The following is a 57671-nucleotide window of genomic DNA, read 5'->3' on the forward strand; positions in this document are numbered from 1 at the left end:
AGCGTTTTGTGAGTCACGACCGCGGGGTGGAACGGCCTGCACCTACTCTGCCAGCCAATCCCAGACCAGCCAGCACAATCCTCACAGCGTTTTGGACGTCCAAAACGCGCTCTGCTGCTACCCAGTTGGGTGCTCCAGGTATGGATCAGCCCAAGCCCCGATAATCCGGGCAACCCGCGCCGCCTGGCCCTTGCCGGTCAGCAGGTGCTCGCTGCCTTCCAGCGAGATGAAGCTGCGAGGGTGCCGGGCCGTGCGGAAAATCTCGCTCGCGTTATCGATCCCCACGGTGTTGTCGGTGGGGGAGTGCATCACCATCAGCGGCTTGTGGAGGGTACGGATGCAGTCGCGCAGGTCAGCGCGTTCCACGTCCTCCACAAAATGCCTGCGGATCTCCATGGGCCGTCCACCCAGGTCCACCACAGCACTGCCGTCCCGCAGGATGGCCTCGATCTCCGCATCGAACATATGCTCCACATGCTTCGGCTCAAAGGGTGCACCCACCGTCACCACGGCGTTCAGCCCAGGGATGTCCCGGGCAGCGGCCAACACTGCAGCGCCCCCAAACGAATGCCCGACTAGCAAGGAAATCGCCCGGCCCTGCCCACGCATAAATTCGGCCGCGAGGACGGTGTCAGCAACTTTGACGCTGAAGGAACCTGCGGACCATTCACCCGCCGAACCGCCCAGCCCCAGGTTATCGAAACGCAGCATGCCCACCCCCTGCTCAGCGAGTCCCTTGCAGATTCGGGAAGCGGCCGGGCTGTCCTTACCCAAGGTCAGGCCATGCGAGTAGACGCCCCAACCACGGACGGGCCCCTCCGGCACATCCACAATGCCGGCCAGGGCATCGCCCGTGCTTCCTGTGAAGCTGATCTTCTCGGATCGGGACACGCTGTTCTCCTTGGGTCGTCGCTGTGGTTTCAGAAGCGGATTAACGACGACGGCGCCCCTCACCAGCAGTGGTGAGCGGCGCCGTCGTCGTGCTGTTCTTAAGTGAACGGCCGCTAGATCTTGCGGGCCAGGATGGCCTGCTTGACCTCGGCAATGGCCTTGGTCACCTGGATGCCACGCGGGCATGCCTCCGAGCAGTTGAACGTGGTGCGGCAACGCCACACGCCTTCCTTGTCGTTGAGGATTTCCAGGCGCATGTCGCCGGCGTCATCACGGGAATCGAAGATGAAGCGGTGGGCGTTGACGATCGCAGCCGGACCAAAGTACTGGCCGTCGGTCCAGAAGACCGGGCAGGACGAGGTGCAGGCAGCGCAGAGGATGCACTTGGTGGTGTCGTCAAAGCGCTCACGGTCCTCAACGGACTGCAGGCGTTCCTTGGTGGGCTCGTGGCCCTTGTTGATCAGGAACGGCATGACTTCGCGGAAGGACTGGAAGAAGGGTTCCATGTCCACGATCAGGTCCTTCTCGACGGGAAGTCCCTTGATCGGCTCGACGGTGATGGGCTTGGTGGTGTCCAGGTCCTTCAGCAGCGTCTTGCAGGCGAGGCGGTTGCGGCCGTTGATGCGCATGGCATCGGAACCACAAACACCGTGGGCGCAGGAACGGCGGAAGGACACCGTGCCGTCGATTTCCCACTTGACCTTGTGCAGGGCATCCAGCACACGGTCCGTGCCGTACATGGTCAGCTTGTAATCGTCCCAGCGTGCTTCGTCCGAGATTTCGGGATCGTAGCGGCGGACCCGGAGGGTGATGTGGAACGTGGGGATTTCACCGTCGCCGGCAACACTCGCGGGGAGCTCGATCTTGGAAGCGGGCTCTGCCATTTCGGTAGTCATTAGTACTTACGCTCCATCGGCTCGTAACGGGTGAAGACAACGGGCTTGGTCTCAAGACGGATGCCCGCAACGGACTCGGCAGACGAGTCGGCGGTGACGGTATTGTCCAGGTAAGCCATGGAGTGCTTCATGAACTTCTCATCGTTGCGGTCCGGGAAATCCTCGCGGTAGTGGCCACCGCGGGACTCTTCACGGTGCAGCGCACCGACCGTCATGACCTTGGCCATGTCGAGCAGGAAGCCAAGTTCAACAGCTTCCAGGAGGTCCAGGTTGAAGCGCTTGCCCTTGTCCTGGACGGTGACGTTCTTGTACCGCTCTTCGAAGGACGCGATGTCGCGAAGAACCTGCTCCAGCGATTCCTTGGTACGGAACACCTGCATGTTCGCATCCATGGTGTCCTGCAGTTCCTTGCGGATCTGGGCAACGCGCTCCGTACCGGTGCCGTTCAGCAGGTTGTCCAGGATGCCACGCGTCATGGCCTCCGGGTTCTCCGGCAGTTCAACAAAGCCGGCGGTCTTGGAGTACTCAGCCGCCGCAATGCCGGCACGCTTGCCGAACACGTTGATGTCCAGGAGCGAGTTGGTGCCCAAACGGTTCGAGCCGTGGACGGACACGCAGGCAACCTCGCCGGCTGCGTAGAGACCCGGCACCACGGTGTCGTTGTCCTGGAGGACTTCGGTGGCGATGTTCGTCGGGATACCACCCATGGCGTAGTGCGCCGTGGGGAACACCGGCACAGGATCCGTGAACGGCTCCACGCCGAGGTAGGTGCGAGCGAACTCAGTGATGTCCGGAAGCTTGGCCTCGATGTGCTCGGGCTCAAGGTGCGTCAGGTCCAAAAGGACGTAGTCCTTGTTCGGGCCACAACCGCGGCCTTCACGTACTTCGTTGGCCATGGCGCGGGCCACGATGTCACGCGGCGCCAGGTCCTTGATGGTGGGGGCGTAGCGCTCCATGAAGCGCTCACCCTCCGAGTTACGCAGGATGGCACCTTCACCACGCGCACCCTCGGTAAGGAGGATGCCGAGGCCGGCAAGGCCCGTCGGGTGGAACTGGAAGAACTCCATGTCCTCCAGGGGGATGCCGCGGCGGAATGCGATGCCCATGCCGTCACCCGTGAGGGTGTGGGCGTTGGACGTGGTCTTGAAGACCTTGCCGGCGCCGCCGGAGGCGAACACCACGGACTTGGCCTGGAAGACGTGCAGTTCACCGGAAGCGAGGTCGTAGGAGACCACGCCGGCAACGCGCTTCTGCTTGTACGGGGTGCCGTCTTCGCGTACGGCGTCCTCTTCGACGAGCAGGAGGTCCAGGACGTAGTACTCGTTGTAGAACTCAACGTTGTGCTTGACGCAGTTTTGGTACAGCGTCTGCAGGATCATGTGGCCGGTGCGGTCGGCGGCGTAGCAAGCACGGCGGACGGGGGCCTTGCCGTGGTCGCGGGTGTGGCCACCGAAACGGCGCTGGTCGATCCGGCCTTCGGGCGTGCGGTTGAACGGCAGGCCCATCTTTTCCAGGTCCAGCACGGCGTCGATGGCTTCCTTTGCCATGACTTCGGCTGCATCCTGGTCCACCAGGTAATCGCCACCCTTGATGGTGTCAAAGGTGTGCCATTCCCAGTTGTCTTCCTCGACATTGGCCAGAGCTGCACACATGCCACCCTGCGCGGCACCGGTGTGCGAGCGGGTGGGGTAGAGCTTGGTCAGTACCGCTGTGCGTGCGCGCTGACCGGACTCGATCGCGGCGCGCATGCCGGCGCCACCTGCACCGACAATGACGACGTCGTACTTATGGACCTGCATACCAGATGCTCTCTCTTTCAGAAATTCAGATGGTCGGCGGAGGCTGCTCCGCAAAGTAAGGCGCGCCGGTTCCCGGGGCGGGGGCCGGCTGCGCCGCGGGAGCCGCTACGGCGCCGGGCAGAAACCGCCAGGCAACTGAACGCCGTCGACGACGGGGCACGGATCGAAGGTGAAAATCACCAGGGTGCCGAGGATGATGATGACAACGGTGGCGGCGTACAGGACCGTCTTCAGCCAGAAGCGAGTGGAGTCCTTCTCGGCGTAGTCGTTGATGATGGTACGGACGCCGTTGGTACCGTGCAGCATGGCAAGCCAGAGCATGGCGAGATCCCAGAACTGCCAGAAGGGATCGGCCCACTTGCCGGCGACAAAGCCGAAGTCGATTGCGTGGATACCTTCACCCACGAGCAGGTTCACGAAGAGGTGGCCGAAGATCAGCACCACCAGGACAACGCCGGAAAGGCGCATGAACAGCCATGCGAGCATTTCGAAGTTGCCGCGGCTGGTACCGGTGCGGCTGTACTTCGGGGCAATCTTCCCGCTGCGCGGGGACTGGATGGTAGTCATGGCTTAGTGGCCTCCCAGCGCGAGGGAAAGGTGGCGGATAGCGAAAGCTGCGAACGTGACCAGCCACAGTGCAAGCACGGCCCACAGCAACTGGCGCTGGTACTTGGCACCCTTCTTCCAGAAGTCGATGGCGATCACACGCAGGCCGTTGAAGGCGTGGAAGACGATCGCAGCGACCAGGCCCGTTTCACCCAGGGCCATGAGGGGGTTCTTGTAAGCGCCAATGACGGCGGTGTAGGCCTCAGGGGACACACGCACCAATGAGGTGTCCAGCACATGGACCAACAAGAAGAAAAAGATCACTACACCGGTAATACGGTGTCCAACCCAGGACCACATGCCTTCACGGCCGCGGTACAAGGTGCCAGCTGGTTTTGTCGGCACTGAATAAACCTTCCTGCAACACAGCGGCGCTGGCATGGGATCCACGCGGGGGGAACGCCTGCTGCGAGAGCACTCGTAGCTCACGCCTAAATCTAGGCTTCGCTAACAGCTTATTCAATTTAGGACGGGCTACTTTGCTTGTAAATTCCATGTGTCCTGCCCGTATTTCCGCGATTTTCCCCGCACTGTGAGACGAAAGCCACATACGTGGCGTCCTGCGGTCCTTCACGGCTGCGTCCGATAAAGTGTTGCGGTGAGTACAGAAGACGCGACATTTCCGGAATCGCCATTGAACCGCTTCCATGCGGTTATTCCGGCGGGCGGTGTGGGGACCCGGCTGTGGCCACTCTCGCGTGCCGCTGCGCCCAAGTTCCTCCACGATCTGACCGGCTCGGGCAGCACGTTGTTGAGGTCAACCTACGACCGTCTCGAACCGCTGGCCGGCCAGCGGGTCCTGGTGGTGACGGGCCAGGCGCATCGCGCCGCCGTGTGCCGCCAACTGCCCGAAGTAGGCGATGACGAGTTGGTATTGGAAAGCGAGCCCAAGGACTCCGGCGCTGCCATCGGCCTTGCCGCCGCCATCCTGCACCGCCGTGATCCCGAAACCATCATGGGTTCGTTCGCTGCCGACCAAGTCATCAGCCCGGACGACCTTTTCCAGGACACCGTGCGGGAAGCCATCTTCACTGCGGCCACCGGCAAGATTGTCACCATAGGCATCAAGCCGACGCACCCTTCCACCGGCTTCGGATACATCCGCTCAGGTGATGCGCTGAAGGTAGACGGCGCCCCGAATGCGCTGACCGTAGCGGAGTTCGTTGAGAAGCCCAGCCTGGAAGTCGCCAAGAAGTACGTTGAAGCAGGGGACTACGTCTGGAATGCCGGCATGTTCGTCGCGCCTGTGTCGCTCATGCTTGCGCACTTGGAAGCCAACCAGCCCGAACTCTTTGCCGGGCTCACGGAAATCGCCGAGGCCTGGGACACTCCGCGCCGGGCAGAAGTGACGGCACGCGTGTGGCCGACGTTGCCGAAGATTGCCATCGACTATGCAGTCGCCGAGCCGGCAGCGGCAGCCGGCGATGTCGCCGTCGTACCTGGTACGTTCCGGTGGGACGACGTTGGTGACTTTGCCGCGATCGGCCGTCTGAACAACGCCGGCGACGTCGACGAAGTCACCGTGCTCGGCGAAGGTGCCCGCGTGTTCGCGGAAAACGCGAGCGGTGTAGTGGTTTCCGATACCAAGCGGGTCATTGCCTTGATCGGTATCAAGGACGTGGTCATCGTGGACACACCGGACGCACTGCTGGTCACTACCAAAGAGCACGCCCAGTTGGTCAAGGGCACCGTGGACGCGCTGAAAGCCAGCGGCGACACCGACGTGCTTTAGGGGTTCCCCTTACACCGTTAGCCACCTCTTTGGTTGTCCTGCGTCTGAACGTGGCGTAACCAAGAGGTGGCTTTCGTTCTTCACGGGCCGCGCATGGCTAGAGTTGTGACGTGCGCAATTACACGACTGAAACCGAGCCGCCCCCCGTTGTGAGTCCGTGGGTGGATGAACTGCTGCCCGGACTCATCGAATTCAGGCGTGACCTGCACGCGCACCCGGAGCTTTCCTTCAAAGAGTTCCGCACCACCGACAAATTGGCTGAGCGGCTCGAAGCCGCGGGCCTCAAGCCGCGGCGCCTCGAGGGCACGGGGCTGACCGTGGACGTCGGCGAAGGGCCGATCGCTACTGCGCTCCGCGGTGACATCGACGCCCTGCCGATCATCGAGGAAACCGGCCTGCCGTTCGCGTCGAAGAACCATGGCGTCACCCATGCCTGTGGACACGACGTCCACACCACCACCATGCTCGGCATTGCCTTGGTTCTGCAGCGCATGCACAAGAACACTCCGCTGGGCGGCACTGTCCGCATCATCTTCCAGCCGGCGGAGGAGACCATGCCCGGGGGTGCGTTGTCCTGCATTGAACAGGGCGTGTTGCAGGGGGTCCCGCGCATCCTGGCGCTTCACTGCGATCCCAGGATCAACGTTGGCCAGATCGGCACGCGCATAGGTGCCATCACCTCGGCATCGGACACCATCAAGATCGAGCTCACAGGCCGCGGGGGACACACTTCGAGGCCGCACCTGACGGAAGACCTCGTTTTCGCACTGGCGCAGATAGCAGTGAATGTTCCGGCCGTACTTTCCCGCCGAGTAGATGTCCGTAGCGGCGTCTCCGTGGTGTGGGGCCAGATTTCCGCCGGGTCGGCACCGAATGCCATCCCCGGAACCGGCTACATGGCGGGGACCATGCGCTGCCTGGACCGCGAGGCGTGGCATAGCGCCGGCGAATTGCTGGATGATGTGGTCAAGCAGGTTGCCGCCCCGTATGGCGTAGACGTCCATCTTGAGCACACGCGTGGAGTGCCTCCGGTGGTGAACTCCGAGCACGAAACGGCCCTCATCGAAGCTGCCGCCCGTGCGGAACTTGGCGAGAACGCTGTGGTCCTGACTCCGCAATCCATGGGTGGGGAGGACTTTGCCTGGTTCCTGGCGGACCTCCCGGGTGCCATGATGCGGCTTGGCACCCACACGCCGGGCGGCGAAGAATACGATCTCCACCGCGGTGACTTTATCGTGGACGAGCGCGCCCTCGGCTACGCGATCCGCGTGCTCACGGCAGCGGCGCTCCGAACGATCCGGGACCTCCAGGAGTAAACCCAACTGGGTCGCAGTTAAGCGCGTTCTGACTGCTCAAAACGTGCTTAACTGCGACCCAGTTGGGTACAAGCACGGGCAATTGAGTTGTGCGCAATTGAATTGTGCACTATCGTTTTTGTCATGAGTGATGCACCCCGCCTCCGCCATCAGGTCTGCTTTGCGCTCTACTCGGCCTCCAAGGCAGCGACGGCGGTCTACCGCCCCGTGCTGGACGAGCTGGGCCTGACCTATCCGCAGTACTTGGTGATGCTGGTGCTGTGGGAGCAAGAGCCGCGCAGCGTGCGCGACCTGGGCGCCGAACTCGGGCTCGACTCAGGGACCCTGTCGCCGCTGCTCAAGCGGCTTGAAACCCTCGGCTTGGTTGAACGTCATCGGTCCGCCGAGGATGAACGCCGCGTGGACATCGTCCTCACCGAGGCAGGCCGCCGGTTGAGTACGCGTGCCCAGGCAGTCCCGCAACGGCTGGCGGAAGCGGCCGGACTCTCCGTGGACGAAATGGAGCAATTGCACGCCACGCTCGGAAAACTCACGGCTGCGCTGCACCACTCACTGTGAAACACCATTCCAAAGAACGGAGACACACATGAAGACTCTCTACACTGCCGAGGCGTTGGCCTCCGGCGAAGGCCGTGACGGCAACGCCCGCACCAACGATGGCAAGCTCGATGTCGCCCTAGCCAGCCCTGTGGAACTTGGCGGCAACGGCCAAGGCACCAACCCGGAACAGCTTTTTGCCGCGGGCTATGCTGCGTGCTTCCACTCCGCCCTGCGACTGGTTGGCCGCAAGGAACGCGTAGACCTCACCGATTCCGCCGTTGCTGCCCGGATCCACTTCGGTGCGTTGTCCGGCAGCGAAGGCTACGGACTCGCTGCCGAGCTCGAGATCGCCTTGCCTGCCCTGGACCGCGCTACGGCCGAGCAGCTGATGGCCAAGGCCCACCGGATCTGCCCCTATTCCAATGCCACGCGCGGCAACATGGACGTGGAGCTCAAGCTGGTGGAGTTCGCGGCATGAGCCCGGTGACGAACACCCGTGAGATCCACCTGGCCTCGCGTCCGATCGGGCGCCCCACGCAGGGCAACTTCCGCTTGGTGGACTCCGAGCTGCCGGAACTCCGCGATGGGCAGGTCCTGGTCCGCAACCGGTTCATGTCCGTGGATCCTTACATGCGCGGACGGATGAATGACGTGAAGTCGTACTCGGCGCCGTTCCGTTTGGACGCGGCGCTCGACGGCGGTGCCGTAGGTGAGGTGGTCGCGTCCCGTTCGGACTCGCACAAGGTGGGTGACGTCGTCGTGCATCAACTGGGGTGGCGCGAGCATGCGGTTGTGGAGGCGGCCGCAGCCGCCACGGTTCCCAGCGACCTGGCGCCCGCATCGGCATTCCTCGGTGCCTTGGGCATGACGGGCCTTACCGCATACGCCGGCCTGCTCAAGGTGGCTGAATTCAAGGAAGGGGACGTTGTCTTCGTCTCCGGCGCGGCAGGTGCCGTGGGTTCAATGGTGGGCCAGATCGCGAAGGCGATGGGGGCCGGCAAGGTCATTGGCAGCGCGGGATCGGCGGAGAAGGTTGCCAGGCTGCTGGAGTTGGGCTTCGATGCCGCCTTCAATTACAACGATGGCCCGGTCCTGCAGCAGCTCCAGGAAGCGGCAGGGGAGCGCGGCATTGACGTCTACTTCGACAACGTCGGCGGTGAGCATCTCGAGGCTGCGCTGTCCACCTTGACCGTGGGTGGCCGCATCGCCATGTGCGGTGCCATCGCCCAGTACAACTCGACAGAGCCGCCGGCGGCTCCACGGAACCTGGCAGTGGCCATCGGCAAGCAGCTGACGATGCGCGGCTTCCTTGTAGGCGGGCAGCGGCAGCACTCTGCGGAGTTCCGGCAGAAAATGGCCGGCTGGTTGGCTGACGGAACAGTCCGCTACGACGAAACGATCGTGGATGGTTTGGAGAACGCGCCGCAGGCGTTCATCGATCTCCTGGACGGCGCGAACACCGGAAAGATGCTCGTTCGGCTGTGACTTGCGGCGGTGGCTACTGCTTGGTAACAAAAGGTCAACAATCTGATCAGGAGCACGACAATGTGCTACCCGCCTGTGGTGCAGGCCACTAGTGTTGGTGTCATCAAGTGCGCTCCGGCGCAATGCTGCGAAGCATCAGTGAAAACAGAATTTCTGCCTCGGGTATAGGAAACGGACACTCATTGACCATCCGTCGTAGCGCCAATCACTTTCTTCCTGGAGGAAAATTGAAGAAACCACTGCGTGCCACCCTGAAGCGCGGTTCAATGGCCGGTGTTGCAACCGTCGGCGCAGCAGCACTCCTGCTGACCGGCTGCGGTCAGGCTCCTGACGCCGGTTCGGCCACCGCCACCAAGAGCGATTTCATCGGATGCATCGTCTCCGACTCCGGCGGATTCGATGACCAGTCGTTCAACCAATCCTCGTTTGAGGGCCTCAAGAAGGCTGAAACTGATCTGGGCATCACGGTCAAGTCTGCAGAGTCCACGTCCAACAGCGATTACGAGACCAACCTGAACGGCATGATCTCGGCGGGCTGCAACCTGACTCTCACCATTGGGTTCCTCCTGGGTGACGCCACCAAGGCCGCTGCAGAGAAGAACACTGACAAGCACTTTGCCATCATCGACTATTCGTACGCGACCCCGATCGCCAACGTGAAGCCGATTGTCTACGACACCGCCCAGGCCGCCTACCTGGCTGGCTACGCGGCGGCGGCAACGTCGAAGACCGGCAAGGTGGGCACCTTCGGCGGTGTCAAGATTCCCACCGTGACCATCTTCATGGATGGCTTCTATGACGGCGTCCAGGCCTACAACAAGGCAAAGGGCAAGTCCGTCCAGGTTGTCGGCTGGGACAAGACCACCCAGGACGGCTCGTTCACGGGCGACTTCGAAAAGCAGGACACCGGCAAGCAGGTCACCCTGAACCTGCTGGACCAGGGAGCGGACATCATCATGCCTGTCGCTGGTCCGGTGGGCAAGGGTGCAGGTGCGGCACTCAAGGAAGCAAAGGCTGCCGGGAAGGACGTCAAGCTCATCTGGGTTGACTCTGACGGCTACGTCACCGCTCCCGAGTACAAGGACCTCATGCTGACCTCCGTGGTCAAGCAGATGGGCGAGGCCGTGGAAGCTGTTGTCAAGGACGATACCGAGGGCAAGTTCAGCAACGAGGCCTACGTCGGCACCCTCGCCAATGACGGTGTTGCCATCGCACCGTTCCACGACTTCGATTCCGCTGTCTCGGCCGAAACCAAGTCGGAACTTGAAACCCTGAAGGCGGACATCGTCTCCGGCAAGCTGGTTGTCGAATCAGCGGCGAGCCCCAAGAAGTAAGCAATTCCTGGACGCGCCGCCAGTACCGGGCTCCGGTACTGGCGGCGCGTTTTTGCCCTGATGACCGCCTATCTTGCTCCCCAGGCCCATACGCTCGCTTCGGAGGCCTCGCAAGAATAGGCTTCTGCTCAAGATGTTGAGCAGTACAGCCGCCCTCGGACTCACAGAACGGTGGGAGTTGTGAAACTCGAATTGAAGGGGATCTCGAAAGCCTTCGGGACCTTCTACGCCAACCAAGACATCGACCTCGTAGTCGAATCCGGCCAAATCCACTGCCTTCTTGGCGAAAACGGTGCCGGTAAATCAACCCTCATGAACGTGCTGTACGGGCTTTACGAGCCCACAGCCGGCCAAATCCTCGTCGATGACCAACCAGTCAGCTTCCGCGGGCCCGGTGACGCGATGGCTGCAGGGATTGGCATGGTGCACCAGCACTTTATGCTCGTTCCCGTCTTCACCGTGGCCGAGAACGTGGCGCTCGGCGCTGAACCTACATCGTTCGGCGGCGTCCTCAGCATTGACGAGACCCGGAAGAAAATCCGGGAAATCTCGCAGAAGTACGGCTTTGACGTGGACCCGGATGCCCTCGTGGAGGACCTTCCCGTAGGTGTCCAGCAGCGCGTTGAGATCATCAAAGCCCTGGTCCGCGAAGCCAAGGTCCTTATTCTGGACGAACCCACTGCCGTGCTTACTCCGCAGGAAACGGACGAGCTCCTGGACATCATGAGGCAACTCAGGGCATCCGGCACGTCCATCGTGTTCATCTCGCACAAGCTGCGCGAAGTGAAGGCTGTTTCGGACGTCATCACGGTGATCCGGCGCGGCAAAGTGGTGGGTGATGCGCCACCCACGGCGTCTGCTACTGAACTTGCCTCCATGATGGTGGGCAGGCCTGTCAGCCTGAGCCTGGACAAAGCAGCCGCCCAGCCCAAGGAGACCACCTTCGTGGTGGAGAACCTGACGGTGCGCGCGCCCAATGGCACCAATGTTGTGGACGGCATCAGTTTCGACATCGCGCAAGGCGAGATCCTCGCCGTCGCGGGTGTCCAAGGCAACGGTCAGACGGAACTGACCGAAGCGATCCTGGGCGTCCAGGAGCACGTCACAGGCTCGGTGACCTTGGACGGTAAGCAACTCCTCGGGCTGCCGGTCAAGGACGTGCTGCGGTCAGGCGTCGGATTCGTACCCGAGGACCGCACCGTAGACGGGCTTGTGGGCCCGTTTTCTGTTGCCGAAAACCTTGTCCTCGATCTCTACGACCAGGCACCATTCGCCAGCGGCGTGAGCATGAAGCCCGCCAAGGTGGCTGAAAATGCCAAGGCCAAGATCGCGGAGTTCGACATCCGGACTCCCTCGGCCGGAGCAGCTGCCGGTACGTTGTCCGGCGGCAACCAGCAAAAGGTGGTCATGGCCCGGGAGTTGTCCCGGCCCCTGCGGTTGTTTATCGCCAGCCAACCCACCCGCGGCGTTGACGTAGGCTCCATCGAGTTCCTGCACAAGCGCATCGTTGCAGAGCGGGACGTGGGAACTCCGGTCATGATCGTGTCCACTGAGCTCGATGAAGTCATTGAGCTCGCTGACAGGATTGCCGTGCTGTACAAGGGCAAGCTCGTGGGCATCGTCCCCGCGGGAACGCCCCGCGACACCCTCGGCCTGATGATGGCAGGCGTCGGCCCCGAAGGAGGCTCCCATGACGAATAAGGACCAAGCGGGCCAGGACCCCGTGGGCAACAACGGGTCACCCAAGGAACAAGCCCCGGAAGAGTCGACCTCGGAAGTCCGCGCGGCCGATGTCGCGCTGGATACTGCCGGCGGAATGATGGAGCCATCCATCGTTCCCGTTTCGTCCCAAAGCGGGGACACCGGTCACCGGCAGGGCAGCACGATGCGCCGGATTGTCATGGGCAGCGGCTTCGTGTCCGTCCTGGCGGTCATTGTGGCGCTTGTTCTTGGCGGCCTGCTGATCGCCAGCACCGACAGCCAGGTGGCCAGGACCGCCGGTTACTTTTTTGCCCGACCCAGCGACTTCCTGTCCGCCCTCTGGAACGCCATGACCGAGAGCTACGTGGCCCTCTTCCAAGGCTCCATCTTCAACCCGCGGCAGGGCTTCCAGCCGTTGCTTGAGACCATGACCGTTGCCACTCCGCTGATCTGTGCCGGCTTGGGTGTGGCCTTGGCTTTCCGCGCCGGGCTGTTCAACATCGGTGCCCAGGGGCAGATCATCATCAGCGCCACCTTGGCTGCCTACGTGGGCTTCGCCTGGCACCTGCCGTTCGGACTGCACCTGCTGGTGGTGATCGTCATGGGTGTTCTTGGCGGCGCCGTGTGGGGAGCCATTGTGGGCATCCTCAAGGCAAGGACGGGAGCGCACGAGGTCATCGTGACCATCATGCTCAACTACGTGGCCTTGTTCCTGCTGGACTTCCTCCTGAACACAGCCGCGTTCCGTCGGCCGGGGGACAACAGCCCCATCTCACCCCGCCTGGACGAGACAGCAACCTATCCTGTCTTGATCCCGGGATCCCGGCTCCACCTCGGCTTCCTCGTGGCTGTGCTCCTGACCTACGGCGTGTGGTGGATGCTGAACCGCTCCACCATCGGCTTCGAATTCAGGGCGGTCGGCGCCAACCCCATCGCCGCTCGAACGGCGGGCGTCAAAGTGCCGCGGGCTACCATCCTGGTCATGGCCTTCGCAGGTGCCCTCGCGGCGTTCGGCGGTGTCGCCCAGGTAGCGGGCACGGAGAAAGTACTGACGGGCGGAGTTGCTGCAGAGATCGGCTTCGACTCCATTACCGTCGCCCTGTTGGGCCGCAGCACTCCGTGGGGCACGTTCTTTGCAGGCCTCTTGTTCGGTGCCTTCCGTGCCGGTGCCGTGCAGATGCAGATCCAGACGGGCACGCCCATCGACATCGTGCTGGTGGTCCAGTCACTGATCGTCCTGTTCATCGCTGCGCCGCCACTGATCCGGTCGCTCTTCCGGCTTGAACCCAAGAAGAAGACCAAGACGCCCAAGGCCGCCCGGAAAGCTGCCCTTGTCAACGCTGGAGGTGCCAAGTGAGCGCAACATCCACCGCCCCCGCATCAGGATCAACGGCCCTGCCAACGGTCCGGCCCTCGTTGAAGGTTCCCTTGTCACTCGGTGTTCTGGCCCTCATAGCACTGGTCTTCTTTGGCCTCATGGGTCCGGACCAGACGGCGGAGATGAAGATCAGCGACCCGGGCGACGCCGTTGAAGTCCCCGCACTTCTCATCCCCGGGCAGGTGGGTGGTGTTGTCCTAGGCATCCTCCTGCTCGCCATGGCCGCCTACTCCATCTACCTGTGGACGCGCGGGGAACGATTCCCCAAGTGGCTGCCTATCGCCTTTGCGGTCCTGTTCGTGTTCGCGTTGCTCGTCTGGATCGTGGCCGGTGCCCGGCAGCCGTCCATTTCGCTGGCGGGCCTCGTGGCCGGATCCGTGACCTTGGCAGTTCCGTTGGTCTTCGGCTCGTTGTCCGGCGTGTTGTGCGAACGTGTGGGCGTGGTGAACATCGCCATCGAAGGCCAGTTGCTGGGTGGCGCCTTCACGGCAGCCCTCGTGGCCACGGTGACCGGCAGCCCTTACGTCGGCCTGATTGCGGCCGCAGCCGCAGGCGCCGCGGTCTCCATGGTCCTCGCGGTGTTCAGCATCAAGTACCTCGTCAACCAGATCATCGTCGGCGTGGTCCTGAACGTGTTGGTCTCCGGATTGACGGGCTTCCTGTTCGGAACCGTCATGGTCCCCGACAAGGAGCAGTTCAACACCCCTGGCCGCTTGGACATCCTGCCCATTCCGCTGCTGTCCGACATCCCCATCATCGGGCCCATCCTGTTCGAGCAGTCCATTGCCGGCTACCTCATGTACATTGCCGTCGCCGTGGTGTGGTTCGGCTTGTTCAAGACCCGTTGGGGTCTTCGCGTCCGTGCCGTCGGTGAGCACCCGCAGGCCGCGGACACCTTGGGCATCAACGTGAACGCCACCCGCTTCTGGAACGTGACGCTCGGTGGTGCCATCGCCGGCATTGGCGGGGCGGTCTTCACGCTGGTAACCATCGACTCCTTCACCAAGGACATTTCCGGTGGCCGTGGCTTCATCGCCCTTGCTGCTTTGATCTTCGGGCGCTGGAACCCGATCGGCGCGTTCCTGGCTTCGCTGCTGTTTGGCTTCGCCTACAACCTGCAGTCGATCCTGGGCATCATCGGAACTCCGGTGCCGAGCCAGTTCATGGCCATGCTGCCCTATCTGGTGACCATCTTCGCCGTCGCCGGCCTTGTAGGCAGGTCCCGGCCACCGGCCGCCAGCGGCATACCGTACGTGAAGGGTTGACGCATGCCCGTTATCGATTGGCATGCGCTGGAGGATGCGGCGAAGCAAGCCATGGAACGGGCCTACGCGCCCTACTCCAAATTCCCGGTGGGGGCTGCTGCCCTCACCGAGGACGGGCGGATCATCAGCGGCTGCAACGTGGAGAACGCCAGTTACGGCCTGACGCTGTGTGCAGAATGCGCCTTGGTGGGCCAGTTGCACATGAGCGGCGGCGGCCGGTTGGCGGCGTTCTATTGCGTGGATGGCCAAGGCAATGTCCTGATGCCGTGTGGCCGTTGCCGGCAGTTGCTTTATGAGTTCAGGGCGCCCGGCATGCAGCTTATGACCACGCAGGGAATCAAAACCATGGACCAGGTGCTTCCTGACGCCTTCGGTCCGGAACACCTGGAGGAAACCACGTGACCAGCACAGAAGCGTTCGATGCCGTCCAGATCATTTCCATCAAGCGGGACAAAGGCACGCTGACGCCGGAGCAAATTGACTGGACCATCGACGCCTACACCCGCGGGGTCATCGCCGATGAGCAAATGGCTGCCCTGAATATGGCCATCCTGCTCAATGGCATGGACCGTGCCGAAATTTCGCGCTGGACCCAGGCGATGATCGCCTCGGGCGAGCGGATGGACTTTTCTTCGTTGAGGACGCCCGACGGCGGCACGAAAGCTACCAGCGACAAGCACTCCACTGGCGGGGTGGGGGATAAGATCACGCTGCCGCTTGCCCCGCTGGTGGCGGTCTTCGGGGTCGCCGTTCCGCAGCTTTCGGGCCGCGGGCTTGGCCACACCGGCGGTACTTTGGACAAGCTCGAAGCCATTCCGGGGTGGCGGGCGAACCTCAGCAACGACGAAATCATGGCCCAACTGCAGGACGTCGGGGCGGTTATCTGTGCCGCAGGTTCGGGCTTGGCGCCGGCCGACAAGAAGCTCTACGCCTTGCGCGACGTGACGGGGACCGTGGAAGCCATCCCCCTCATTGCGTCCTCGATCATGAGCAAGAAGATCGCGGAAGGCACGGGCTCCCTGGTCCTTGACGTCAAGGTGGGCTCGGGTGCGTTCATGAAGGACGAGGCAAAGGCCCGTGAGCTCGCCGAGACGATGGTCGCTTTGGGCAAGGACGCCGGTGTGCACACCGTTGCGCTCATGACGGACATGTCCACGCCGCTCGGCCTGACCGCAGGAAACGCGATCGAAGTTGAAGAGTCGGTCGAGGTGCTCGCGGGCGGTGGTCCGGAAGACGTCGTCGAACTGACCGTCCGCCTGGCCGAAGAAATGCTGGCAGGCGCCGGCGTCCACGACGCCGATCCCGCGGCTGCCCTCAAGGACGGACGGGCCATGGACGTGTGGAACAGGATGATTGAAGCGCAGGGTGGAGATCCCCGCGCGGCACTCCCCGTGGCCAAGGAATCCGAGGTGGTCTATGCTCCGGCTGACGGCGTCCTGCTGGAACTCGATGCACTCTCCGTGGGGATCGCCGCCTGGCGCCTCGGCGCAGGCCGTGCACGCAAGGAGGACCAGGTCCAAGCCGGCGCCGGCGTGCGGCTCCATGCAAAGCCGGGGGCGCTGGTGCGGGCAGGGGAACCGCTCATGACACTCCTGACGGACACTCCGGAGAAATTCGATCGGGCCAAGGAAGCGCTCCGGGAAGCCGTGGTGATCGCTCCGGAGGGTTCACGTCCGGCGCATCAGCTGATCATCGACAGGATCGCCTAGGCTTGTAAACCGTGCAGGCCATCAACGATTTCATTCTCGCCGCGGCGGAGCAGCCCTGGGTGCTGTTCATTGTGCTGGCTTGCTGTGTCATTGATGGCTTCTTCCCGCCCATTCCCAGCGAATCCGTGGTGGTGGGCCTGAGCGCGGTCTCGGGCAGCGGCGGTTCACCCAACGTATGGTTGCTTGCCGTGATGGCTGCCTTGGGTGCGTTCTCGGGGGACAACATCGCGTACATCATCGGACGGCGGATCGGGATTCAGCGGTGGCGCTGGATGCGGACCCAGCGCATGCAAGGCGCCTTCCGCTGGGCCGGCAAGGAACTACGACGACGGTCGGCCTCGCTCATCCTGGTGGCGCGGTTCATCCCGATCGGCCGGGTGGCGGTGAACCTGACGGCCGGAGCCACTCACTTCCACCACCGCCGCTTCGTCGCCCTCACCGCAGTGTCGGCCATCCTGTGGGCCAGCTATTCGGTGGTGCTGGGCTACTTCTTCGGGGTCTGGTTCGAGAACAACCACTTGCTGGGCGCGGTCATCGCGATCGTGGTGGCGGTCATCTTGGGGATCATTATCGACCGCATCATCAGCAAGCTCCGCGGCTCGACGCCCTTGGAACAAAAGAACCTCGAAGACAGCAAGAACGCCACCGAAGAGGAAGCCCCGCCTCCACCCATGGTATGACCCGGGGGAGACCGCAAGATCACTCCGCGGGTTGACGGCGGAACCGGCACGCCACGACTAGCGTTAACTTGGTGATCCCGAGGCTGGGGCGTAGCGAACGACGTCCCGGCCATGGGACACTAAGAGCGACTTCCGTCACAGTGTCAAGTCATACTCGCCTAGGAGCTACCGCCGCGTGGAGTTTTTGAACGAAATGCTCGAGCATGCAGCCGGGCAGCCTTGGATATACCCGGTACTCCTGGTCTTCTTCTTCATTGACGGATTTGCCACCATCCTTCCCAGCGAAACAGCAATTGTCGGGCTCTCGGCGCTGTACCTTCACAGCGGGGAGCCCAATCTGTGGATCCTTGGCACCACGGCCCTGATCGGCGCCATGGCCGGGGACAACATGGCCTATCTGCTGGGGCGCAAGATCGGCCTCACCCGGTGGAGGTGGATGCGCCGTCCCAAGGTCCAGAAGATGTTCGCCTGGGCCCAGTACGAGCTCGACAAGCGCGGCGCCGTCCTGATCTTCACGGCCCGCTACATTCCGTGGGGCCGCGTCGCTGTGAACTATGTTGCCGGGCAGACCGGATTCCGCCACCGTACGTTCTTCTGGCTGGACGCCTTTGCCTGCATCACCTGGGTTGGCTACTCGATTGGTATTGGTCTCCTGGCTGGCCAGTGGGTCCACAACAACCCGCTGCTCGGTGTGGGCATAGCTGTAGCGTTCGCGGTGCTCCTTGGCATCGTGGTGGATCACGCCCTGCGGTGGTGGCACAAGTACCTGGAGAAGAAGGACGTCGCCAGGGCTGTGGCCACAAGTGCTGAGGCACCCATGGTGGACCCTGCCGAAAGGGCGGTTGCCGCCGTCGACGTTTCCAAGCCTGCCGGCTAGGCACCCGCGCTAGTCTTAGTCTGTGACTGAGCCTATTGTTGATGCTGCCCCTGCCCTCGACTTCGACCTGAAGAGCCTGCCCAAAGTTTCCCTGCACGACCATCTGGACGGGGGACTGCGGCCCTCCACCATCATCGAGCTCGCCGAAGCCGTCGGCCACACGCTGCCGTCCACAGATCCTGTGGCGCTGGGTGAATGGTTCCGTGAATCCGCTGACTCCGGCTCCTTGGTGCGGTACCTGGAGACGTTCGACCATACAGTGGCCGTCATGCAGACCAAAGAAGGGCTGTTCCGTGTGGCCAAGGAATTCGTTGAGGACCTCGCCGAGGACGGCGTTGTGTACGGCGAAGTCAGGTGGGCACCCGAACAGCACCTCCAGAAGGGCTTGACCCTGGACGAAGCGGTGGAAGCCGTCCAGGCCGGACTTGAAGCCGGAGTAAACGCCGCTGAAGAACGCGGCCAGCAGATCCAAGTGGGCCAGCTCATCACTGCCATGCGCCACGCCGATCGCGGCCAGGAGATCGCCGAACTGGCCGTGCGCCACCGGGGCAAGGGAGCGGTCGGCTTCGACATCGCCGGCGCCGAAGACGGTTTCCTGCCCTCCCGCTTCAAGGACGCCTTCACGTACCTTGCGGAAAACAACTTCCCCGCAACCGTCCACGCCGGTGAGGCGGCCGGGCTGGACAGCATCCAGTCGGCATTGGTGGACGGCCGGGCGCTGCGCCTGGGCCACGGTGTCCGGATCGCTGAGGACATCACAGTGGAGTTTGAGGACAACGCAGACGACGACGGCGAGGGCACGGTTGGCATGGTGACGCTCGGCGGCGTGGCCGCCTGGGTGCGCGACCGCGGAATCGCCCTGGAAGTGTGCCCGTCGTCCAACCTCCAGACAGGGGCCATCGCCAACTTCGGCGAAGGCATTGAAAGCCACCCGCTGGACATGCTCTTCCAACTCGGGTTCAACGTGACCATCAACACGGACAACCGTCTGATGAGCGGTGTCAGCCTTACGGATGAGTTCGAGCTCCTGGTGGAAACCTTTGACTACGATCTGGACGATCTCCTCGAATTGACGCTCAACGCCGCGGAGGCAGCCTTCCTGCCGTTGGATGAGCGGGAGGCTTTGGTCGAGTACATCAACGATGCCTACGCCAACCTCGGCTGACCCGGGGCTGCCTCAGACTTCCCGGGCCGACGGTCCTGGCATTGATTTGTTGCTGGGGACGATCGCTGCCTTGCGCGAGCACTGCCCTTGGATGGGCGCCCTCACGCATGAGTCCCTGGTGGAGTACTTGATCGAGGAAGCCTACGAGGTTGTCGATTCGATCGAAGCCGGCGGCCCTGCAGGCTCCGCGGCCATGGACGAAGAACTACGCGGCGAGCTGGGTGACGTGCTGCTCCAGGTAGTGCTGCACGCCCGGCTCGCCGAGGAGCGCGGCAGCTTCGATTTTGATGCCGTGGCCCGGGGGATCAACGCCAAGATGGTTCGGCGGAACCCCCATGTCTTCAAATCCGACGGTTCCCTGCAGGAGACGTTCCCTGCCACGGTAGAGGAGATCGTCCTGAAATGGGACGCAGTGAAGCGGGCCGAGAAACCTGAACGCGCTGATCCTTTCGAAGGGATTCCGCCCCACCTGCCGGCGCTCGTCGGTGCCCAAAAGACCGTCGACAGGGCGGCCCGTGCGGGACTGCCGGTGGACGCCGAAAGGCTCGCGTCCGACGTCGGGCTTTCCGTCCACCCGGCCTCGGAAGAGGCGCTGGGGGAGTTGCTGCTTGCCGTCGTGGCCGGTGCGCAAGCCCGGGGACTCGACGCCGAGCGGGCCCTCCGAAAAGCTGTCCGTGCGTTCCAGGACGGCCAAGGGCCTCGTTCATGACGTGAGTCATTGGAAGCCGTTCCGTAACCTAAGCCACTCTCGACTACGCTAGTAGCGACGAGGACGTCGAGACCTTCTCTCCAGATTCCTGTAAATCGCCCATAAGGAGCACATCCATGGCGCTTATCGATGCCATCCACGCCCGCGAAATCCTTGACTCCCGCGGAAACCCGACCGTAGAAGTTGAGGTTCTGCTCTCCGACGGCCAGATCGGCCGCGCAGCAGTTCCCTCCGGTGCTTCCACCGGCGAGCACGAGGCTGTTGAGCTTCGCGACGGCGACAAGGGCCGTTACCTCGGCAAGGGTGTCCAGAAGGCCGTTGACGCAGTCATCGACGAAATCTCCCCGGCCCTGATCGGGTTCGACGCCACGGACCAGCGCAGCATCGACCAGGCCATGATCGACCTCGACGGCACCCCGAACAAGAGCAAGCTCGGCGCCAACGCCATCCTCGGCGTTTCCCTGGCCGTGGCCAACGCTGCTGCTGCTTCCTCGGACCTGCCGCTGTACAAGTACCTCGGTGGCCCGAACGCACACGTCCTCCCCGTGCCGCTGATGAACATCCTCAACGGTGGCTCCCACGCCGACTCCGATGTGGACATCCAGGAATTCATGATCGCCCCGATCGGCGCCGAGACCTTCTCCGAAGGCCTGCGCTGGGGCGTTGAGGTCTACCACAACCTCAAGTCCGTCCTGAAGGAGAAGGGTCTCTCCACCGGCCTGGGCGACGAAGGCGGCTTCGCTCCGAACCTGCCCTCCAACCGCGCTGCACTGGACCTGATCCAGGAAGCCATCAAGAACGCCGGCTACACCCCGGGCACCGACATCGCCCTGGCCCTGGATGTTGCTTCCTCCGAGTTCTACAAGGACGGCACCTACCAGTTCGAAGGCAAATCCCTGTCCTCTGCCGAGATGAGCGCCTACTACGCAGAGCTGGTTGCCGACTACCCGCTGGTTTCCATCGAGGACCCGTTGGACGAGAACGACTGGGACGGCTGGAAGACCCTCACCGACACCATCGGCGACAAGGTCCAGCTGGTTGGCGACGACCTCTTCGTCACCAACCCGGTCCGCCTGCAGCAGGGCATCGACGCCACAACGGCCAACTCCCTGCTGGTCAAGGTCAACCAGATCGGTTCCCTGACCGAGACGCTGGACGCCGTTTCCCTGGCCCAGCGCTCCGGCTACACCACCATCACCTCGCACCGCTCCGGCGAGACCGAGGACACCACCATTGCTGACATCTCGGTTGCCACCAACGCAGGCCAGATCAAGACCGGTGCCCCGGCCCGCTCCGAGCGCGTAGCCAAGTACAACCAGTTGCTGCGCATCGAAGAGGAACTCGACGACGCCGCACGCTACGCCGGCCGCAGCGCCTTCCCGCGTTTCAAGGGCTAACCTTCCGCGAAAACAGCTGGCCGGTGGCTATGGTGGAAATGACCATAGCCACCGGTTCTGTTTAACGCTTGCCTGCCGAACCGCGGGCTCCGCAGGATCAACGCACGTTTTCGTCAGGCGCAGGGCAAGCGCAGCAACCGCCAGGCAAGCACCGGGCATTACAGGAGTGTCATGGCCACCCGTCGTCCAAAGGTTCCCAGGGCCGACGCCCTGGGTCGCCCGTCCGGTTCGGGCCGTCCCTCCGGTTCGAGCGGCACCGCGGCTTCGCGGGAGAACGCCGGCGCCGACGTCATTAAGGCCGAGTTTGGTGCCGGCCGCACCTCAGCTGAATCGTCGACGGCGGCGGGCGGCACCGGCGCGGCGCGCAGCGGAGCCTCCAAGCCGGCGGGCAACACCGCAAAGACTCCCGGAAGTGCGTCCGCGTCCGCGGCCAGGAAATCAAAGCAGGTGCCCGGAAAACCGGGCAGCAGGGCAGCGGAGCCTTCCACACGGGAGGCGCACGACTCCGATCCGGTACCCGCCAAAGCCTTCTCAGGACGAATGTTGGCCCTCGCTGTCGTCATGATTGCGATCACCATCATGTTGGCCCCGACGGTCCGGATCTTCCTTGAGAAGCGGGCCGAAATCTCGGCACTGGAGGCCGAGATTGCCAGCAGGAAAGCAGAGCAGGCGGAGCTCAACAAGCAGCTTTCCCGGTGGCAGGACCCCAACTACGTGAAACAGCAGGCCCGTGACCGCATTAACATGGTTATGCCGGGTGAAACGGGTTACTGGGTATTTGGCGGGGAAGAAGCCGCTGGTACTCCTGGGGGCCGCACCGGCTCCGGATCATCTGCAAACCCGGCAAACCTGCCCTGGGTGGATGCGCTTTGGGAGTCCATCAGACGATCGGCAACAGACTAGACGCGGTGCCCGCCGCCGTCGTGCCCTGACGGGTCGCGACAACAAGGGCAGGAAGGTTGGCAGCGCAAGTGGAAGAGAACACGGCCGCCGTGCCGCAGGAATCCCGCCAGCCATCGGCACATGACCTGGACGTCCTCAGCCGCCAACTTGGCAGGCCTGTGCGGGACGTCGTTGAAATTCCCGCGCGCTGCGTGTGCGGCAACCCGTTGGTCGCCGCGACGGCTCCCCGGCTCAGCAACGGAACACCGTTTCCCACAACGTTCTACCTGACGCACCCGGTCATCACATCCGCAGTGTCGCGGCTGGAAGCCGGCGGGCTCATGAACGAGATGAACGACCGCCTTGTTGCGGACGAGGAACTGGCCGGCGCATACCGCGGTGCCCACGAGGCCTACTTGCAGGCCCGCAACGAGATCGCCGAACGCTCAGGAACCGGTGCTGTGCCGGAGATCGCAGGGATCTCAGCAGGTGGCATGCCCACCCGCGTCAAATGCCTGCACGTCCTGGTGGGACACTCCCTGGCAGCCGGACCGGGCGTCAACCCGCTCGGCGATGAGGCTTTGGAAGCAATCGCCGAATGGTGGACCAAGGATCGCTGCTACTGCGACGGTGCGTGGGATACCGCCGGAGAGGCTCCCTCCCGGGACCTGAGCCGGCATGGCCCCCAGGGCTTGCCGGATATCGTGGGACGCCCTGCTCCCGTCCGGAAGTCGAAAGCCGGTTCCAACGGTGAGCCAGGGGAGGGCGCATGAGCCGCGTAGCCGCCATCGATTGCGGTACCAACTCCATCCGTCTGCTGATTGCGGATGCCTCCGCCAACAGCGGCACAGCACCGTTGGCCGACGTCGTGCGTGAAATGCGCGTGGTTCGCCTGGGGCAGGGCGTGGATGCCACCGGCGAGCTTGCCCCCGACGCCCTGGAGCGCACTTTCGCGGCCACCCGGGACTATGCCGAACTTATCCGGCACCATGGCGCAGAACGCGTGCGTTTTGCCGCTACCTCGGCCACCCGGGATGCCCGCAACCGGCAGGTGTTCGTGGATGGCATCCGCGAACTGCTCGGCGTTGAACCGGAAGTCATTTCCGGAGATGAAGAAGCCGCACTCTCGTTCGCCGGCGCCAGCAGCGTCCTCCCCGCGAAAGGGCAGGACGCCATCCTCGTGGTGGACCTTGGCGGCGGCAGCACGGAATTCGTCCTGGGCGACTCCCGCGGCGTCATCGCTGCGCGGTCCGTCGACATCGGCTGCGTGCGGCTCACTGAACGACACCTCCGCAGCGACCCGCCCACGGCGGCGCAGATCGCCGCAGCAGAGGCCGACGTCGATGCCGCCCTGGAGCTGGTGGCGGAAACGGTTCCGTTGGACCGCACCACAGCCGTGGTTGGCGTAGCGGGGTCCGTTACTACCATCACCGCGCATGCGCTGGGCCTGAGCGAATACCAGCCCAACAGGATCCATGGTTCCTACCTGGATCTGGAAACCATCAGCGACGCCGCCACCAGCCTCATGGAAATGAGTCGCGCGGAACGGGCAACCCTGCCCTACATGCACCCGGGTCGTGTGGACGTTATCGGAGCCGGAGCCCTCGTGTGGAGGCGCATCCTTGCGCGCCTGGCGGATGTCAGCAACGGTGCCATCAGCGGCGCGGTCGCGAGCGAGCACGACATCCTTGACGGCATAGCCCTGAGTATCCGGGACTCTGCATGACTTTGCGACACCACCGCGCGCTGTCCGGTGCCCTCGCCACCTTCCTGGCCGGCGGTTCGCTGGCGGGAGCGTTGTTCACCGCGCCGGCAGCCATGGCCGACTCTTGGCGGGACAAGGAGTACTGGCTCAAGGAAGCCGGAATTACCAACGCCTGGCAAGTGTCCAAAGGCGCAGGTGTGAAGGTTGCCGTCATCGACAGCGGCATTGACGGCGAACACCCGGACCTGAAGGGTGTCGTGGTGGGTGGAACGGACGTGTCCGGTGCCGGTGCCCCGAACGGGCAGAAGAGCATTGGTGCCAAGACGGAGCACGGAACGCTGGTAGCCACCATGTTGGCCGGACGCGGGCACACGACGCCCACGGCGTCGCCGTCGGCCAGCGCGGCTCCCGTCGTTCCGACAACCGTTCCTCCCGCCGGAGGGCCGGACGGCATTGTCGGTGTGGCGCCGGAAGCGCAGATCCTCGCTGTCTCGACGTGGCTCGGTTCGCCGAACCCGGGCGGTAAGACAGACCAGGAGCAAATTCCCGACGCCGTCCGTTGGGCCGTGGACAACGGCGCCAAGGTCATTAACATTTCCCTCGGCAGTACGTCGCCTGTCTGGCCCCAGAGTTGGGACGCGGCATTCCTGTACGCGGAGCAGAAGGACGTTGTGATCGTGGCCGCGGCGGGCAACCGGGTGGGGGGCAACGTCCAGGTGGGCGCTCCCGCGACGATTCCCGGCGTCCTCACCGTGGCAGGACTGGACGGCGAGGGACGCGCCAGCGTGGATTCCTCGTCCCAGGGGATCAGCATTGGTGTTGCGGCCCCCGCAGAGAACCTCGTGGGCGGTGTCCCCGGGGGCGGTTATGCGGAGTGGGCCGGAACATCAGGGGCTGCGCCGATTGTTTCCGGCGTGGCTGCGCTGATCCGGGCGAAGTGGCCTGAGCTGAGCGCGAGCGAGGTCATCAACAGGATCGTCAGCACGGCCGAGGATGCTGGAGCTCCGGGGAAAGACCCCCTCTACGGCTATGGCATCCTCAACGCCGAGGCTGCCTTGAAGGAGGACGTCCCGAAGGCCGGCAGCAATCCCTTGGGATCCATCGCGGACTGGATCCGCGTTCACCGGCGGGGAGACTTCAGTACGCCCTCCCAAGCACCCGTTGCCAGCCCCACCAGTGCACCGCCTACCCTTGCCGATCCCACCGTGCCGGTGGCAAAGACTCCCACGCACGTGGATGATGCCCTTCCAGCAGCCGTGGTCCTAGGATTCGGGGGCCTTTTTGCCGTGCTTGTGACAGGGGCGGCCATTCAATTGCGGAGGGTCGCGAAGTCGTCGGCTTCCGCGTCCGACGAGGCGGAAACAGGAGTGCTGGAGGCGGTTGATCCGCCCGCCAAGAAGTAGTTAGTGAAGATTTTCACAAAGTACTGTACTCTGGTCTCATGGCAACCACCCCAGAGCTCATTGACCGTCCCCGGGTTCTCGTCGTCGGCGGCGGCTACGTCGGCCTGTACGTAGCCCTCAAACTGCAGAAGAAGATCGCGAATGCAGGTGGCATCGTCACCGTCGTGGATCCGCTGCCCTACATGACTTACCAGCCGTTCCTTCCGGAAGTGGCTGGTGGCAACATCGAGGCACGCCACGCCGTCGTCTCCCACCGCCAGCACCTCAAGCAGACTGAGCTCATCCAGGGCCGCGTCACCAGCATCGACCACGCCAACCGCACGGCAGTGGTTGCCCCCTCCGATGGCGGCGCGCCGTTCGAGGTTCCGTACTTCGACGTCGTGATCGCCGCGGGTGCCATCACCCGCACGTTCCCCATCAAGGGACTTGCCGACAAGGGCATCGGCCTGAAGACCATCGAAGAAGCCGTTGCGCTCCGCAACAAGGTGCTGGAGCGCATCGAAACCGCTTCCACCATGACCGATCCCGCAGCACGCGCAAAGGCACTCACCTTCGTGGTTGTCGGTGGCGGTTTTGCCGGCATCGAGTGCCTCACGGAGATGGAAGACCTTGCCCGCGCAGCGGTTCGCAACAACCCGCGCATCCGCCAGGAAGAAGTCCGCTTCGTCCTGGTCGAGGCCATGGGACGCATCATGCCCGAGGTCACCGCTTCCCAGGCAGAATGGGTTGTGGAGCACCTCCGCAGCCGCGGCATCGAGGTCCTGCTCAACACCTCCCTCGACAGCGCTGAGGGCAACCTCAAGCTCATCAACCTTCCGGACAAGACCTCTGCCGGTGAAGTTGAAGCCGACACCCTGGTGTGGGCTGCCGGTGTGCAGGCCAACCCGATGATCCGCTCCACGGACTTCCCGCTGGAGCCCCGCGGCCGCGTACGCGTCCTTCCGGACCTGCGCATCGCGGGCGACGAAGGCATTATCGAGAACGCCTGGGCCGCCGGCGACATCGCCGCTGTCCCGGACCTCACGGGCAAGGGCCTGCCGGACGGCACCTGCGTTCCGAACGCCCAGCACGCCCTTCGCCAGGCCAAGAAGCTCGCCAAGAACCTGTGGGCTTCCCGTTGGGACAAGCCGCTGCACGACTACAAGCACAAGAACCTTGGTGCTGTTGCCGGCTTCGGCGAGTGGAAGGGTGTCGCCAACATCAACCTGCTGGGCCGCATCGGCCTCAAGGGCGGGCTCGCATGGCTGGCACACCGTGGCTACCACGGCATGGCCATGCCTACGGTGGAGCGCAAGTTCCGCGTGATCTTCGGCTGGATCCTGTCCTTCTTCGCAGGCCGCGACACCACGCAGCTGATGGACCTCGACAACCCGCGCGGCGCCTTTGTGGCTGCAGCGACGCCGGCCCCCAAGCCTGCCGCTGCCCCGGCGCCGGCACCGGCCGAAACAAAGCCGGCTGCCGAGGAGGCCAAGACTCCGGTCGCGGCCAACGCCAAGTAGCTCAAGTAGTCCAATCGCGACGGCGGCTGCTCCCCACAAGGGGACGGCCGCCGTCGACGTTTGACGCCTTTGGGCTGCCGCCTCATGGGGTGAGGTTGTCACGTCACCCTAGACTGTTGCCATGCCCGGTGAAACCGACTTGAAAACCCTCCTGGAATCCATGCATCCCGTGGCGCGAGAGGGCGACTTTGTGTACGCCCTGTGGCCGCACGGCCGTGCCCTTGAGGGGAACATTGAAGCTGCCGTGCGCGAAGCGGAGGGACTGACCGTGGTGCTGCCCAGGGCCGAGGCGGACAAGCTTGGCCTGAGCTACGATTTCGTCGCCACGTGGATTACGTTGCAGATCCACTCGGCGCTGGAGGCCGTGGGGCTCACGGCTGCCGTGAGTGCCGCGTTGACCCACGCGGGCATCAGCTGCAACGTCCTCGCGGGATTCCATCACGACCATCTGCTGGTGCCCGTCGCTGAGGCAGGTCGCGCCATGGACGTGCTGCGCCTCCTCACCCGGGGTGTTGTCCTGCGTTCCGAGCAGCCGGAGGACCGCCCGGAGATCCTGGAGTTAACCGCCCGGGCGTTTTCCGTGTCTCCCGTGACCGGGCAGCCGGTGGAGGGGACTCCCGTCGAGGTGGGATTGCTCCGCGAACTCTTCGAGTGCGACGAGTACATTCCGGAGTTGAGCATCGTCGCGGAGATCGGTGGCGACATCGTGGGCCACGCGATCAGCACGCGTGGCTGGATCGGCGGGTTCGGTTTGGTGGCCCTGGGCCCGATCGGCGTCGAGCCTACCTTGCAGCGCCGGGGGATTGGCTCGGCCCTCATGCGCGAGACTGCCGCCCGGGCCACGGCGGCCGGGGAGCCCGGGATCGCCCTCCTTGGCAGTCCTCTCTACTACCCTCGGTTCGGCTATGTGCCGGCCACCAGTTTGGGCGTGGAGCCGCCTGAAGCGGCATGGGGCGAGCACTTCCAGCTGCTGCCGCTCCCGGGATGGCCCGACGACGTCCGGGGAACCTTCCGCTATGCCGCGCCATTCCAAGGGCTCTAGCTGGGATACCATGGTGCGGGCGCCCCAGTAGCCCAATTGGCAGAGGCAGCGGACTTAAAATCCGCGTGTTGTGGGTTCGAGTCCCACCTGGGGCACAGCTGGAGGGGGAGTGCAATTCTCCCCCTCCTTTTTCATGCCCCGCCACTCGGAGCGAATTTCCAGCGGGCTCGTAGATTCCCTACAGGCAACGAGTGTTATAGGGATGTGACCTGAATCACTTATGTTCGTGGGTCAATTGCATTAGTTTGAGTCTTAATCAGGAACACCTGAGTAATCGCATCAAAGGCAGTTCGCACCTTTCGATCGAGGAGACAACGAATGTTTGATCTTTCCCAAGCGGCGCCCCGAGCCGCCAAGCTAACAGCGCTTGGCATTGGGGTCGCTCTCCTGGCCACAGCTTGTGGTGGGTCTTCCACGCCAACCACAACTGGGTCTACATCTGCCGCGGCCGCAGGGATCTCCTGCCCGGCACCCAGCGGCGGGGCGGGAGCCGGCAACAGCCAGGCTGCCACCAACACGGGACCTGTACCTCCCTCGACCACCACCACAGACACGCCTCTCAAGATTGGTTCGCTCCTGCCGACAACGGGGTCGCTGGCGTTCCTCGGCCCACCTGAAATCGCCGGTGTGAACCTCGGCATCAAGGAAGTCAACGACGCCGGCGGTGTGCTGGGCGCCCCGGTTTCCGTGGTCCACCGCGACTCCGGCGACACCAAGACCGACATCGCCACGCAGTCCACCACGGCCCTCCTTGGCCAGGGCGTCAGCGCCGTGATCGGTGCAGCATCCTCCGGTGTCTCCAAGACGGTCATCAATCAGATCACCGGCGCCGGTGTCATCCAGTTCTCGCCGGCGAACACCTCGCCTGACTTCACCACCTGGGATGACAAGGGACTGTACTGGCGTACCGCTCCTTCCGACGTCCTCCAGGGCAAGGTGCTCGGCAACTACATGGCCACCTGTGGTGCCCAGACCGTGGGCATGATCGTCCTTAACGACGCTTACGGCACCGGCCTGCAGAAGAACGTCAAGGAAGCCTTCGAGGCAGCCGGCGGCAAGGTGGTTGCAGAGGAACTCTTCAACGAAGGCGACTCCCAGTTCAGCAGCCAAGTGGACAAGGTCATCGCCGCCAAGCCGGATGCCATCGCCCTGATCACCTTCGACCAGGCCAAGAGCATCGTTCCGCTGATCACCGGCAAGGGCATCAAGCCTACGCAGCTGTTCCTGGTTGATGGCAACACTTCGGACTACAGCAAGGACTTCCAGGCCGGCACCTTGAAGGGCGCCCAAGGAACCATCCCCGGTACGTTCGCCAAGGATGCCTTCAAGCAGAAGTTGCTTGCCATCGATCCCGCCCTGAAGGACTACTCCTACGCAGGCGAGTCGTACGACGCCGTGAACCTCATCTCGCTGGCATCTGAAGCTGCCAAAAGCACCAAGGGCCCGGACATCGCGGCCAAGCTCAAGGAAGTATCCGAGGGCGGTGAGAAGTGCTCCGACTTCGCGTCCTGCGTCAAGCTTCTCCGTGAAGGCAAGGACATCGACTACGACGGTCAGTCCGGCCCGGTGACGTTCTCCGACGCCGGTGACCCCACCGAGGCATACATCGGTATCTATGAGTACCAGGATGACAACACCTATAAGCCGGTCCGGGAAGAGTTCGGCAAGCTCTAAGCCGCATCATTCCCCAGGTCGCTAACCAGCAGGCCCCCTTCCACTTCGGTGAAAGGGGGCCTGCTCTGTTGCGGGCGGTTCAGGAAGCGAACGGTTCGAAGCCTTGCAACACCCTTTCCAGCATGAGGACACCCTGCTGCTCGAAGACCTGGTCTCCACCTGGTGCGCCCAGACCACGGTCCCGACGGCCTGGTTCAGGTTTTCGAGGCGCCACACGCCGGCCTCCTCCGGAGTCCTGACGAACCGCCCGAGTCCCAGGTAAAAAGCTGCCCCAAGGTGGTGGTCTGTTAGGAACTGCTGGTGGCTGAGGCGGACCACGTCGTGGATCCACGGCCGCAGGTCCGCGCGGCCAAAGTCGTTCACTTTCACCGTGCCGTCGTCGTGCAACCAGTTCCTGGGTTGGAAATCACCGTGGGTGGTCACCAACTCAACAGGGTAAACCTCGAACGCAGAAAGGAGGGGCTCCGGGATCCCGGAGCCCCTCGTGGCGTGATGCCTTGGCTAGACCTCGTCCGCCAAGGTGCCCAGGTACAGCTGGATGACCTTGGGATCCTTCATGAGTTCACGGCCCGTGCCGGTGTAGGCGTCCTTTCCTTGGTCGAGGACGTAGCCGCGGTCACAGATCTGGAGGCAACGACGGGCGTTCTGCTCCACCATGATCACCGAGACGCCCGCCCGGTTGATCTCGTGGACCCGCAAGAACGTCTCGTCCTGCTTGACGGGGGACAGGCCTGCACTTGGCTCATCGAGCAACAGGACTGCCGGGTCCATCATGAGCGCCCGTCCCATGGCCACCATCTGGCGCTCGCCACCGGAAAGGGAGCCAGCACGCTGGGCTCGCCGCTTCCCAAGCTCCGGGAACAGGCTGGTCACGAAGTCGAACCGCTCGGTGAATGCCTTGGGCCGCTGGAACATGCCCATCTGCATGTTCTCTTCGATGGTGAGGGTCGCGAAGACGTTGTTCGTCTGCGGAACAAAGCCCACGCCTTGCGTCACCAGCTTGTTCGCCTTCAGGCCCGTAAGGTCCTGGCCGCGCACCACCACGGTGCCGGAGTGGACCTTGACCAACCCGAACATGGCCTTCAGCAGCGTGGACTTTCCTGCCCCGTTGGGACCGATGATGCCGATCAGTTCACCCTTGCGGGCTTCAATACTGCAGCCGTTGAGGATGTTCACGCCCGGCAGATAGCCGGCCACCAGGTTGGTGACCTTGACGACGGCGTCGCCAACGGGGGCTGCAGCCGGGGCAGCCATGGGGCTTGCTCCGCTCATTTTTCACCCTCCTGCTTGGTTTCAGTGATGTCAGTAGAGAGCATTCCGGCGTCTTCCGTGCCAACTACCGATTCCTCATCAGCTTCGAGTTCGGCCTCAAGCTCCTTGATGCCTTGAGCGTCGCCGAGGTCGACGTCGTGGTGGGCGCCGAGGTAAGCATCAATAACTGCGGGGTTCTTCATGACTTCGCCGGGAGGACCTTCGGCCACCACTTTGCCTTCTGCCATGACCACCACCCAGTCGGCGATGTGGCGGACCATGTTCATGTCGTGCTCAACGAACAAGACCGTCATGCCCTCGGCCTTGAGGTTCTTGATGTGGTCCAGCAAAGACTGGGTCAGGGCCGGGTTGACGCCGGCCATGGGCTCATCCAGCATCACGAGCTTTGGCCGCACCATGAGGGAACGGGCCATTTCGAGGAGCTTACGCTGGCCGCCCGACAGGGACGCGGCGTAGTCGTCCTTTTTGGCGTCCAGCTTGAACTTCTCCAGCAGGACGTCAGCCTGTGCTGTGATTTCCTTTTCCCGGCTGCCCCAGATGCCCTTGAACAGGGCTTTGGACAGGCGCTCGCCGGGCTGGTTGGCTGCGCCGAGCCGCATGTTCTCCATGACAGTCAGCTTGCCCATGACCTTGGTCAGCTGGAATGTGCGGACCATGCCCATGCGTGCCACTTTGTAGGAGGAAACGCCTGCAAGGCTGTTGCCCTCGAACTGCCACTTGCCGCTGTTGGGGGTGTCGAAGCCCGTCAGCAGGTTGAATAGCGTGGTCTTACCCGCGCCGTTGGGTCCAATGAGTGCCGTGATTTTGTGTCGTGGAATCTCGAGGTACTCCACATCCACGGCATTGATGCCGCCAAAGGACCGGGTGACGTTTTCCGCCACCACGATTGGATCGCGTTTCTTGCAACCCGGGGTGTTTTCCCCCACGGCGATAGGACGGTTGTCCGTCATGTAATCGACGGTTTCGGGGTTTTGACTGTTGGTCTCGCTCATGTGAAAGCAAGCTCCTTCTTGTTGCCGAAGACGCCTTGCGGGCGGAAGATCATCAGGAGCATCAGCGCCACGCCCACCAGGATGTAGCGCAGCTGGCCCGCCTGTACGGTGGTCAGCCAGGTAATGACTTCTGATTCGATGAGGCCGTAGAGCACGCTCTGGGTCAGGGAAAGCACCACCCAGAACATCATGGCGCCGACGACCGGACCCAGGACCGTGGCCATGCCACCCAGCAGGAGGCAGGTCCAGAGGAAGAACGTGAGTTCTGTTCCGTAGTTGGACGGTTGGACGGCGCCGCGGGGCAGTGTGAAGATCATGCCCGCCAAGGCGCCGAGCACGCCGCCGATCACCAAGGCCTGCATCTTGTACGAGTAAACGTTCTTACCGAGGGACCGTACAGCGTTTTCGTCTTCACGGATGCCCTTCAGGACGCGGCCCCAAGGACTGCGCATGAGCAGCCATACCAGCACACAGCAGATCAGGACCAATCCCCACCCCACCACTCGGATGAAGAAATCCCTGTTGTTCAAGCCAAGGTAGGACCCCTCGGGGAAGGGGTTCATGGCGTAGAAACCGCCTTCGAATGCGGCCAGGCCGTTTGCCGAGCCCGTGACGCTGGTGAGCTGGTTGGTGGTCACCACGTAGCGGACGATCTCGGCTGCCGCGATGGTGACGATGGCCAGGTAATCAGCCCGCAGCCTCAGGGTGGGAATACCAAGGATGAACGCGAAGATCACCGAACACAGCACCGCGATGAGCAGTCCGATGAAGAAAGGTGCCTTGAAGGTCAGCGTGGAGATGGCGAAGCCATAGGCTCCCACCGCCATGAAGCCCGCCTGGCCGAAGTTCAGCAGGCCCGAGTAGCCAAAATGGACGGCGAGACCCAAAGCGGCAAGTGCGTAGGCCGCCGTCGTCGGACTGACAAGTTCGCCCAGGGCGCTGGAGAGAATAAATCCGAAATCCACGGCCCGCTCCTAACCCACACGCTCACGCCGGCCGAGGATACCCTGGGGCCGGAACAGAAGGACAACGATCATGATGAACAAGGCACCGACGTATTTGAGGTCGGCGGGGAGCCCGAACACAGTGGTCAGTTCCACGAAGATGCCCACAACGATCGACCCGATGAGTGCACCGAACACTGTTCCCAAGCCACCCAAGGTGACGCCCGCGAAGATGAGCAGCAGGATCTGGGAGCCCATATCGAACGTGACACCGGGCCGATAGTACGCCCAGAGGATTCCGCCGAGGGAGGCGAGCACGCCGCCGACGATCCACACAATACGGATCACCGAGTCGACGTCGATGCCGGAGGCTGCGGCCAGGGCGGGGTTGTCGGCTACGGCCCGGGTTGCCTTGCCCAAACGGGTCTTGAGGAGGACGAAACCGATCAAGCCGATAACCACGGCGCTGACGATGAGGGACCACAGGTTGTTGGGCGAGATGGATACCGGACCGATCTGGATTTCGGCGCTCTGGGCTCCGGGCAGCTGTTGCGTGGCGCCACCGAAGAAGAACTGGATGACGTAGCGGATGGCCAGTGCCAGGCCGATACTGACGATCATCATGGGAACCAGGCCGGAACCGCGCCGCCGCAGCGGGCGCCAGAGGCCTGCGTCCTGGACGTACCCGAAGAGCCCGCCGCCCACCAGTGCCAACAGGATGGCCAGCCAGAACGGGAACCCGAAGCCGTTGAACAGGAAGACGAGTACGGCGCCGAGGGTTACCATCTCGCCGTGTGCGAAGTTGGTTAGTCCGGTGGTACCGAAGATGAGGGAGAGGCCCACGGAAGCCAAGGCCAGCAACAAGCCGAAGCTGAGGCCGGCCACCAGGCGGTTAAGAAGGTTTTGACCGAAGTCCTGTTGCTGGACCACGATGCCTTCACCGAAAGCGAAGATGACGGACAGGTTGGAGGTCTGGCTGAACGTCACCTCACGGGGGTTGTCCTGCCCCTCTGCAAGCGTGATTCCCTCCGGCAAGGTAGAGGTGTCCAGCTCGATGGTGTAGGTGCCCTGGACCGGGACCCCGATGTTCCAGGCACCGTTGGAACCCGAGGTTGCCTCGCCCTCGAATCCATTGCCGGTTGCCTTGATTTTCACCCCAGGTATGGGGGCTCGTGCGTCGTCACGCAGGAAGCCGCTGATGTTGTTCTGGAAAGATGTAGGTGATGGCGAAGGCGAGGGGGTAGTTGCCTCCGCCGCCGGTGCGGCGATCAGCAGAGTGGCGATGAGGGCTGCGAAAAACGCCCCCACGACTTTCTGCAGTCCTCTGGACCGTCTCATGGACGGGTCGCGCAGTGTGCTTCTCAAAATGGAAACCTCCACAGTGGGGGTGGTCCCGGCTGCGCCATTGCTGCCGGTGCGAACGGTCATGGGTTTTCCGTGGACAGTTCTTGCCTTCCTGCCGCGTTTGTGACCTAGGTCACCCATGTGTGGCCTATGTTACCGCTCAGTGGGAACAAAAAATCCCCAGTACAGGGACGCTTAGGTAGCGATCAGATAACAACTGTGAAGCCACAGGCAACTTGGGATTCGGCCGTCGGGACAGGCCCATGACGGCGGCAACGCAGCTTTCGTGTCACGGTTCAGTTGCTTCTGGGTGAACAAGGGAACTTTCCCTGCCACGTGGGCGTAGTAATTGATACCGTGAATTATCACTAGCCCTTTTTCAGGAGGACACCCGCAATGGCACTTGGCGGAAACCCGATCTTCAACGGAAAGAATTTCCGTGGAGCTACACAGGCACCGCCTGTACCGCAGAATCCGTATGCCAACCCGTACGGCCAGCAGTTCAACCAGGCCCCTGGCCGTGAGCCCGGCCAGGTCATGGATGGCCAGGCTGCCTGGGCAGCACAGCAGCAGAACATGACGCACGAGCAGCTGCAGCAGATGTACAACCAGCCTGCAGCCGGCCCCGCAGACACCGGACGCATGACCTACGACGACGTCATCATGAAGACCGTCATGTGCCTGGTTGTCCTGGTCCTCGGGGCAGCCGTCACGTTGTTCGTCGCACCCGCGCTGGCCACCATGCTCATGATCGTTGGCGCGCTGGGCGGCTTTGTCCTTGCCCTCGTGAACACCTTCAAGAAGCAGCCGTCGCCGGCATTGATCCTCGCCTACGCAGGCCTCGAGGGACTCTTCCTGGGCGGCCTCACCCGCGTGCTCGACGGCATGTTCCCCGGTGTCGGCCTCCAGGCTGTCATCGGTACCCTCGCTGTCTTTGGCGTCACGCTGCTGCTGTTCAAGAGCGGCAAGGTCCGTGCTACGCCCAAGCTGATCCGCTTCTTCATGATCGCCACCATCGGCTACGCCGTGTTCGCCGTGATCAACCTCGTCATGATGTGGACCGGTGCTGTGCAGGAGCCCTTCGGCTTGCGCACCAGCTTTGAGATCGCCGGCATCCCGCTGGGTGTCTTCATCGGCATCCTGGCCATCGGCCTGGCAGCGTTCTCTCTCATCATGGACTTCACCAGCATCGAGGAAGGCGTTCGCGCCGGAGCCCCCGAACGCTACTCCTGGACGGCGGCCTTCGGCCTGACGGTCACGCTGGTCTGGCTGTACGTCGAGATCATCCGTCTGCTCGCAATCCTGCGCGGCGACGACTAACCGCCGCTAAGTCCTCAAGAAGAATGCCCCGAAAGCACTTTCGGGGCATTCTTCTTTAAACATTCAGCGAAGTCGCTCCAGGACAACAGCCATGCCCTGCCCGCCTCCAACGCAGAGTGTCGCCAAGCCAAGGGTTCCGTCTCGTTCCTGTAGGCCGTTCAACAGCGTGGTGGTCATGCGGGCCCCGGTCATTCCGAAGGGGTGGCCGAGGGCGATGGCGCCGCCATGGACGTTCAGCTTCTCCGGATCGATGCCCAGCTCCCGTGCGCTCGCCACCACCTGGACGGCGAAGGCCTCGTTCAGTTCCACAAGGTCGATGTCCTCAATAGTCAGTCCGGCGAGTGCCAGGGCGCGGCGCGTTGACTCCACAGGCCCCATGCCCATGAGTTCCGGCGACAGCGCGCTTACCCCGGTTGATACGACACGTGCCAGCGGCTGCAAGGCTAATTCACGGGCACGGGAGTCGCTCATGACCACTAGGGCGGCTGCACCGTCATTGAGCGGGCACGCGTTGCCTGCAGTGACCGTTCCTTCCGTTCGGAACACCGGCTGCAGCGCCGAAACGGCCTCAATCGTGACGCCCGCCCTGGGCGAGTCGTCGCAGTCAACCACGGATCCATCCCTGCGGGTGTAGGGCGTGATCTCGCGCGCATAGAAGCCGGCGGCAATGGCGGCCTCGGCGCGGTTTTGGCTCAGTACGCCCCACTCGTCCTGCTCGGCCCTGCTGATGCCGTAGCTTGTTGCTACGTTTTCTGCGGTTTGGCCCATGGCGATGTACACGTCCGGGAGCCTGCCCCCGAGGCGTGGATCAGTCCACGGAATGTTCGAGGCCGCCCGCGCAGCAGTCCGCTGGGCGGCGGACTCAAAGAGCGGGTTGTGGTTGGCGGAGTCCGTTTCTCCGGCGCCGGCCCAGTTTTGGTACCTTGAGACGCTCTCCACCCCGGCCGAGACGATGGCATGCGCTTCACCGGACCGGATGGCGTGGAAGCCCATGCGCAACGTCTGCAGGCTGGAAGCACAGAACCGGTTGATGGTGGCGGCAGGAACACGGTCCAGACCGGCCAGGACAGCAACCACCCGGGCCATGTTGGAGCCGGCCTCACCACTCGGTTCGGCGCAGCCCAACAGGATATCGTCCAGGCCCCGTCCGTCCTCCGCAGCGGGATCGAAACCCGGAACTTTTTCCAAGGCGGCTTGCACCATTGCGGTGGCAAGATCGTCGGGGCGTTCGTCCTTGAGGGAGCCTTTGAAGGCCCGGCCAATTGGACTTCTGGCAGTTGAAACGATGACAGCCTCAGTCATGGCCCCAGCTTACGCCCGGCGTCCGTGGAGGTGCCGGGCGTAAGCTGTGTATCTGCTGACGGCTCTCAGGCCAGCCGCAGCGCTCCCGCCGCCGGGGTCACGGTGAAGATGTCCGGGGCCGTGAAACCCGCTTCAGCAAAAGCCCGTACGACGGCGTCACGCACCTGCTGCTCTTGGCCCACCGGAGTCAGGGCAATGGCAGAACCGCCGAAACCGCCGCCGGTCATGCGGGCACCGATGGCGCCGTTGGCGCGTGATGTGTCCACGGCAAGGTCCAGTTCGGGGCAAGAGATCTCGAAATCATCGCGCATGGAGACATGGCTGGCATCCAGCAGCGGACCGATGCTGGCGGGACCCTGGCTGCGCAGGATCTCCACGGTCTGAAGGACGCGGTCGTTTTCCGTCACCACGTGGCGAACCCTGCGCAGCGTCGTCTCGTCCAGCAAGCCTGAAGCTTCCTCCAAAAGTTCCATGCCGACGTCGCGCAGTGCTTTGACGCCGAGGATCCCGGCACCCAACTCGCAGGACGCGCGACGGGAGGCATAACCGCCGTCGGCGTGTGAGTGCGACACTTTGGTGTCAATGACCAGCAGGACGAGACCTGACGCCTCGGCGTCGAAAGGGACGAGGTCCACGTGCTGGTCACGGCAATCCAGGAATACAGCCTGGCCTTTGGCGCCGCGGAGTGACGCGGACTGGTCCATGATGCCGGTGGGTGCGCCGACAAATACGTTCTCCGCGCGCTGTGTGGCGAGGACGAGTTCCTCAGCAGCGAGCCCGGCCTGGGTGAGGTCGTTGAGTGCGCTGATGACTGCACATTCAATGGCGTGCGAGGACGACAGGCCCGCGCCAAGGGGGACATCCGAGTCCAGGAGCAGATCGAAGCCGGGGACGGTAACGCCGCGTTCCTTCAACGCCCACGCGACGCCCAGCGGATAACGCGCCCAACCCTCGCCTGAGCCCGGCTCCAAGCCGGAAAGGTCAGCCTCCACCATTCCGTGTCCGCCGAAGGTGGACAGCATCCGGGCGGTGGAATCGGCCCGGAGCCGGATCACCACTTTGGCCGTCCGGTCAATAGCAAACGGCAGCACGAAGCCTTCGTTGTAATCGGTGTGTTCGCCGATGAGGTTAACTCGCCCCGGGGCCTGCCAGACGCCGTCGGGAGTCTTTCCGAACGTCTCCTCGAAGCGCGCGGTGAGGAGGCTGGCGTCGGTGGTGGTGGTCATGCTGGGGAACCTTCCATGGCCCGGGTGTCGGTTTCGGGGCTGGCGGGTGCGACGCTGCGCAGGCGCTCGGCCACGGCCTCAGGGGTGGTGTCGTTGATGAACGCCCCCATGGCAGCTTCCGAGCCCGCCAGGTACTTGAGCTTATCGGCGGCGCGCCGCGGGGACGTCAGCTGCAGATGCAGTTGGCCTGCCGGGCGCAGTGCGGGATCCAGCGGCGCCTGGTGCCACGCCGAAATGTACGGCATAGGAGTGGGATAGAGGGCATCGAGCCGCTTCAGCAGGTCAAGGTATACGTGCGAGAGTTCATCGCGTTCTTCTCCGGTCAGCGCAGCGAGATCCGGCACGCTGCGGTGCGGGACAAGGTGGACTTCCAAGGGCCAACGCGCAGCGAACGGCACGTAAGCGCTGAAGTGCTCAGCCTCGAGGACCATGCGGCTGCCGTCCTCACGCTCCGCCTTGAGGAGTGATGCCGCGAGCGTCTCCTTGGCGTCGACGTCGTCGTAGTACTTGCGTGCCACGGCGCCGAGAGCCGCAGCCCGAGGGGTGACGTAGGGATAGGCGTAGATCTGGCCGTGGGGGTGGTGCAGGGTGACGCCGATATCGGCACCCCGGTTCTCAAAAGGAAAGACCTGTTGAATGCCGGGCAAGGCGCTGAGGGCCTCCGTGCGCTGTGCCCAGGCCTCGATTACCGTGCGGGCGCGGGTTTCTCCCAACTCTGCAAAGGAACCGGTGTGCTGTGGGGTGAAAGCCACCACTTCGCATCGGCCGAAGGCCGGGCCCTTGATGCCGTGCCCGGCGCGACCGGAAGTGGGCGGAGCAGGAATGTCGCCCAGCGCCGGACCAAGGGACGGGAAACGGTTCTCAAAGACGACGACGTCGTAGTCGGGCGCCGGAATCTCCGAGGGGTTGTCCGCCGTGGTGGGGCAGATGGGGCACTGGTGTGCCGGGGGAAGGTGCGTACGGCTCTGGCGATGCGCCGCAACGGCTACCCACTCGCCGGACAAGGCGTCATACCGGACCTCGCCCGGTTCGCCGCGGACGGGGAGCTCGCGATGGTCCACCAGCGATGCGGGCGTGCGCTCGGGAGTTCCGGGGTCGTCGAAGTAGATCAGCTCGCGGTTGTCCGCGAGGCGGGTGGGGGTGATGCGACTCATGAATCCATCATCCCACAAGCAACCAAAAACGCATAGTTTCAAACAAAAGGTAACATTTGGCCGTCACCATCGGGCGGTCTTCGTGGGGGTACGGATGAAGTACGGTATTTCCATGCCTGCCTCTGCTCCCATGCCTGAGCCCAGCCCCGATTCCGCGCCCAGGCGCTTCGCCACCGGACGCCAGTTCGAACTCCGGCGCGGCGATGCCCTCGCTGTTGTTACGGAACTCGCGGCGGGTCTTCGCCTGTACTCCCGCCACGGCGTCCAGCTCACCGAAAGCTATGGCGACAGCGACATCCCGCCCGGAGCCACGGGCATCACGCTGGCACCATGGGCAAACCGCGTGGAGGACGGGATCTGGTACCTCAAGGGCAAAAAGCAGCAGCTCGACATCACGGAAGTTTCCCGCAACAACGCCAGCCACGGTCTTCTGCGGAACGCCGGTTACTCGCTCGTGGACGAGTCGGAGTTCTCGGTGACCCTGGAGGCCACAGTGTTCCCGCAGCACGGCTACCCGTTCCTTGTCCGGCACAGCGTCCGCTACGAACTCGATGCCAACCTCGACCTGCGGGTCTCCCAGTCTTTGGTCAACGAATCCCGGGACGATGCGCCGTTTGTCCTTGGCGCGCACCCCTACCTGCGGATTGGGGACGTTGCTCCGGAGGACCTGGTCCTGACCGTCAAGGCAGGCACGCGCCTTGTGGCGGATGATCGGCTGATTCCCCGCAGTACCGCGGCCGTGGACGCTGACTTCGATTTCTCCGGGGGGCGTTCGGTTGGCGCCTTGGACGTGGACGTCGCCCTGACGGACTTGGAGTTCGACGGCGGCGTTGCCCGCCACGTGCTGGCAGCACCGGATGGCAGCACCGTGAGCCTGGAACAAGACGAGAGCTGCCCTTATGTCCATGTGTTCGTGACGGACAAGTTCCCAGGGCGCTCCAAGGCCGTGGCCATCGAGCCAATGTCCGGTCCGGCCAACGCGTTCAACAGCGGTGATGGACTCCGCTGGCTCGCACCCGGCGAAAGCTACACCATGACGTGGGGGATCACAGGGTCGGTCCAGAGGGCAAACTGAGGGTACCGTCGCCGTTCGGTTTCCCATACGGCGCGGCCTACGGAATTATGGGTTCATGACGCCAACACCTGACGCCAAAACCCGCTCCGACCGCCAAATTGCCGAGGATATCCCTTACGGGGTCCGCATCGCAGCCGCGTGGTCATGGCGTGCAGGACTGATCCTGTTGATGATTGGCGCCTTGGTGTGGCTCTTGGGCAAAGTCAGTTTCCTCATCATCCCGGTGATGGTGGCTGCACTCCTCGCCGGATTGCTGTACCCGGTAGTGGCGTGGCTGCGGAACCGGAACGTGCCCAACGGACTTGCCGTGGCCATCACCGTGCTGGGCTTCATCGGTGTGATCTCCGGGGCGCTGGCGTTGGTGGGGAGGCAGTTGGTCTCCGGCTTCGGCGAACTCTGGCACGAGGCGCTGGCAGGCATCCAGCAGATCCAGGCGTGGCTCGCCGACGGTCCACTGCACCTGACCGCCGACCAGATTGACCAGTACATCTCCGACGGTGCCGCAGCACTGCAAGACAACAGCAGCAGCATCCTCAGCGGGGCCCTGTCCTTTGGCAGTACGGCCGGGCATTTTGCGGCGGGCCTGGTGCTTGCCCTGTTCATTCTGATTTTCTTCCTCCTCGAAGGCAGCCGGATTTGGGCCTTCCTGGTGCGCCTCCTGCCCAAGGCGGCACGCAGGGCTGCCGATGGAGCCGGCCGGCGCGGCTGGACGTCCATGGTCAACTACGTCCGGATTCAAATGTTCGTAGCTTTCGTGGACGCGGTGGGCATCGGCGTTGGTGCCGCCATCATCCAGGTTCCGCTTGCTCTCCCGTTGGCGGTCCTGGTCTTCATCGGTTCCTTCATTCCCGTGGTAGGTGCACTGGTCACCGGTGCCATTGCCGTCCTGCTGGCCCTCGTTGCCAACGGGCCGATCAATGCGCTGATCATGTTGGCAATCGTTTTGTTGGTACAGCAGCTCGAAAGCCATATCCTGCAGCCGCTGGTCATGGGCAAGGCAGTGGCCCTCCATCCCGTTGCCGTCATCCTTACCGTGGCCGCCGGATCTTACCTTGCCGGCATTCCCGGAGCGCTCTTCGCCGTGCCGTTGCTCGCCGTAGTAAACACGGCGGTTCGCTATATTGCCGGCCGGACGTGGGAACATGATGGAGGATTAGGCGCGGCGGAAGCCCCTACTGCTGCCGGTTCCCCAGGAGCTGACGGCGACTCGAACTTCAAGGACGTCAGCCTCCCTGGCGCTGAATCCCGCGGTGCCAGCAGCGCCGCACGTAAGACCAAGGCCGCAGGAACCGGCTCTGTGGAGCGCCCTGCAGCCGACACCAACAAAGGAGAATAGTCAGTGAATACCCTCGAAACCCTGCCCGTCACGCTGGACGATGTCCTCAAGGCGCAGGAGCTGCTCGAGGGCATTATTACCAAGACTCCGGTGGAGTCGTCCCGTGCGCTTGGCAGCCTCGTGGGCGGCAATGTCTTCTTCAAATGCGAGAACCTGCAGCGGGCGGGGTCCTTCAAGGTCCGTGGCGCATACGTGCGGATGGCCCGGTTATCCGAGGACGAAAAGAAGCGCGGCGTCGTAGCTGCATCGGCAGGCAACCACGCGCAGGGTGTTGCCGTTGCGGCCAAGAGCCTCGGCATCAACGCCCGTATCTACATGCCGCTCGGTGTGGCCCTTCCCAAACTGGCCGCCACCCGCAGCCACGGCGCAGAGGTTGTGCTCCACGGCCATAACGTCGACGAGGCCCTGGCCGAAGCCCAGCGCTACGCGAATGAAACAGGCGCCGTCTTTGTGCACCCCTTCGACAACGTTGATGTCGTAGCCGGGCAGGGGACCATCGGGCTTGAGATCCTGGACCAGGTGCCCCATGTGGACACCATTCTCATGGGCGTCGGTGGTGGCGGGCTTTTGGCCGGCGTTGCCGTCGCCATCAAAGCGCGTGCCAAGGAACTGGGACGTGAAATCCGGGTCATCGGCGTCCAGGCCGAAAATGCGGCCGCCTACCCGCCGTCACTGGCAGCGGATGCCTTGGTTCCGCTCAAGAAGGTTTCCACCATGGCTGACGGCATTGCCGTTGGACGTCCTGGTCAGCTTCCCTTCAGCATCATCAGGGAGCTTGTGGATGACGTCGTCACCGTGAGCGAAGACTCCCTGGCCCGGGCCCTGATCTTCCTCCTTGAACGGGCCAAGATGGTCGTGGAGCCCGCGGGTGCCGTGGGAGTAGCGGCTCTAATGGACGGCAAGATCGAAAACCCTGGGAACACCGCCGTCGTGCTTTCCGGCGGCAACATCGATCCCATGCTGATGCTGAAAGTCATCCAGCGCGGTCTGTCGGCCGCAGGCCGGTTCATGACTGTTCGGATGATGCTGGACGACCGCCCAGGTTCGCTGGCGACGATCGCCCGCATCATCGCCGAAAACGACGCCAACGTTACCGGCCTGGATCACACCCGCCTGGGTGGCTCCATCAGCATGGGCGACGTCTCGATCACCATTAACCTTGAAACCAAGGGCCACGAACACGGCGAGCAGGTCCTGGGCGCGCTCAGGGCTGAAGGCTTCCAGCCAATCGTGGTGCACTGACGGGAGGTCGCGGCGTGGTCGTCGAAATGCCTGAAGGTTCCAAGGCTGAAGCCAGGGAGACCCTGGCCGGGCGTGCCAAGGGCGGCCTGCTGTTCATGGGCGGGTTCGTGATTCTGCTGTACGTCATCGAGTTCCTGAACACGCTCACGATGCATGGACTCAACCGCACGTTCGGTTTGAGGCCCCGCAACATCGATGGGGTCCTGGACATCCTGACGTTTCCGCTGCTGCACGCCAACCTTAATCACCTGCTCTCCAACACCTTGCCGCTCATCATTTTCGGCTTTCTGGTGTTCCTTGCCGGTGCGAGGGTTTTCCTTACGGCGTTGGCCTTCAGCTGGCTGGGGTCCGGCCTGACGGTGTGGCTCATCGGCGGTGGAGGGATCACGGTGGGCGCGTCAGGGTTGGTCTTCGGGCTCTTCGCCTTCCTCCTGGTGCGGGGATTCTTCAACAGGAGTTGGTGGCAGATCCTCTTGTCCGTAGTGCTCTTCATGGCCTACGGCAGCATCCTCTTCGGTGTGCTGCCGACGGTCATGGGCTTCGTCTCCTGGCAGGCGCACCTTGGCGGGGCAATCGGCGGCATCATCGCGGCCGTCCTGCTGCGCCCGAAGTCCAAGATCGCCTCCTGACCCAACTGGGTCGCACTTGTGCGCGTTTTCAGCGCTCAAAACGCGCACAAATGCGACCCAGTTGGGATAGTCGGGTACGCAAAACGCCGGTCCTTCCGCGAACGGAGGGACCGGCGTCGTGGTTTTCGGGACCGGTGCGTTAGCCGACGTAGGGCTTGGCGGAGACGATCTCAACTGAGATGTCCTTGCCGTTGGGGGCGGTGTAGCTCAGCTTGTCGCCCTCCTTGTGACCGATGATGGCAGCTCCCAGCGGGGACTTCTCGCTGAAGACGTCGATATCGGAGTCCCCGGCGATCTCGCGGGAACCGAGCAGGAACTTCTCTTCGTCGCCGGCAATGCGGGCAACAACCAGCATGCCGGGCTCCACGATGCCGTCATCGGCAGGGGCTTCGCCAACCTGGGCGTCGCGCAGGAGTACGGTGAGCTGGCGGATGCGGGCCTCAATCTTGCCCTGTTCTTCCTTGGCTGCGTGGTATCCGCCGTTTTCCTTGAGGTCGCCTTCCTGGCGGGCGGCTTCGATCTTCTGGACGATTTCCGCCCGGCCAGCGCCGGAAAGGTGGTCCAGCTCAGCCTTCAAGCGATCGAAAGCTTCCTGGGTAAGCCAAGCTGCAGTGGCGCTGTTGGTGGTAGACACGGATTTCTCCTTTTGATCTGACAAAGCAAAGACCCCGCCGAGGTGGCCACTCATGGAACTCAGTAACCAACTTAACGGGGTGAAGGTTTCATCCATTGTAGTAAATCCTTTGGATGAACCCAAACTGGTTGAGTTGTGGGTCACACGATTGTTATTTACCGCTGTCCACAATCCAGCAACTGTCCACGACTCCCGAGACCGCTGGAGACTCGGTTCTGAGGACGGTCCGTTGGGCAATTGTGCTGCCGCCGTCGGCGCCGTCCTTGGGCTCGTTGGGTCCGATCTCCACGACCTTCCAACCAACTACGGCGAACTTGGAGTCCAAGGCTTTGATGGCACATTTTGCGGTTGCGGCAGGGTACTTGGTGACCTGGTAATCCACCTCGGCCTGCGTTCCGTCAATGGTGCTGTAACCGATGTCCTTGAAGGTAATGGGAGCCTGCGCGGAACCTGTGGCTACGTAGGCCGCGAAGGCGATGCCGAGAACCAAGGCTACGATGACGATGATCCGTTTGGATTTACGGGTCATGCCGCGCTTTTGGCCGCCGTAGCGATTGGCTAGGCTGTTACTTGCCGGTAGTGCGGTGGCCGATAGGTCCTCTGAAGTCACCCATCCAGTTTAGTGCGGATCCCGGCATCTCCCGCACAGCTTCATCCAGCACCGTCCATGAAAGAGGAGCCGTCACGTGACAGCGTCCAACAGTTCCGAGCAGCAGTTGCGGTTGCTCGCCGTCCACGCCCACCCGGACGACGAGTCCAGCAAGGGCGCAGCGACCATGGCGATGTATGCCGCAAACGGAGTAGATGTCATGGTTGCTACCTGCACGGACGGGTCACGTGGCGACATCCAGAACCCGGCGATGGAGGACGCGCCGCACCCGAAACGCGATATGGCAGGGGCGCGCCGCCTTGAAATGGCGAACGCAGCCGCCGTGCTCGGCATTCGCCAACGCTGGCTCGGCTTCGTGGACTCCGGCCTTCCCGAAGGCGATCCCCTCCCGCCGCTGCCTCCGGGGTGCTTTGCCTTGCAGCCGCTGGAAAGGGCGGCGGCTCCGCTGGTCCGGTTGGTCCGCGACTTCAAGCCACACGTCATCCTTAGCTATGACGAGAACGGCGGTTATCCGCATCCGGACCACATCATGGCCCACAAGGTAGCTGTTGAGGCTTTTGACGCCGCCGGTGACCCCGACCGGTATCCCGGGACGGGGGAACCGTGGACCCCGAGCAAGCTCTATTACGACCGCGCCTTCAGCCCTGAACGATTCCGTGCGCTGCACTTTGCCTTGGAGGAAGCCGGGCTGCAGTCGCCCTATGCTGAACGGCTGGCAGCTTGGCTGGAGGCAGATGCCGAAGGCCACACTCCGCCTGTACCCGGCCACCAGACCACCACTCAGGTGGATTGCGGCGACTACTTCGAGGTGCGGGACGACGCCCTCCGGGCCCATCGCACGCAGATCGATCCTGTGGGCTTCTTCTTCGCTGTCTCGCCGGAACTGCAGCGGACGGCGTGGCCGTGGGAGGACTACACGCTGGTCAAGTCGAGGGTCACTTCCGACGTACCGGAAAAGGACCTCTTCGCGGGGATAAGATAGGTACCAGGTAGTTTCTATCGCTCGTAGAAGTAGCCGACCCGGCCGCTACCGGCTCCGGATGACGCCAGTCGGCGTGCATCAGCTCCCATAGAAGGTTTGAACGTGCACCACTTGCTCCTCGCCCTGACCGTCAGCCCGTCGCCTGCCCCGACGCCGTCGCTGCGGCCTGGCCTGTCCGAGGACCAGGTGACTCCGGGTACTTGGGGCTTTGTCCTGACGGCCTTCATCGTGATTCTCACTACCTTCCTCATCGTGGACATGGTGCGCCGCATCCGCCGCGTAAGGTACCGGGCCCAGGTGGAGGAAGCCCGCCTCGCAGCGGAAGCTGACGCGGCGACCACGGACGAGAACGGCGATGCCACGCCCGGGACCCGCTGAGTCACGAGGAGCTGAATGGCCCGGGGCGGCCAACGTCCTGGGAGCGGAGCCGTCTGCCTATTTGCGCCAGCACGCGGGCAACCCGGTTTTCTGGCGGCCCTTCGGGGATGAAGCCTTTGCCTTCGCAGCAGCGCGGGACGTACCAGTGTTCCTGTCCATCGGGTATGCCGCCTGCCACTGGTGCCACGTCATGGCCCACGAGTCCTTCGAGGACCAAGAGACGGCTGACTACCTGAATGCGCACTTCGTGCCCGTCAAGGTCGACCGGGAGGAGCGCCCGGACGTCGACTCCGTGTACATGACGGCCACCCAGGCCATCAGCGGCGAGGGCGGCTGGCCAATGTCGGTGTTCCTGACGCCGGACGGCCTGGCCTTCCACGCCGGAACATACTTCCCGCCCAAACCCTTGCCCGGCCGGCCATCTTTCCGCAATGTCCTGGAAGCCGTGCACGAGGCCTGGGTGGAACGGCGGGAAGCGGTGGAACAAAACGCCCGCGGACTGGCCTCAAACATCGCCAACGCACAAATGTCCACGGTTGTCCGCCTGGATGGTCCGCCCGATGTTCTTGATGCCGGGCTTCTTTCGGATGCAGTGACCCTGCTGGCCCGGTCTGAAGACCCCGACGCCGGTGGGTTCGGCAGCGCCCCCAAGTTCCCGCCGTCGGCCGTTCTTGAGTTCCTCATCCGGCACGCTGCCGTGCCATCAGCCACGGCAGGGGCCGCTCGTGACATGGCAGGACGCGCCTTGGCCGGGATGGCGCGCTCAGCGCTTTGCGACCAGCTCGACGGCGGTTTCGCCAGGTATTCGGTCACCGCGGACTGGTCCGTGCCGCACTTCGAGAAAATGCTCTACGACAATGCCCAACTGTTGCGCATCTACGCCCATTGGGTCCGGCTTGGCGGCAACGAGGTGTTCTCCGTGGCCGAGGCTGCCGCTGTCGCGTCGAGGTGCGCGGACTGGATGATCGGGTCGCTGGGCTTGCCCGGCGGCGGCCTTGCCTCTTCCCTCGATGCCGATACCGTGGTGGACGGTGTGCATCACGAAGGTGCTGCCTACTTGTGGACCCCTGAGGCCCTGGCCGAAGTCCTGGGTCCCCATGACGCCCAAGCAGTGGGCCGCATCATGAACATCGGCGCCGAGGGGACTGTGTCAGCGTTGGGATCTCCGTTCCACCCGGGAGGGCGCCTGTCCGATCCCGAAGCCCGGCTGTGGGAACGCGTCAGGCCCGTGCTCCTCTCTGCCCGGAACCTCAGGAACCAACCTGCCAGGGACGAGAAGATCGTGGCCGGTTGGAACGGACTTGCCGTGTCAGCCCTGGCGGAGGCCGGCGCCATCCTGGACCGCCCGGAGCTGGTCGCGGCGGCGGAGAGTGTCGCTGACTACCTCGAACGCGTGCACTGGAACATCGATGAAGGGCTCCTGGCCCGGGTCTCGCATGAATCCCGGGCCCGGGGGATCGGTGGACTACTGGAGGATTACTCATTTTGCGCTGATGGATTGTTCACTCTGTACGCCGTGACGGGAACCCCGCGTTGGTACCGTCTCGCGGAGGATCTCATCAAGGCGGCGGCCAAGCGCTTCGTCGAGAACGGGCATTTGGCGGACTCGGCGGGGGAGTCAGCCCAAGTGTTCAACGCCCAAGGCCGGCATGCATCGTTGGATCCTTTCGACAATGCCACGCCGAGCGGAGCAGCCGGTTTCGCCGGCGCCTTGCTGACGTATTCGGCCTACTCGGGCTCCCACGAGTCCCGACTCATGGCCGGCAACATCCTTGGTTTGCTGCCACCGATCGCCAGCCGCGCACCGCGCGTCGCTGGTTGGCTCCTGGCCACAGCGCAAGCTGCCCTCGCCGGACCGGTGGAGGCCGCCGTCGCGGGTCCTGATTCGCCCTTACGGACGGAACTGCACGCCGCCCTCCTGCGGTCTGCCAGCCCGGGCCTCGTGGTCGCCTTGCAGGGTGAGGACGACGGCGGCTTGCCGGGTAAAGGGGGCGACGTCCCCTTGCTGCTTCACCGCTCGGGAGCACCGGACGGTGGACCGCAGGTGTACCTTTGCCGGGGCATGGTGTGTAAGCGGCCTGTGGGGACATTGGCCGGGATGGAGGAACTCCTGACGGCGATGTCGTCCGAGGGGTGAGCTCGCTGGGTAGCGGGCTTCCTAGCTGAGCACAGCCATCATGATCGCGATGAAGTGGGCTGTGAAGGCCAGCACCGTGAATGCGTGGAAGAGCTCGTGGAAACCGAAGTGTTGCACGCTGAAATTGGGCCGCTTGATCCCGTAGAAGACCGCTCCGGCGATATAGAGCGCGCCGCCGACACAAATGAGGACGGCCGAGGCGGCATTCGCGGCGAAGAATTGTGGCAGGTAAAAAAGGGCACCGCAGCCCAAGGCTACGTACACAGGAACGTAAAGCCAACGCGGAGCATGCGTCCAGATGACGCGGAAAAGCACGCCAACGATCGCTCCGGACCAGATGAGCCAAAGCAAGGTTACGGCCTGTTGCCGTTCCAAAAGTGACCATGCAAGGGGGGTGTAGCTGCCGGCGATGACCAGCATGATGTTGGTGTGATCCAGCCGTTTCAGGCGGATCCGGACCTTGGGTGACCAGTTTCCCCTGTGGTACACGGCGCTGACGCCGAAGAGCAAGACTCCGGTCAACGCGTAGATGGCAGAGGTGATTTTGCGATCGGTAGTGGGGGCGACCGCCACGAGGACGATGCCCGCGGCGAGGGCAAACGGCGCTGCTATGGCGTGGATCCACCCACGCCATGCAGGCTTGACGGTGAGCAGTTCGGCCATTGTTCAAGGATAACTTACGTTTGGGTAAGTTACTGCCGGGTAACCCTTGCTCGGGTGTTCGTGACTTCTCGCTGCACCTGTCCTGCGGCAAGGGAAGGTAGCCTTGGATGTGCGCCGTCGTCGTACAAGCAAGGAAGTCAGGTGAGAGTCCGGTGGAACTGCCCGGTTTCCTCTACGGCTTCTACGAGCGCAAACTGCTCCGCTCACTGAAGCAGGACAAGATCCCCCGGCACATTGGCGTCATGGTGGACGGGAACCGCCGGTGGGCACGCCAGTTCAATGCGCCCACAAGCCAAGGGCACCAAGCCGGAGCAGACAAAATCCACGAGTTCCTGGGATGGTGCCAGGAACTCGGCGTCAAAGTGGTGACGCTGTACATGCTGTCCACGGACAACATGAGCCGTTCCGGCGAAGAACTGGACCTGCTCATGGGCATCATCGCCAACACAATGGACCGCTTGGATGAAAACGAGGACGTCTCCGTCCACGCCATGGGAGCGCCCGAGCTGCTGCCCGACTACCTGGCCGAACGTCTGAACAAACTCACCGCCCGCACCCCTGTCCACGAGAAGATCCATGTAAACGTCGCCGTAGGCTACGGAGGCCGCCGTGAAATCGTCGACGCCGTACGCGAGTTGCTGCACGACGCCGTTGCCAAAGGACGCAGTATGTCCGAGGTGGCAGATGAACTTTCAGTGGACGACATCTCACGCTTCCTCTACACGCGCGGACAGCCGGACCCGGACCTCGTCATCCGCACCTCCGGGGAGCAACGGCTCTCCGGTTTCCTCATGTGGCAAAGCGCGTACAGCGAGTTCTATTTCTGCGAAGCATTGTGGCCTGCCTTCCGCAAAGTCGATTTCCTCAGGGCCCTCAGGGACTACGCGGGGCGCCAACGCCGTTTCGGGTCGTAGCTTCCGCTGTCCGGTCGTTTGAGTGAAGGCCGGTTCATCAGGAATTCACAAACCGGTCACGCGACTTGCCGGGGAAAGATTGCGGAAATGTATGTGGGCAGGATTACGTTAATCCCATCAGCAGGCAAAACCGCCCGCTGATCGGGGAGGCCAGTAGATGGAGCGGATCATCGCACCAGTTACAGGGGAGGCCACGCCCGGCCTTCCGGCCGAGCCGCTTCACCATTAGGCCGGGCGAACTGCCCGGGGCTGGAGTCGATGTGGCTATTTCTGAGCAACTGCCCGCAATGGTTTCCGACGGGGAAAGTGCAGCTACCTCTCGCGCCAAGCGGGCCACCAAGGGGGAACGCAAAGCAGCAACCCCCACGGGCCGCAGCTACGTGATCGATACGTCCGTCCTGCTCTCCGATCCGCACGCACTGCTGCGCTTCGCCGAGCACGAGGTTATCGTCCCCATCGTGGTCATCAGCGAACTGGAAGGAAAACGCCACGATCCGGAGCTAGGCTACTTCGCCCGTAAGGCACTGCGGCTCCTGGACGACCTGCGCATCGAACACGGCGGCTTGGACCATGCCATACCCATAGGAAACGACGGTGGTTTGCTCAGGGTCGAGATGAACCACATTTCCCCGGACGTACTGCCTGCGGGCTTCCGTGGAGGCGACAACGACAGCCGTATCCTGGCAGTCGCGAAGAACCTTTCAAACGAAGGCCACAACGTCACCGTGGTGTCCAAGGACCTCCCCATGCGCGTCAAAGCCTCCGCCATGGGACTTCATGCAGACGAGTACCGCAACGAACTCGTCAAGGACTCCGGCTGGACCGGTATGGCCGAAGTGGAAGCAAGCGAAGACGAAATCACCACGCTCTACGGGCATGAGCCGGTATTCATCCCCGCAGCCGCGGAACTGCCCGTTAACACCGGACTCGTCCTCCTCTCCAACCGCGGCTCCGCGCTGGGCCGGGTGGGCTCCGACAAGCAAGTGCGTCTCGTCAAGGGCGATCGGGACGTCTTCGGGCTCCATGGCCGGTCCGCGGAACAGCGCTTGGCCATCGACCTTCTCATGGACCCCTCCGTGGGCATCGTGTCCATAGGTGGTCGGGCCGGCACAGGTAAGTCCGCATTGGCACTTTGCGCGGGGCTGGAAGCCGTCCTGGAACGCAGGGAACACCGCAAGGTGGTGGTCTTCCGTCCCTTGTACGCGGTGGGCGGGCAGGAACTCGGCTACCTGCCCGGTTCCGAATCCGAAAAGATGAACCCCTGGGCGCAGGCCGTATTCGATACACTCGGAGCGCTCGTCAGCCAGGAAGTCGTGGAAGAAGTCATGGACCGGGGCATGCTCGAAGTCTTGCCCCTCACCCACATCCGAGGACGTTCGCTGCACGACGCCTTCGTGATCGTCGACGAAGCCCAGTCCCTTGAGAAGAACGTCCTCCTGACCGTCATGAGCCGCATCGGGCAGAACTCAAAGATCGTCCTCACCCACGACGTCGCGCAGCGCGACAACCTCCGGGTGGGGCGGCACGATGGCGTGGCCGCTGTTGTCGAAACCCTCAAAGGCCACCCGCTGTTCGGGCACATCACCCTGACGCGGTCCGAACGCTCGCCGATTGCTGCGCTTGTTACGGAGCTGCTCGAAGGGGCTGAAATCTAAGCGTTTCCTTGGTTGGGGCCGTGGTCCGGTTCGCCGGGCCACGGCCCTTCGCCGTCGCTTAGACACAGGCCAAAAGGACGCCATCGATCGCTGGGCGACCTTTGGCGTCCGATGGCCCGCGATGCGCTCCTCTGCGAAGGACCGCAGCACGGCTAGCGCGTCGCTGCGTTAGAGCCCTAGGTACGATTTCAGCTCTTCGTGGCCTTGGGCTTTTAGGGTCCAGTCGGGTCGTTTGAACGTGGTGGGCGTGAGTCGGACCTTTTGGACTTCTACTACTTTGGGGCCCCAGCCGTCGCGGAAGATTCCGTTGGGTTCGTAGCCGAGGCTGGCTGACACGCCCAAGGATTGTTTGTTCCACACGGCGGCTTCGGACTCGGCAACTTCGGCGTTGAGGTAGTCGAAGGCATAGCTGACGACGGCGGCACGCATCTCTTTGCCGAAGCCTTGCCCCTGCGCGGACTGCTTGAGCCAGGAACCAGTGTTTACAGTCCGTAGTTTTCCAAAGTTCTTGGCGCCGAGATCCTGTACTCCCAGGAGTTCGTCGTTGCGCCAGACGCCGAGGAGGAGTGTCCACGAGTCAGGCGTGAATCCGGCCCGGCACCGCCAGTACCACTGGGCCATGTTGGGAGCGAGTTCGTCGTCCGTAAGTTCCGTCCAGGGCGTGCTGAACGGGCTTTTTCCGGGCTCGTGGACGCCGGAGCGGGCAGCGTCGACAGCGGCCGGGATGTCGTTGTCGAGAACGGGACGGATGACCAGCCTCGGGGTGGTCAGGATGAGTCCGAAGGGTGGCCAGATTTCCGCAAGCGAGATCATCGGTGCAGCCTAGCCGGGCGTGGGCCACGGCGCGAATCACATGGGGTCGGGGACGCTGCGGCTCACGCGGCGGGGCCGATGTCCCAGGAAATATGGCGCCGGACGTCGGTCAGGTTCATCGACTCCGCCACGAACAGGTCGTCCAGCATGTATTCGTCAACTCCAAGGATTTTCAGCCAATGACCTTTCCCGGAGGTATCGCCGTCGAGGGACTGGCTGGCGACGCACACCCCGGTTCCGGCGTCGATCCGGATGAGGGTCCTGCCCTGGTGGGCGAGCGGTTCGCCGGGGTCCGATGGTGCGTAGCTCCGGCCCCGGGTGACGACGGTTTCCAGCGCAACCCTGCCCTCGTGGTCCACCTCCCGGGGCTCTTCCAAAGAGACCGGGTTTGAATCAGGGAACTCCATGGGGACGGGGGCGTTGCCTGCGAGCTCCACGGGATCCAGCGCAGCGGCCAGGCGGCCGTTACCAAAGGAGGGCTCACCGTAGGCGGCCTCAGGACGCCGCCGGACCAAGCCGGCGTCGTCATAAACCGGCGTCACGAGGTGAGCCGGAAGCAACCACGAACGGCGCGTCGCGCTGACGTAGAAGTCATCGCGGGAGTCGTTGATGCCAGTGGTGCTGTGGAGCAGTTGCCCGTCCGGTGTCTCCAAGCGGAGTGCACCTGGCCGCCGTAACCAGGCGCGGACAATGTTGGCGCCGGTTCCTGGCCGCTCCAGATACTCGAACCGGAGGCTGGTCCATTTCCACGGCGACGAACGGCAAAGGTTGCGGAATGTGGAGGACAAGTCCGGCTGCTGGCCGTCCTGCCCGTTGCCCGGGCCGAAGCCCGGCGAGAATCCCGATCCAGTTGCACTGTAGCGCCCCATATCCACAGTTTACCTACGCGTTCAACCCGGCCATCCAGCTAAAACGGGATAGCATCCGAGGGTGATCCGTCGACTTGCCGAACTCTGGGACGCCAGCCCACTGGGCTACTGGCTGGTGGTCATGGCGTGCGTCTACTTCCTGGTGATGGCCGTCCGCCTCACGGTGATCGACGTCCGCAGCCACCTGCTGCCCAACCGCATCGTTTTCCCGTCGTATGGCATCGGCGGGGTCCTTCTGCTCGCGGCGGCGCTGACTGTGTTCCTGAGCTCCAACGGCACTGGTGACACACCGGATGCGTCGCTGTTCAATGTTCCGGGGTTGGCAGTCCTGGCGGGCGGGGCTGCCCTGTGGCTGTTCTACTTCGTACTTCACGCCGTCTACCCGCCCGGCATGGGGTTCGGAGATGTGAAGCTGGCGGGCGTGCTCGGGCTTTATCTGGGGTACTTGGGTTGGGGCCACGTCTTTGCCGGCACCTTCGCCGCGTTCCTGCTGGGCGGCCTGTGGAGCCTTGTCCTGGTGGTTGCCCGGCGGGGGACCTTGGGTTCCTCCATTCCCTTTGGACCGTTCATGCTTGCGGGGGCTGCTGCAGCGATGGTGGTGCTGCCTGCGTGAGCCCGTAAGCTGACACCATGGGTGCCCCCGAATTCGTGCTCAAGCTACGGGAAAAGATTGGCCACGACCCTCTTTGGCTGCCGGCAGTGCGGGGAGTGGTGTTCGACGACGACGGCAGGGTGCTCCTCTGCCAGCGTGCCGATAACGGACACTGGACTCTGATCACCGGCATCCTTGAGCCGGGGGAACACCCGGCGCCCGGACTGGTTCGGGAGATCTTCGAGGAGACCGCCGTGGTGGCCGAGACAGAACGGATTCTTGCCGTGGGAGTCGTGGGACCAGTGACTTTTCCCAACGGCGACGAATGCGACTTCCTGGACATCACGTTCCGCTGCCGGTACATCTCCGGTGAAGCGAAGGTCAACGACGACGAGTCGATCGACGTCGGCTGGTTCAAACTCGACGAGTTGCCCGACATGAGCGCGGGCAACCTGGAAGCAATAAGGTTGGCCACGGGACCCGAAGGTCCCGTGGCCTACCAAACCGAGGACTGAACCTACCCGCGGGCAGCCTCCAGGCGCTCGGCTTCCTCGCCGCCCACAGCCTCGCCGCGTGCCACCATGCCTGCGGTATCGGAAAGCGGGATCTGCTTGAGCGTTATCGCCAGCACCAACGCAACAGCGATGAACGGAACCAGGTACCAGAACACCGGCGCCAAGGAGTCCGCATAGGCGTTGACGATTGCGTCGCGAAGTTGCTCCGGGAGCTGCGCCAAGGCCTGGGGATCCAGGGTGCTGGTGGACTGAGAGGCCTGCTCCGCGGACGCACCCGCACTCGTGAAGGCGCCGGTCAGGGATTCGGCCAGGCGGTTGGTGAAGATGGAGCCGAAGACGGCCACACCAAGGGCCGCACCTACCTCACGGAAGTAGTTGTTGGTGCTGGTAGCCGTACCTATCTGGTCAGCCGGAACAGAGTTCTGCACCACCAGGACAATCACCTGCATGATCAAGCCGAGGCCCGCGCCAAAGACGAAGAGCTGAACGCAGATGACCCAGATAGGAGTCTCCGCGGTCAGGGTGGTCAGCCACAACATGGCCGCGATCGTCAACGCTGCCCCCAGGATCGGGTACATCTTGTACTTGCCCGTTTTGGAAATCCGGATTCCGGAGTAGATGGACGTTCCCATGAGTCCGACCATCATGGGGAGCATCAGCAGGCCGGATTCGGCGGCAGATGTACCGGAGGACATCTGCAGGAACGTCGGGACGAAGGCAATCGCTGCGAACATGCCCAAGCCCAGCGTGAAACCGATGGCGGTGGCGTTGATGAAGATCGGGTTGCGGAACAGGCCCAGCGGGATGATGGGGTCCTCGGCGCGACGTTCAGCCACCACGAAGGCGGCCGCCGACAGGACCATGCCCGCACCAAAGGCCCACGTCAACGGTGAGTCCCAGCCTTCTTCCTTCTTCCCGCCGAAATCCGTGAAGAAGATGAGGCAGGTGGTGGCGGCTGAAAGGAACAGCACACCCAAGATGTCGATCTTCTTTTCTGCCTTCTTGTTCGGCAGGGTCAGTGTAAACCAGGCGGTGATGAAGGCGGCAATACCGATGGGGATGTTGATGTAGAAGGCCCATTCCCACGTCAGGTGGTCTACGAAGAACCCGCCCAGGAGCGGACCGGCAACCGCGGACAAACCAAAGATTGCGCCCAGCGGACCCATGTACTTGCCACGCTCATTCGCCGGGACAATATCGGCAATGATGGCCTGCGACAGGATCATCAGGCCACCGCCGCCCAAGCCCTGAATCGCACGGAAAATGACGAAGCCCCAAAAGTCGGTAGCGAAGGCGCAACCCACCGAGGCGAGCGTGAACAAGGCGATGGCAACCAGGAACAGGTTCCGCCGGCCCAGGATGTCGCCGAACTTGCCATAGATGGGCATCACGATTGTGGTTGCCAGGAGATAGGCCGTGGTGATCCATGCCTGGTGCTCCACGCCGCCGAGCTTGCCCACGATGGTGGGCATGGCAGTGGAGACAATGGTTTGGTCGAGGCTGGACAGGAGCATGCCTGCGATCAGCGCCGAAAAGATGATCCAGATTCTCTTCCGGGTCAGCAGCAATGGCTCGGCTGCCTTCGAGATCGTACTCATGCGTGGTCCTTCGGGGTAGCTGCAGGGCTGGTGTCCAGCGATTGTGCAAAGAGTTTTTGGGCTGCCGTGAGGTTTAGTTTGAGGAGTTCCCGGTAGGTCCGCGTGTTCTCTTCGGAGAAGAATTGCTGTGCGGTTTTCTTGGAAACCGCGCCGAAAACCACAGCTGCCATGACGATCTCGGGGTGCCCGGGCGCGAGTCCTTCGCGGCTGGCAATCAGTTCGGTGAACTGCCGTTCCCGGGCCTCGCCTTCCAGGGTCATCTGGCCCAGGAGTTGGGGTTCTGCAGTGATGGCGGCGATGAGTTGATGGACTTCCGCCCGGCTGATGGCTGAGCGTTCCATGACGTCCAACGTGAGGTGGAACAGTGCGGCCAGCAACGTTTCCGAGATGCTGTCCGGAGTCCTTTCCGAATCGCGGTTGAACGCATCCAGCGCGTCCTGCGGCAGTTGGTCGGAGAACGCGCCGATCACGGCGTCCTCTTTGGAGTGGAAGTAATTGAAGAACGTGCGCCGGGAGATGCCCGCTTCCTGGCAGACCTCTTCCACGGTGTAACCGTTGAGGCCGCGGTCGGCTGTCAGGGAACGCGCGACGGCGGTGATCGCCTGCCGCGTGGCAGCGCGCTTGCGCTCGCGAAGGCCACCGTCAATATTTGCACTATTTTTCACAAAGTAAAGTTTTGCACTCGAACGAAGAAAGTGCAAAAAAGAGTGAGGTGTCATTCCTCACGCGAGAACCGGGTACGACGACGGCCGGTACCTTCCGTGCGGAAGGTACCGGCCGTCGTCGTACTGTGTGCCTTTGAAGGCTGCGGAAACTAGGCCTTGTGAGCCGGGGAGGTCATGGTGGTGACGTCGAGGGCTTTGTCGAGTTCTGCCTCGGAGACCTGGCCTTCGCCATCGCCGACGAAGCCGAGCTTCTCGGTTGCCTGGCGGATGGTCAGGCCTTCCTTGACGGCGATCTTGGCGATCTTGGCAGCATTCTCGTAACCGATGAACTTGTTCAGCGGCGTCACGATGGACGGGGAAGCCTCGGCCAGGAAGCGGGCGCGCTCAACGTTGGCGGTGATACCGTCGATCATCTTGTCAGCCATGACCCGGCTGGTGTTGGCCAGCAGGCGGATGGACTCGAGCAGGTTTGCTGCCATGACGGGGATGCCGACGTTCAGTTCGAAAGCGCCGTTGGTACCGGACCAGGCGATGGCGGTGTCGTTGCCGATGACCTGGGCGCACACCATGATGGACGCTTCGCAGATGACCGGATTGACCTTGCCCGGCATGATCGAGGAACCCGGCTGGAGGTCGGGGATGGCAATTTCGCCCAGGCCCGTGTTGGGGCCGGAGCCCATCCAGCGGAGGTCGTTGTTGATCTTCATGAAGGAGATCGCGATGTTCCGGAGCTGGCTGGAGCCCTCGATGAGGCCGTCGCGGTTTGCCTGTGCCTCGAAGTGGTCGCGTGCTTCGGTCAGGGGCAGGCCGGTATCTGCAGCGAGGAGTTCGATGACGCGTTCCGGGAAGCCGGCGGGGGTGTTGATGCCGGTGCCGACTGCGGTGCCGCCGAGGGGAACTTCGGCAACGCGGGGGAGCGCGGCGTTGATGCGCTCGATGCCGTAACGGACCTGTGCGGCGTAGCCGCCGAATTCCTGGCCGAGGGTAACGGGGGTTGCGTCCATGAGGTGGGTACGGCCGGACTTCACAACGTCCTTGAACTCCGCAGCCTTGCGGTCAAGGGAGGCCGCCAGGTACTCAAGGGCGGGGATCAGGTCGTTAATCAGGGCCGATGTTGCCGCGACG

The 57671-nt window shown here is 63.3% G+C and carries 56 protein-coding genes and 1 tRNA gene (1 of these 57 running past the window's edge); 36 read left to right on the forward strand and 21 right to left on the reverse strand.

Annotation, left to right across the window (positions count from 1 at the left end):
- Positions 1 to 117: 117 nt before the first annotated feature.
- From AB0N65_RS16140 to sdhC, 5 genes are all read right to left on the reverse strand, one after another.
- Positions 118 to 891, reverse strand: a complete 774-nt coding sequence (locus tag AB0N65_RS16140) for an alpha/beta fold hydrolase (RefSeq protein ID WP_364163694.1) — start codon at positions 889 to 891, stop codon at positions 118 to 120.
- Positions 892 to 1004: 113 nt separating this feature from the next.
- A complete protein-coding gene (locus tag AB0N65_RS16145; protein WP_364163696.1) occupies positions 1005 to 1787 on the reverse strand; it encodes a succinate dehydrogenase iron-sulfur subunit in 783 nt (260 codons plus the stop codon).
- Positions 1787 to 3586, reverse strand: a complete 1800-nt coding sequence (gene sdhA, locus AB0N65_RS16150; RefSeq protein ID WP_364163698.1) for a succinate dehydrogenase flavoprotein subunit — start codon at positions 3584 to 3586, stop codon at positions 1787 to 1789. The genes AB0N65_RS16145 and sdhA overlap by 1 nt, the downstream gene beginning before the upstream one ends.
- A gap of 105 nt (positions 3587 to 3691) precedes the next feature.
- Positions 3692 to 4153, reverse strand: coding sequence for a succinate dehydrogenase hydrophobic membrane anchor subunit (locus AB0N65_RS16155; RefSeq protein WP_364163701.1), 462 nt, complete (start codon positions 4151 to 4153; stop codon positions 3692 to 3694).
- A gap of 3 nt (positions 4154 to 4156) precedes the next feature.
- Positions 4157 to 4537 (reverse strand): succinate dehydrogenase, cytochrome b556 subunit, encoded by a 381-nt coding sequence (gene sdhC, locus AB0N65_RS16160; RefSeq protein WP_364163704.1) that lies wholly within the window; start codon positions 4535 to 4537, stop codon positions 4157 to 4159.
- A gap of 253 nt (positions 4538 to 4790) precedes the next feature.
- On the opposite strand from sdhC, the gene AB0N65_RS16165 reads away from it, so the two are divergent.
- From AB0N65_RS16165 to AB0N65_RS16280, 24 genes are all read left to right on the forward strand, one after another.
- Entirely contained in the window at positions 4791 to 5924 is a 1134-nt protein-coding gene (locus AB0N65_RS16165) for a sugar phosphate nucleotidyltransferase (protein ID WP_364163707.1), read from the forward strand.
- 110 nt (positions 5925 to 6034) lie between these two features.
- Positions 6035 to 7240: an amidohydrolase gene (locus AB0N65_RS16170; protein ID WP_364163710.1), complete on the forward strand. Its 1206-nt coding sequence runs from the start codon at positions 6035 to 6037 to the stop codon at positions 7238 to 7240.
- 123 nt (positions 7241 to 7363) lie between these two features.
- Complete coding sequence (locus AB0N65_RS16175) at positions 7364 to 7798, forward strand: MarR family transcriptional regulator (protein ID WP_364163713.1); 435 nt, start codon at positions 7364 to 7366, stop codon at positions 7796 to 7798.
- A 28-nt stretch (positions 7799 to 7826) separates the two neighbouring features.
- Positions 7827 to 8258 carry an organic hydroperoxide resistance protein gene (locus AB0N65_RS16180; RefSeq protein ID WP_364163716.1) on the forward strand — a complete coding sequence of 144 codons (432 nt, stop codon included), beginning with the start codon at positions 7827 to 7829 and terminating at the stop codon, positions 8256 to 8258.
- A complete protein-coding gene (locus AB0N65_RS16185) occupies positions 8255 to 9265 on the forward strand; it encodes an NADP-dependent oxidoreductase (RefSeq protein ID WP_364163719.1) in 1011 nt (336 codons plus the stop codon). Before AB0N65_RS16180 ends, AB0N65_RS16185 begins: the two co-directional genes overlap by 4 nt.
- Positions 9266 to 9531: 266 nt before the next feature.
- Entirely contained in the window at positions 9532 to 10599 is a 1068-nt protein-coding gene (locus AB0N65_RS16190; protein WP_364163924.1) for a BMP family ABC transporter substrate-binding protein, read from the forward strand.
- 180 nt (positions 10600 to 10779) lie between these two features.
- Positions 10780 to 12300, forward strand: coding sequence for an ABC transporter ATP-binding protein (locus tag AB0N65_RS16195; protein ID WP_364163722.1), 1521 nt, complete (start codon positions 10780 to 10782; stop codon positions 12298 to 12300).
- Positions 12290 to 13657: an ABC transporter permease gene (locus tag AB0N65_RS16200; protein ID WP_364163724.1), complete on the forward strand. Its 1368-nt coding sequence runs from the start codon at positions 12290 to 12292 to the stop codon at positions 13655 to 13657. Before AB0N65_RS16195 ends, AB0N65_RS16200 begins: the two co-directional genes overlap by 11 nt.
- Positions 13654 to 14943: an ABC transporter permease gene (locus AB0N65_RS16205; protein WP_364163727.1), complete on the forward strand. Its 1290-nt coding sequence runs from the start codon at positions 13654 to 13656 to the stop codon at positions 14941 to 14943. Before AB0N65_RS16200 ends, AB0N65_RS16205 begins: the two co-directional genes overlap by 4 nt.
- Positions 14944 to 14946: 3 nt before the next feature.
- Entirely contained in the window at positions 14947 to 15345 is a 399-nt protein-coding gene (locus AB0N65_RS16210; RefSeq protein WP_364163729.1) for a cytidine deaminase, read from the forward strand.
- A complete protein-coding gene (locus tag AB0N65_RS16215) occupies positions 15342 to 16652 on the forward strand; it encodes a thymidine phosphorylase (RefSeq protein WP_364163732.1) in 1311 nt (436 codons plus the stop codon). The genes AB0N65_RS16210 and AB0N65_RS16215 overlap by 4 nt, the downstream gene beginning before the upstream one ends.
- Positions 16653 to 16663: 11 nt before the next feature.
- Positions 16664 to 17332 carry a DedA family protein gene (locus tag AB0N65_RS16220; RefSeq protein ID WP_364163735.1) on the forward strand — a complete coding sequence of 223 codons (669 nt, stop codon included), beginning with the start codon at positions 16664 to 16666 and terminating at the stop codon, positions 17330 to 17332.
- 193 nt (positions 17333 to 17525) lie between these two features.
- A complete protein-coding gene (locus AB0N65_RS16225) occupies positions 17526 to 18209 on the forward strand; it encodes a DedA family protein (protein ID WP_364163927.1) in 684 nt (227 codons plus the stop codon).
- A 22-nt stretch (positions 18210 to 18231) separates the two neighbouring features.
- Positions 18232 to 19374, forward strand: coding sequence for an adenosine deaminase (locus AB0N65_RS16230; RefSeq protein ID WP_364163738.1), 1143 nt, complete (start codon positions 18232 to 18234; stop codon positions 19372 to 19374).
- A 91-nt stretch (positions 19375 to 19465) separates the two neighbouring features.
- On the forward strand, positions 19466 to 20083 hold the full coding sequence (locus tag AB0N65_RS16235; protein WP_364163930.1) for a MazG nucleotide pyrophosphohydrolase domain-containing protein: 618 nt from the start codon (positions 19466 to 19468) through the stop codon (positions 20081 to 20083).
- A 116-nt stretch (positions 20084 to 20199) separates the two neighbouring features.
- On the forward strand, positions 20200 to 21480 hold the full coding sequence (eno, locus tag AB0N65_RS16240; RefSeq protein ID WP_364163741.1) for a phosphopyruvate hydratase: 1281 nt from the start codon (positions 20200 to 20202) through the stop codon (positions 21478 to 21480).
- 171 nt (positions 21481 to 21651) lie between these two features.
- A complete protein-coding gene (locus AB0N65_RS16245) occupies positions 21652 to 22383 on the forward strand; it encodes a septum formation initiator family protein (protein ID WP_364163744.1) in 732 nt (243 codons plus the stop codon).
- A gap of 68 nt (positions 22384 to 22451) precedes the next feature.
- Entirely contained in the window at positions 22452 to 23135 is a 684-nt protein-coding gene (locus AB0N65_RS16250; protein ID WP_364163747.1) for a DUF501 domain-containing protein, read from the forward strand.
- Complete coding sequence (locus AB0N65_RS16255) at positions 23132 to 24088, forward strand: Ppx/GppA phosphatase family protein (protein WP_364163750.1); 957 nt, start codon at positions 23132 to 23134, stop codon at positions 24086 to 24088. The genes AB0N65_RS16250 and AB0N65_RS16255 overlap by 4 nt, the downstream gene beginning before the upstream one ends.
- Complete coding sequence (locus tag AB0N65_RS16260; protein ID WP_364163753.1) at positions 24085 to 25470, forward strand: S8 family serine peptidase; 1386 nt, start codon at positions 24085 to 24087, stop codon at positions 25468 to 25470. The genes AB0N65_RS16255 and AB0N65_RS16260 overlap by 4 nt, the downstream gene beginning before the upstream one ends.
- Positions 25471 to 25508: 38 nt before the next feature.
- Positions 25509 to 26969 carry an FAD-dependent oxidoreductase gene (locus tag AB0N65_RS16265; RefSeq protein ID WP_364163756.1) on the forward strand — a complete coding sequence of 487 codons (1461 nt, stop codon included), beginning with the start codon at positions 25509 to 25511 and terminating at the stop codon, positions 26967 to 26969.
- A 121-nt stretch (positions 26970 to 27090) separates the two neighbouring features.
- Positions 27091 to 28011, forward strand: coding sequence for an N-acetyltransferase (locus AB0N65_RS16270; protein WP_364163759.1), 921 nt, complete (start codon positions 27091 to 27093; stop codon positions 28009 to 28011).
- Between the two features lie 21 nt (positions 28012 to 28032).
- Positions 28033 to 28106 (forward strand) — tRNA-Leu (locus AB0N65_RS16275).
- A gap of 223 nt (positions 28107 to 28329) precedes the next feature.
- Positions 28330 to 29685: an ABC transporter substrate-binding protein gene (locus AB0N65_RS16280; RefSeq protein ID WP_364163762.1), complete on the forward strand. Its 1356-nt coding sequence runs from the start codon at positions 28330 to 28332 to the stop codon at positions 29683 to 29685.
- A 21-nt stretch (positions 29686 to 29706) separates the two neighbouring features.
- On the opposite strand, the gene AB0N65_RS16285 is transcribed toward AB0N65_RS16280, so the two are convergent.
- The 5 genes from AB0N65_RS16285 to AB0N65_RS16305 form a co-directional block, all read right to left on the reverse strand.
- The gene (locus tag AB0N65_RS16285; RefSeq protein WP_364163765.1) at positions 29707 to 30108 is read right to left on the reverse strand and encodes a hypothetical protein; all 402 of its coding nucleotides are present in this window, start codon (positions 30106 to 30108) and stop codon (positions 29707 to 29709) included.
- 78 nt (positions 30109 to 30186) lie between these two features.
- Positions 30187 to 30957, reverse strand: a complete 771-nt coding sequence (locus AB0N65_RS16290) for an ABC transporter ATP-binding protein (protein ID WP_364163767.1) — start codon at positions 30955 to 30957, stop codon at positions 30187 to 30189.
- Positions 30954 to 31949 carry an ABC transporter ATP-binding protein gene (locus AB0N65_RS16295; RefSeq protein ID WP_364163770.1) on the reverse strand — a complete coding sequence of 332 codons (996 nt, stop codon included), beginning with the start codon at positions 31947 to 31949 and terminating at the stop codon, positions 30954 to 30956. Before AB0N65_RS16295 ends, AB0N65_RS16290 begins: the two co-directional genes overlap by 4 nt.
- Positions 31946 to 32914 (reverse strand): branched-chain amino acid ABC transporter permease, encoded by a 969-nt coding sequence (locus tag AB0N65_RS16300; protein ID WP_364163773.1) that lies wholly within the window; start codon positions 32912 to 32914, stop codon positions 31946 to 31948. The genes AB0N65_RS16295 and AB0N65_RS16300 overlap by 4 nt, the downstream gene beginning before the upstream one ends.
- A gap of 9 nt (positions 32915 to 32923) precedes the next feature.
- Positions 32924 to 34321, reverse strand: coding sequence for a branched-chain amino acid ABC transporter permease (locus tag AB0N65_RS16305; RefSeq protein WP_364163775.1), 1398 nt, complete (start codon positions 34319 to 34321; stop codon positions 32924 to 32926).
- A gap of 312 nt (positions 34322 to 34633) precedes the next feature.
- Between AB0N65_RS16305 and AB0N65_RS16310 the strand changes: the two genes are divergently transcribed.
- Complete coding sequence (locus AB0N65_RS16310; RefSeq protein WP_364163778.1) at positions 34634 to 35557, forward strand: Bax inhibitor-1/YccA family protein; 924 nt, start codon at positions 34634 to 34636, stop codon at positions 35555 to 35557.
- Positions 35558 to 35620: 63 nt separating this feature from the next.
- On the opposite strand, the gene AB0N65_RS16315 is transcribed toward AB0N65_RS16310, so the two are convergent.
- From AB0N65_RS16315 to galT, 3 genes are all read right to left on the reverse strand, one after another.
- On the reverse strand, positions 35621 to 36859 hold the full coding sequence (locus AB0N65_RS16315) for an acetyl-CoA C-acetyltransferase (RefSeq protein WP_364163781.1): 1239 nt from the start codon (positions 36857 to 36859) through the stop codon (positions 35621 to 35623).
- Between the two features lie 65 nt (positions 36860 to 36924).
- Positions 36925 to 38085: a galactokinase gene (galK, locus tag AB0N65_RS16320; protein WP_364163783.1), complete on the reverse strand. Its 1161-nt coding sequence runs from the start codon at positions 38083 to 38085 to the stop codon at positions 36925 to 36927.
- On the reverse strand, positions 38082 to 39239 hold the full coding sequence (galT, locus tag AB0N65_RS16325) for a galactose-1-phosphate uridylyltransferase (protein WP_364163786.1): 1158 nt from the start codon (positions 39237 to 39239) through the stop codon (positions 38082 to 38084). Before galT ends, galK begins: the two co-directional genes overlap by 4 nt.
- Before the next feature lie 94 nt (positions 39240 to 39333).
- On the opposite strand from galT, the gene AB0N65_RS16330 reads away from it, so the two are divergent.
- The 4 genes from AB0N65_RS16330 to AB0N65_RS16345 are packed head-to-tail and all read left to right on the forward strand — an operon-like array spanning position 39334 to position 43521.
- Positions 39334 to 40314, forward strand: coding sequence for an aldose 1-epimerase family protein (locus tag AB0N65_RS16330; RefSeq protein ID WP_364163789.1), 981 nt, complete (start codon positions 39334 to 39336; stop codon positions 40312 to 40314).
- A 55-nt stretch (positions 40315 to 40369) separates the two neighbouring features.
- Positions 40370 to 41650, forward strand: a complete 1281-nt coding sequence (locus AB0N65_RS16335) for an AI-2E family transporter (RefSeq protein ID WP_364163792.1) — start codon at positions 40370 to 40372, stop codon at positions 41648 to 41650.
- Between the two features lie 3 nt (positions 41651 to 41653).
- On the forward strand, positions 41654 to 42892 hold the full coding sequence (ilvA, locus tag AB0N65_RS16340) for a threonine ammonia-lyase (protein ID WP_364163795.1): 1239 nt from the start codon (positions 41654 to 41656) through the stop codon (positions 42890 to 42892).
- A gap of 14 nt (positions 42893 to 42906) precedes the next feature.
- Positions 42907 to 43521 (forward strand): rhomboid family intramembrane serine protease, encoded by a 615-nt coding sequence (locus tag AB0N65_RS16345; protein WP_364163797.1) that lies wholly within the window; start codon positions 42907 to 42909, stop codon positions 43519 to 43521.
- A gap of 139 nt (positions 43522 to 43660) precedes the next feature.
- Here AB0N65_RS16345 and greA read toward each other — a convergent pair whose 3' ends face one another.
- Together greA and AB0N65_RS16355 are read right to left on the reverse strand one after the other, a co-directional pair.
- Entirely contained in the window at positions 43661 to 44155 is a 495-nt protein-coding gene (gene greA, locus AB0N65_RS16350; RefSeq protein WP_364163800.1) for a transcription elongation factor GreA, read from the reverse strand.
- 151 nt (positions 44156 to 44306) lie between these two features.
- Positions 44307 to 44765, reverse strand: coding sequence for a DUF4307 domain-containing protein (locus AB0N65_RS16355; RefSeq protein WP_364163803.1), 459 nt, complete (start codon positions 44763 to 44765; stop codon positions 44307 to 44309).
- Positions 44766 to 44841: 76 nt separating this feature from the next.
- Here AB0N65_RS16355 and mca point away from each other — a divergent pair, with 76 nt between their 5' ends.
- The 3 genes from mca to AB0N65_RS16370 all read left to right on the forward strand — a co-directional run bounded on the left by mca (position 44842) and on the right by AB0N65_RS16370 (position 48262).
- Positions 44842 to 45747 carry a mycothiol conjugate amidase Mca gene (mca, locus tag AB0N65_RS16360; RefSeq protein ID WP_364163806.1) on the forward strand — a complete coding sequence of 302 codons (906 nt, stop codon included), beginning with the start codon at positions 44842 to 44844 and terminating at the stop codon, positions 45745 to 45747.
- A 102-nt stretch (positions 45748 to 45849) separates the two neighbouring features.
- On the forward strand, positions 45850 to 46125 hold the full coding sequence (locus AB0N65_RS16365) for a hypothetical protein (protein WP_364163809.1): 276 nt from the start codon (positions 45850 to 45852) through the stop codon (positions 46123 to 46125).
- Positions 46103 to 48262 carry a thioredoxin domain-containing protein gene (locus tag AB0N65_RS16370; RefSeq protein ID WP_364163812.1) on the forward strand — a complete coding sequence of 720 codons (2160 nt, stop codon included), beginning with the start codon at positions 46103 to 46105 and terminating at the stop codon, positions 48260 to 48262. The genes AB0N65_RS16365 and AB0N65_RS16370 overlap by 23 nt, the downstream gene beginning before the upstream one ends.
- A 21-nt stretch (positions 48263 to 48283) precedes the next feature.
- Here AB0N65_RS16370 and AB0N65_RS16375 read toward each other — a convergent pair whose 3' ends face one another.
- Positions 48284 to 48925: a hemolysin III family protein gene (locus AB0N65_RS16375; RefSeq protein ID WP_364163815.1), complete on the reverse strand. Its 642-nt coding sequence runs from the start codon at positions 48923 to 48925 to the stop codon at positions 48284 to 48286.
- Positions 48926 to 49032: 107 nt separating this feature from the next.
- Between AB0N65_RS16375 and AB0N65_RS16380 the strand changes: the two genes are divergently transcribed.
- On the forward strand, positions 49033 to 49839 hold the full coding sequence (locus AB0N65_RS16380) for an isoprenyl transferase (RefSeq protein WP_364163818.1): 807 nt from the start codon (positions 49033 to 49035) through the stop codon (positions 49837 to 49839).
- 260 nt (positions 49840 to 50099) lie between these two features.
- Positions 50100 to 51494: a PhoH family protein gene (locus AB0N65_RS16385; protein WP_364163821.1), complete on the forward strand. Its 1395-nt coding sequence runs from the start codon at positions 50100 to 50102 to the stop codon at positions 51492 to 51494.
- Between the two features lie 168 nt (positions 51495 to 51662).
- Here the strand turns inward: AB0N65_RS16385 and AB0N65_RS16390 are convergent, their stop codons facing one another.
- Complete coding sequence (locus tag AB0N65_RS16390; RefSeq protein WP_364163824.1) at positions 51663 to 52307, reverse strand: GNAT family protein; 645 nt, start codon at positions 52305 to 52307, stop codon at positions 51663 to 51665.
- A 62-nt stretch (positions 52308 to 52369) separates the two neighbouring features.
- On the reverse strand, positions 52370 to 53095 hold the full coding sequence (locus AB0N65_RS16395; protein ID WP_364163933.1) for a hypothetical protein: 726 nt from the start codon (positions 53093 to 53095) through the stop codon (positions 52370 to 52372).
- Between the two features lie 142 nt (positions 53096 to 53237).
- On the opposite strand from AB0N65_RS16395, the gene AB0N65_RS16400 reads away from it, so the two are divergent.
- Positions 53238 to 53789 (forward strand): A24 family peptidase, encoded by a 552-nt coding sequence (locus AB0N65_RS16400; RefSeq protein WP_364163827.1) that lies wholly within the window; start codon positions 53238 to 53240, stop codon positions 53787 to 53789.
- A gap of 17 nt (positions 53790 to 53806) precedes the next feature.
- Positions 53807 to 54283, forward strand: coding sequence for an NUDIX domain-containing protein (locus AB0N65_RS16405; RefSeq protein WP_364163830.1), 477 nt, complete (start codon positions 53807 to 53809; stop codon positions 54281 to 54283).
- A gap of 2 nt (positions 54284 to 54285) precedes the next feature.
- Here AB0N65_RS16405 and AB0N65_RS16410 read toward each other — a convergent pair whose 3' ends face one another.
- The 3 genes from AB0N65_RS16410 to AB0N65_RS16420 all read right to left on the reverse strand — a co-directional run.
- On the reverse strand, positions 54286 to 55881 hold the full coding sequence (locus AB0N65_RS16410) for an MDR family MFS transporter (RefSeq protein ID WP_364163832.1): 1596 nt from the start codon (positions 55879 to 55881) through the stop codon (positions 54286 to 54288).
- Positions 55878 to 56546: a TetR/AcrR family transcriptional regulator gene (locus AB0N65_RS16415; RefSeq protein ID WP_364163835.1), complete on the reverse strand. Its 669-nt coding sequence runs from the start codon at positions 56544 to 56546 to the stop codon at positions 55878 to 55880. The genes AB0N65_RS16410 and AB0N65_RS16415 overlap by 4 nt, the downstream gene beginning before the upstream one ends.
- Before the next feature lie 149 nt (positions 56547 to 56695).
- Positions 56696 to 57671, reverse strand: the 3' portion of a protein-coding gene (locus tag AB0N65_RS16420) for a class II fumarate hydratase (protein WP_364163837.1). The gene runs 452 nt beyond the window's last position; the window shows 976 of its 1428 coding nt (coding positions 453–1428); its start codon lies beyond the right edge, outside the window; it ends in the stop codon at positions 56696 to 56698.

Origin of the sequence: Paenarthrobacter sp. NPDC089322 (assembly GCF_040684895.1) — a bacterium.
Taxonomy (GTDB): Bacteria; Actinomycetota; Actinomycetes; order Actinomycetales; family Micrococcaceae; genus Arthrobacter.

Bases quoted from the DNA above. Each gene is read 5' to 3' on its own strand.
- AB0N65_RS16280 (WP_364163762.1), top strand. From the start codon at position 28,330: ATGTTTGATCTTTCCCAAGCGGCGCCCCGAGCCGCCAAGCTAACAGCG.
- AB0N65_RS16370 (WP_364163812.1), top strand. From the start codon at position 46,103: ATGCCACGCCCGGGACCCGCTGAGTCACGAGGAGCTGAATGGCCCGGG.
- AB0N65_RS16330 (WP_364163789.1), top strand. From the start codon at position 39,334: ATGAAGTACGGTATTTCCATGCCTGCCTCTGCTCCCATGCCTGAGCCC.
- AB0N65_RS16255 (WP_364163750.1), top strand. From the start codon at position 23,132: ATGAGCCGCGTAGCCGCCATCGATTGCGGTACCAACTCCATCCGTCTG.
- AB0N65_RS16310 (WP_364163778.1), top strand. From the start codon at position 34,634: ATGGCACTTGGCGGAAACCCGATCTTCAACGGAAAGAATTTCCGTGGA.
- AB0N65_RS16180 (WP_364163716.1), top strand. From the start codon at position 7,827: ATGAAGACTCTCTACACTGCCGAGGCGTTGGCCTCCGGCGAAGGCCGT.
- AB0N65_RS16235 (WP_364163930.1), top strand. From the start codon at position 19,466: ATGGGCGCCCTCACGCATGAGTCCCTGGTGGAGTACTTGATCGAGGAA.
- AB0N65_RS16270 (WP_364163759.1), top strand. From the start codon at position 27,091: ATGCCCGGTGAAACCGACTTGAAAACCCTCCTGGAATCCATGCATCCC.
- AB0N65_RS16295 (WP_364163770.1), bottom strand. From the start codon at position 31,949: ATGAGCGAGACCAACAGTCAAAACCCCGAAACCGTCGATTACATGACG.
- AB0N65_RS16175 (WP_364163713.1), top strand. From the start codon at position 7,364: ATGAGTGATGCACCCCGCCTCCGCCATCAGGTCTGCTTTGCGCTCTAC.
- AB0N65_RS16335 (WP_364163792.1), top strand. From the start codon at position 40,370: ATGACGCCAACACCTGACGCCAAAACCCGCTCCGACCGCCAAATTGCC.
- AB0N65_RS16265 (WP_364163756.1), top strand. From the start codon at position 25,509: ATGGCAACCACCCCAGAGCTCATTGACCGTCCCCGGGTTCTCGTCGTC.
- AB0N65_RS16245 (WP_364163744.1), top strand. From the start codon at position 21,652: ATGGCCACCCGTCGTCCAAAGGTTCCCAGGGCCGACGCCCTGGGTCGC.
- galK (WP_364163783.1), bottom strand. From the start codon at position 38,085: ATGACCACCACCACCGACGCCAGCCTCCTCACCGCGCGCTTCGAGGAG.
- AB0N65_RS16410 (WP_364163832.1), bottom strand. From the start codon at position 55,881: ATGAGTACGATCTCGAAGGCAGCCGAGCCATTGCTGCTGACCCGGAAG.
- AB0N65_RS16185 (WP_364163719.1), top strand. From the start codon at position 8,255: ATGAGCCCGGTGACGAACACCCGTGAGATCCACCTGGCCTCGCGTCCG.
- AB0N65_RS16375 (WP_364163815.1), bottom strand. From the start codon at position 48,925: ATGGCCGAACTGCTCACCGTCAAGCCTGCATGGCGTGGGTGGATCCAC.
- AB0N65_RS16210 (WP_364163729.1), top strand. From the start codon at position 14,947: ATGCCCGTTATCGATTGGCATGCGCTGGAGGATGCGGCGAAGCAAGCC.
- AB0N65_RS16290 (WP_364163767.1), bottom strand. From the start codon at position 30,957: ATGAGCGGAGCAAGCCCCATGGCTGCCCCGGCTGCAGCCCCCGTTGGC.
- sdhA (WP_364163698.1), bottom strand. From the start codon at position 3,586: ATGCAGGTCCATAAGTACGACGTCGTCATTGTCGGTGCAGGTGGCGCC.
- AB0N65_RS16380 (WP_364163818.1), top strand. From the start codon at position 49,033: ATGTGCGCCGTCGTCGTACAAGCAAGGAAGTCAGGTGAGAGTCCGGTG.
- galT (WP_364163786.1), bottom strand. From the start codon at position 39,239: ATGAGTCGCATCACCCCCACCCGCCTCGCGGACAACCGCGAGCTGATC.
- AB0N65_RS16260 (WP_364163753.1), top strand. From the start codon at position 24,085: ATGACTTTGCGACACCACCGCGCGCTGTCCGGTGCCCTCGCCACCTTC.
- AB0N65_RS16315 (WP_364163781.1), bottom strand. From the start codon at position 36,859: ATGACTGAGGCTGTCATCGTTTCAACTGCCAGAAGTCCAATTGGCCGG.
- AB0N65_RS16200 (WP_364163724.1), top strand. From the start codon at position 12,290: ATGACGAATAAGGACCAAGCGGGCCAGGACCCCGTGGGCAACAACGGG.
- eno (WP_364163741.1), top strand. From the start codon at position 20,200: ATGGCGCTTATCGATGCCATCCACGCCCGCGAAATCCTTGACTCCCGC.
- AB0N65_RS16155 (WP_364163701.1), bottom strand. From the start codon at position 4,153: ATGACTACCATCCAGTCCCCGCGCAGCGGGAAGATTGCCCCGAAGTAC.
- AB0N65_RS16190 (WP_364163924.1), top strand. From the start codon at position 9,532: ATGGCCGGTGTTGCAACCGTCGGCGCAGCAGCACTCCTGCTGACCGGC.
- AB0N65_RS16305 (WP_364163775.1), bottom strand. From the start codon at position 34,321: ATGACCGTTCGCACCGGCAGCAATGGCGCAGCCGGGACCACCCCCACT.
- AB0N65_RS16225 (WP_364163927.1), top strand. From the start codon at position 17,526: ATGCTCGAGCATGCAGCCGGGCAGCCTTGGATATACCCGGTACTCCTG.
- AB0N65_RS16145 (WP_364163696.1), bottom strand. From the start codon at position 1,787: ATGACTACCGAAATGGCAGAGCCCGCTTCCAAGATCGAGCTCCCCGCG.
- AB0N65_RS16405 (WP_364163830.1), top strand. From the start codon at position 53,807: ATGGGTGCCCCCGAATTCGTGCTCAAGCTACGGGAAAAGATTGGCCAC.
- AB0N65_RS16390 (WP_364163824.1), bottom strand. From the start codon at position 52,307: ATGATCTCGCTTGCGGAAATCTGGCCACCCTTCGGACTCATCCTGACC.